At 65.7% G+C, this 57,092-nt stretch carries 50 protein-coding genes and 1 tRNA gene (2 of these 51 running past the window's edge); 19 read left to right on the top strand and 32 right to left on the bottom strand.

Annotated elements, in window-relative coordinates; genetic code table 11:
* Both AC0KWY_RS20950 and AC0KWY_RS20945 read right to left on the bottom strand, forming a co-directional pair.
* A protein-coding gene (locus AC0KWY_RS20950) for a hypothetical protein (RefSeq protein WP_474027426.1) crosses the window boundary here: on the bottom strand, positions 1-141 show its beginning. The gene continues 267 nt to the left of window position 1, outside the view; only the first 141 of its 408 coding nucleotides appear in the window; it begins with the start codon at positions 139-141; the stop codon falls past the left edge of the window.
* Entirely contained in the window at positions 116-1,027 is a 912-nt protein-coding gene (locus AC0KWY_RS20945) for a PAS domain-containing protein (RefSeq protein ID WP_474027425.1), read from the bottom strand. The genes AC0KWY_RS20950 and AC0KWY_RS20945 overlap by 26 nt, the downstream gene beginning before the upstream one ends.
* A 128-nt stretch (positions 1,028-1,155) precedes the next feature.
* On the opposite strand from AC0KWY_RS20945, the gene AC0KWY_RS20940 reads away from it, so the two are divergent.
* Together AC0KWY_RS20940 and rarD are read left to right on the top strand one after the other, a co-directional pair.
* Positions 1,156-1,848, top strand: coding sequence for a DUF599 domain-containing protein (locus AC0KWY_RS20940; protein ID WP_474027424.1), 693 nt, complete (start codon positions 1,156-1,158; stop codon positions 1,846-1,848).
* 2 nt (positions 1,849-1,850) lie between these two features.
* Entirely contained in the window at positions 1,851-2,729 is an 879-nt protein-coding gene (rarD, locus tag AC0KWY_RS20935; protein WP_474027423.1) for an EamA family transporter RarD, read from the top strand.
* 4 nt (positions 2,730-2,733) lie between these two features.
* Here the strand turns inward: rarD and AC0KWY_RS20930 are convergent, their stop codons facing one another.
* Positions 2,734-3,351, bottom strand: a complete 618-nt coding sequence (locus AC0KWY_RS20930) for a TetR family transcriptional regulator (RefSeq protein WP_474027422.1) — start codon at positions 3,349-3,351, stop codon at positions 2,734-2,736.
* A 138-nt stretch (positions 3,352-3,489) separates the two neighbouring features.
* On the opposite strand from AC0KWY_RS20930, the gene AC0KWY_RS20925 reads away from it, so the two are divergent.
* Genes AC0KWY_RS20925 through AC0KWY_RS20915 form a run of 3 tightly spaced genes read left to right on the top strand, consistent with a single transcriptional unit; the run spans position 3,490 to position 9,185 of the window.
* Positions 3,490-4,635 carry an efflux RND transporter periplasmic adaptor subunit gene (locus AC0KWY_RS20925; protein WP_474027421.1) on the top strand — a complete coding sequence of 382 codons (1,146 nt, stop codon included), beginning with the start codon at positions 3,490-3,492 and terminating at the stop codon, positions 4,633-4,635.
* A gap of 9 nt (positions 4,636-4,644) precedes the next feature.
* Positions 4,645-7,764 (top strand): efflux RND transporter permease subunit, encoded by a 3,120-nt coding sequence (locus AC0KWY_RS20920; RefSeq protein WP_474027420.1) that lies wholly within the window; start codon positions 4,645-4,647, stop codon positions 7,762-7,764.
* Complete coding sequence (locus AC0KWY_RS20915) at positions 7,761-9,185, top strand: efflux transporter outer membrane subunit (RefSeq protein WP_474027419.1); 1,425 nt, start codon at positions 7,761-7,763, stop codon at positions 9,183-9,185. The genes AC0KWY_RS20920 and AC0KWY_RS20915 overlap by 4 nt, the downstream gene beginning before the upstream one ends.
* A gap of 1 nt (position 9,186) precedes the next feature.
* Here the strand turns inward: AC0KWY_RS20915 and AC0KWY_RS20910 are convergent, their stop codons facing one another.
* From AC0KWY_RS20910 to rnr, 4 genes are all read right to left on the bottom strand, one after another.
* On the bottom strand, positions 9,187-10,089 hold the full coding sequence (locus AC0KWY_RS20910; RefSeq protein ID WP_474027418.1) for a DMT family transporter: 903 nt from the start codon (positions 10,087-10,089) through the stop codon (positions 9,187-9,189).
* A 4-nt stretch (positions 10,090-10,093) separates the two neighbouring features.
* Positions 10,094-10,822, bottom strand: coding sequence for a 23S rRNA (guanosine(2251)-2'-O)-methyltransferase RlmB (gene rlmB / locus AC0KWY_RS20905; protein WP_474027417.1), 729 nt, complete (start codon positions 10,820-10,822; stop codon positions 10,094-10,096).
* Positions 10,823-10,876: 54 nt separating this feature from the next.
* On the bottom strand, positions 10,877-11,404 hold the full coding sequence (locus AC0KWY_RS20900) for a bacteriohemerythrin (protein ID WP_474027415.1): 528 nt from the start codon (positions 11,402-11,404) through the stop codon (positions 10,877-10,879).
* 69 nt (positions 11,405-11,473) lie between these two features.
* The gene (gene rnr / locus AC0KWY_RS20895) at positions 11,474-13,705 is read right to left on the bottom strand and encodes a ribonuclease R (protein WP_474027414.1); all 2,232 of its coding nucleotides are present in this window, start codon (positions 13,703-13,705) and stop codon (positions 11,474-11,476) included.
* A gap of 40 nt (positions 13,706-13,745) precedes the next feature.
* Between rnr and AC0KWY_RS20890 the strand changes: the two genes are divergently transcribed.
* Both AC0KWY_RS20890 and AC0KWY_RS20885 read left to right on the top strand, forming a co-directional pair.
* Positions 13,746-13,830, top strand: a tRNA-Leu gene (locus AC0KWY_RS20890).
* A 185-nt stretch (positions 13,831-14,015) separates the two neighbouring features.
* Positions 14,016-14,393 (top strand): hypothetical protein, encoded by a 378-nt coding sequence (locus AC0KWY_RS20885; protein ID WP_474027413.1) that lies wholly within the window; start codon positions 14,016-14,018, stop codon positions 14,391-14,393.
* Between the two features lie 49 nt (positions 14,394-14,442).
* Here the strand turns inward: AC0KWY_RS20885 and AC0KWY_RS20880 are convergent, their stop codons facing one another.
* From AC0KWY_RS20880 to AC0KWY_RS20785, 20 genes are all read right to left on the bottom strand, one after another.
* Complete coding sequence (locus AC0KWY_RS20880) at positions 14,443-15,750, bottom strand: adenylosuccinate synthase (protein ID WP_474027412.1); 1,308 nt, start codon at positions 15,748-15,750, stop codon at positions 14,443-14,445.
* A gap of 3 nt (positions 15,751-15,753) precedes the next feature.
* Positions 15,754-16,911 carry an ATP phosphoribosyltransferase regulatory subunit gene (locus AC0KWY_RS20875; protein ID WP_474027411.1) on the bottom strand — a complete coding sequence of 386 codons (1,158 nt, stop codon included), beginning with the start codon at positions 16,909-16,911 and terminating at the stop codon, positions 15,754-15,756.
* A complete protein-coding gene (locus AC0KWY_RS20870; RefSeq protein WP_374328572.1) occupies positions 16,908-17,093 on the bottom strand; it encodes a DUF2065 domain-containing protein in 186 nt (61 codons plus the stop codon). Before AC0KWY_RS20870 ends, AC0KWY_RS20875 begins: the two co-directional genes overlap by 4 nt.
* Before the next feature lie 9 nt (positions 17,094-17,102).
* Positions 17,103-17,972: a protease modulator HflC gene (gene hflC, locus AC0KWY_RS20865; protein WP_474027410.1), complete on the bottom strand. Its 870-nt coding sequence runs from the start codon at positions 17,970-17,972 to the stop codon at positions 17,103-17,105.
* Positions 17,972-19,276, bottom strand: a complete 1,305-nt coding sequence (hflK, locus tag AC0KWY_RS20860) for an FtsH protease activity modulator HflK (RefSeq protein ID WP_474027409.1) — start codon at positions 19,274-19,276, stop codon at positions 17,972-17,974. Before hflK ends, hflC begins: the two co-directional genes overlap by 1 nt.
* A gap of 20 nt (positions 19,277-19,296) precedes the next feature.
* Complete coding sequence (gene hflX, locus AC0KWY_RS20855; RefSeq protein WP_474027408.1) at positions 19,297-20,466, bottom strand: GTPase HflX; 1,170 nt, start codon at positions 20,464-20,466, stop codon at positions 19,297-19,299.
* 57 nt (positions 20,467-20,523) lie between these two features.
* Positions 20,524-20,760 carry an RNA chaperone Hfq gene (hfq, locus tag AC0KWY_RS20850; protein WP_374328576.1) on the bottom strand — a complete coding sequence of 79 codons (237 nt, stop codon included), beginning with the start codon at positions 20,758-20,760 and terminating at the stop codon, positions 20,524-20,526.
* Between the two features lie 95 nt (positions 20,761-20,855).
* Complete coding sequence (der, locus tag AC0KWY_RS20845) at positions 20,856-22,190, bottom strand: ribosome biogenesis GTPase Der (protein ID WP_474027407.1); 1,335 nt, start codon at positions 22,188-22,190, stop codon at positions 20,856-20,858.
* On the bottom strand, positions 22,187-23,350 hold the full coding sequence (gene bamB / locus AC0KWY_RS20840) for an outer membrane protein assembly factor BamB (protein ID WP_474027406.1): 1,164 nt from the start codon (positions 23,348-23,350) through the stop codon (positions 22,187-22,189). The genes der and bamB overlap by 4 nt, the downstream gene beginning before the upstream one ends.
* Positions 23,347-23,988, bottom strand: a complete 642-nt coding sequence (locus AC0KWY_RS20835; RefSeq protein WP_474027405.1) for a YfgM family protein — start codon at positions 23,986-23,988, stop codon at positions 23,347-23,349. Before AC0KWY_RS20835 ends, bamB begins: the two co-directional genes overlap by 4 nt.
* Before the next feature lie 5 nt (positions 23,989-23,993).
* On the bottom strand, positions 23,994-25,283 hold the full coding sequence (gene hisS, locus AC0KWY_RS20830; protein WP_474027404.1) for a histidine--tRNA ligase: 1,290 nt from the start codon (positions 25,281-25,283) through the stop codon (positions 23,994-23,996).
* Positions 25,280-26,509 (bottom strand): flavodoxin-dependent (E)-4-hydroxy-3-methylbut-2-enyl-diphosphate synthase, encoded by a 1,230-nt coding sequence (gene ispG / locus AC0KWY_RS20825; protein WP_474027403.1) that lies wholly within the window; start codon positions 26,507-26,509, stop codon positions 25,280-25,282. Before ispG ends, hisS begins: the two co-directional genes overlap by 4 nt.
* A gap of 3 nt (positions 26,510-26,512) precedes the next feature.
* Complete coding sequence (locus tag AC0KWY_RS20820) at positions 26,513-27,448, bottom strand: RodZ domain-containing protein (protein WP_474027402.1); 936 nt, start codon at positions 27,446-27,448, stop codon at positions 26,513-26,515.
* Positions 27,445-28,278 carry a type IV pilus biogenesis/stability protein PilW gene (gene pilW / locus AC0KWY_RS20815; protein ID WP_474027401.1) on the bottom strand — a complete coding sequence of 278 codons (834 nt, stop codon included), beginning with the start codon at positions 28,276-28,278 and terminating at the stop codon, positions 27,445-27,447. The genes AC0KWY_RS20820 and pilW overlap by 4 nt, the downstream gene beginning before the upstream one ends.
* Positions 28,275-29,366: a dual-specificity RNA methyltransferase RlmN gene (rlmN, locus tag AC0KWY_RS20810; RefSeq protein ID WP_474027400.1), complete on the bottom strand. Its 1,092-nt coding sequence runs from the start codon at positions 29,364-29,366 to the stop codon at positions 28,275-28,277. The genes pilW and rlmN overlap by 4 nt, the downstream gene beginning before the upstream one ends.
* 51 nt (positions 29,367-29,417) lie before the next feature.
* Positions 29,418-29,846 carry a nucleoside-diphosphate kinase gene (gene ndk / locus AC0KWY_RS20805; RefSeq protein WP_474027399.1) on the bottom strand — a complete coding sequence of 143 codons (429 nt, stop codon included), beginning with the start codon at positions 29,844-29,846 and terminating at the stop codon, positions 29,418-29,420.
* A 73-nt stretch (positions 29,847-29,919) separates the two neighbouring features.
* Positions 29,920-30,597: a hypothetical protein gene (locus AC0KWY_RS20800; protein ID WP_474027398.1), complete on the bottom strand. Its 678-nt coding sequence runs from the start codon at positions 30,595-30,597 to the stop codon at positions 29,920-29,922.
* Positions 30,598-30,697: 100 nt separating this feature from the next.
* The gene (locus tag AC0KWY_RS20795; protein WP_474027397.1) at positions 30,698-31,981 is read right to left on the bottom strand and encodes a TRAP transporter large permease; all 1,284 of its coding nucleotides are present in this window, start codon (positions 31,979-31,981) and stop codon (positions 30,698-30,700) included.
* Positions 31,978-32,679, bottom strand: coding sequence for a TRAP transporter small permease (locus AC0KWY_RS20790; RefSeq protein WP_474027396.1), 702 nt, complete (start codon positions 32,677-32,679; stop codon positions 31,978-31,980). Before AC0KWY_RS20790 ends, AC0KWY_RS20795 begins: the two co-directional genes overlap by 4 nt.
* 66 nt (positions 32,680-32,745) lie before the next feature.
* Positions 32,746-33,750, bottom strand: a complete 1,005-nt coding sequence (locus AC0KWY_RS20785) for a TRAP transporter substrate-binding protein (RefSeq protein ID WP_474027395.1) — start codon at positions 33,748-33,750, stop codon at positions 32,746-32,748.
* A gap of 129 nt (positions 33,751-33,879) precedes the next feature.
* Here AC0KWY_RS20785 and AC0KWY_RS20780 point away from each other — a divergent pair, with 129 nt between their 5' ends.
* The 6 genes from AC0KWY_RS20780 (at position 33,880) to AC0KWY_RS20755 (ending at position 41,038) form a co-directional block, all read left to right on the top strand.
* A complete protein-coding gene (locus AC0KWY_RS20780) occupies positions 33,880-35,859 on the top strand; it encodes a sensor histidine kinase (protein WP_474027394.1) in 1,980 nt (659 codons plus the stop codon).
* Complete coding sequence (locus AC0KWY_RS20775; protein ID WP_474027393.1) at positions 35,856-36,458, top strand: response regulator transcription factor; 603 nt, start codon at positions 35,856-35,858, stop codon at positions 36,456-36,458. Before AC0KWY_RS20780 ends, AC0KWY_RS20775 begins: the two co-directional genes overlap by 4 nt.
* A gap of 126 nt (positions 36,459-36,584) precedes the next feature.
* Positions 36,585-36,911 (top strand): thioredoxin TrxA, encoded by a 327-nt coding sequence (gene trxA, locus AC0KWY_RS20770; RefSeq protein ID WP_474027392.1) that lies wholly within the window; start codon positions 36,585-36,587, stop codon positions 36,909-36,911.
* A gap of 157 nt (positions 36,912-37,068) precedes the next feature.
* Positions 37,069-38,328 (top strand): transcription termination factor Rho, encoded by a 1,260-nt coding sequence (rho, locus tag AC0KWY_RS20765; RefSeq protein WP_474027391.1) that lies wholly within the window; start codon positions 37,069-37,071, stop codon positions 38,326-38,328.
* Positions 38,329-39,130: 802 nt separating this feature from the next.
* Positions 39,131-39,355 (top strand): 50S ribosomal protein L31, encoded by a 225-nt coding sequence (gene rpmE / locus AC0KWY_RS20760; RefSeq protein WP_474027390.1) that lies wholly within the window; start codon positions 39,131-39,133, stop codon positions 39,353-39,355.
* Positions 39,356-39,415: 60 nt separating this feature from the next.
* Positions 39,416-41,038, top strand: a complete 1,623-nt coding sequence (locus AC0KWY_RS20755) for an ArnT family glycosyltransferase (RefSeq protein WP_474027389.1) — start codon at positions 39,416-39,418, stop codon at positions 41,036-41,038.
* A 17-nt stretch (positions 41,039-41,055) separates the two neighbouring features.
* Here AC0KWY_RS20755 and orn read toward each other — a convergent pair whose 3' ends face one another.
* Positions 41,056-41,610 (bottom strand): oligoribonuclease, encoded by a 555-nt coding sequence (gene orn / locus AC0KWY_RS20750; RefSeq protein WP_474027388.1) that lies wholly within the window; start codon positions 41,608-41,610, stop codon positions 41,056-41,058.
* Positions 41,611-41,666: 56 nt separating this feature from the next.
* On the opposite strand from orn, the gene AC0KWY_RS20745 reads away from it, so the two are divergent.
* From AC0KWY_RS20745 to AC0KWY_RS20720, 6 genes are read left to right on the top strand one after another with little or no spacing between them, the layout of a single operon-like run.
* A complete protein-coding gene (locus AC0KWY_RS20745; RefSeq protein ID WP_474027387.1) occupies positions 41,667-42,917 on the top strand; it encodes a M48 family metallopeptidase in 1,251 nt (416 codons plus the stop codon).
* Positions 42,914-43,225, top strand: coding sequence for a cytochrome c (locus AC0KWY_RS20740; RefSeq protein WP_474027386.1), 312 nt, complete (start codon positions 42,914-42,916; stop codon positions 43,223-43,225). Before AC0KWY_RS20745 ends, AC0KWY_RS20740 begins: the two co-directional genes overlap by 4 nt.
* The gene (rsgA, locus tag AC0KWY_RS20735; protein ID WP_474027385.1) at positions 43,225-44,100 is read left to right on the top strand and encodes a ribosome small subunit-dependent GTPase A; all 876 of its coding nucleotides are present in this window, start codon (positions 43,225-43,227) and stop codon (positions 44,098-44,100) included. Before AC0KWY_RS20740 ends, rsgA begins: the two co-directional genes overlap by 1 nt.
* Before the next feature lie 45 nt (positions 44,101-44,145).
* Positions 44,146-45,243, top strand: a complete 1,098-nt coding sequence (locus AC0KWY_RS20730) for an HD-GYP domain-containing protein (RefSeq protein ID WP_474027383.1) — start codon at positions 44,146-44,148, stop codon at positions 45,241-45,243.
* A 5-nt stretch (positions 45,244-45,248) separates the two neighbouring features.
* The gene (locus AC0KWY_RS20725; protein ID WP_474027382.1) at positions 45,249-47,597 is read left to right on the top strand and encodes a response regulator; all 2,349 of its coding nucleotides are present in this window, start codon (positions 45,249-45,251) and stop codon (positions 47,595-47,597) included.
* Positions 47,594-50,959, top strand: coding sequence for a CBS domain-containing protein (locus AC0KWY_RS20720; protein WP_474027381.1), 3,366 nt, complete (start codon positions 47,594-47,596; stop codon positions 50,957-50,959). Before AC0KWY_RS20725 ends, AC0KWY_RS20720 begins: the two co-directional genes overlap by 4 nt.
* Before the next feature lies 1 nt (position 50,960).
* On the opposite strand, the gene AC0KWY_RS20715 is transcribed toward AC0KWY_RS20720, so the two are convergent.
* From AC0KWY_RS20715 to AC0KWY_RS20700, 4 genes are all read right to left on the bottom strand, one after another.
* Positions 50,961-52,166 (bottom strand): TIGR03862 family flavoprotein, encoded by a 1,206-nt coding sequence (locus AC0KWY_RS20715; RefSeq protein WP_474027380.1) that lies wholly within the window; start codon positions 52,164-52,166, stop codon positions 50,961-50,963.
* Positions 52,166-53,128, bottom strand: coding sequence for a transglutaminase family protein (locus tag AC0KWY_RS20710; RefSeq protein ID WP_474027379.1), 963 nt, complete (start codon positions 53,126-53,128; stop codon positions 52,166-52,168). Before AC0KWY_RS20710 ends, AC0KWY_RS20715 begins: the two co-directional genes overlap by 1 nt.
* Position 53,129: 1 nt before the next feature.
* The gene (locus tag AC0KWY_RS20705; RefSeq protein ID WP_474027378.1) at positions 53,130-55,652 is read right to left on the bottom strand and encodes a circularly permuted type 2 ATP-grasp protein; all 2,523 of its coding nucleotides are present in this window, start codon (positions 55,650-55,652) and stop codon (positions 53,130-53,132) included.
* 72 nt (positions 55,653-55,724) lie between these two features.
* Positions 55,725-57,092, bottom strand: the final stretch of a protein-coding gene (locus AC0KWY_RS20700; protein WP_474027377.1) for a transglutaminase family protein. The gene runs 2,013 nt beyond the window's last position; the window shows 1,368 of its 3,381 coding nt (coding positions 2,014-3,381); its start codon lies off the right edge, out of view — the gene reads right to left on this strand; it ends in the stop codon at positions 55,725-55,727.

Below are 57,092 nucleotides of genomic sequence, written 5' to 3'. Positions count from 1 at the left end.
GGCGATCAGACTCTGCCCGGCCTGCCGCCCCGTTTCGTTGTGCAAGGCCTGCAGCCGCGCTTCGGCGGCCTCGGCAAGCAAGGCGACGTTGTCGCGGATACGCCCCGCCCTTTCGTCATCGCCAGGCGGCAGGTTGGTCAACAGGACCGAGATTTGCGGAAAGTTCGACGACCATCCGGCGATGGAAATTGACGATCCGCCCCATCTCCGCCAGATGCCTGAAAGTCGCCTCGGCCAGGGGATGATCGGCCGGCAGGATGCGCGCCACCTGGCCCGTCGGCCGGACCTGGACCGCCCCTTCGAGGCCGTACTTGGCCAGCGCGTCGAGAACAACGTCGGCCAGTCGCTCCGCCGTCGCACTCTCGTTGAACCCCTGCATCGCGTGCAGCAACACGCCCATGTCGCCCATGCTGCTCATCGCCGAAAAAGCGACGTTGTTCGCCGTCCCGACGCGCTCCTCCAATTCGCAACGCTCGCGCAGCAAGTCGACCAGCTCGCCGTTGCGCTGCTGCAACTCTGCGGTGCGCAGGGCGACCTGCTGTGCCAGTTCGTCGCTGTGCGCCTGCAGGCGCAATTCCGCTTGCTTGCGTGCGGTGATGTTCTGCAGCGTCTCGATGGCGCCGAGCAGTCGCCCGTCCGGGGCGTACAGGGGGGCGGCGGTGAAGTACAGCCAGCAGCCGCCATCGCCCAGCGCGGGAAAGAAGCCTTCCGCCTCGTAAGCCCCGATGACGATCTGCGAAGCCTGGCAGTGCCCGGCTTCGTAGCAGGCCATCGCCTGCTCGATCTCGCCGGCGACGATGTAATCGGCAAGGATCGGCCGCGGCGCCGGATAGAAACCCCGCCAGTGATCGCTGCTGCCGATCATGCTGGCCGCCGGCAAACCGGTGACCAGCTCGCAGGCCCGGTTCCAGTGAGTGACACGGTGTTCGGTATCGATGACGAAGGTCGCCACCGGCGTTCCCTGAACCAGGGTCTCGATGCCGATCAGATCGGATGTTGCCTTGCGGGCGTTCGTTGCGTCACACATGAGTCAAGGTAATTATCAAAAACGACGTCATTGTAAAACAACACAACAAAACATCAATTTTGTTTTTTGTGGCATTTTCAATTCGATCGCCTCCCCTCGCCCGGCGGCGCTTGTGGCAAACTCCGGGGATGCACGCACTCCCCCACCTTTCCACCCTCGACTGGCTGTCGCTGGCGGTGTTCTTCATCTGCTGGGGAGGCTACGCCTGGTTTTCCGAGCACAGCGCCGGCGGCGCCGGCGGCCTGATCCGCACCAGCCAGCGCTACCGCCTCGACTGGGCCTACCGCATGCTGGAGCGCGACGTCCGCGTCACCGATTCGACGCTGATCGGCAACCTGATGACCAGCGTCTCCTTCTACGCCAACACCACCATCTACATCATCGCCGGCCTCGTCGCCGCGCTCGGCGCCGCCGACCAACTGCTCGGCTTCGCCGCCGACCTGCCGTTCGCCGGACCGGGCAACCGCGAGCTGCTGGAAATCAAGCTGATGCTGGTGCTCGCCAGTTTCGTCTTCGCCTACTTCAAGTTCACCTGGTCGCTGCGCCAGTTCAACATCCTCTCCATCCTGGTCGGCGCCGCCCCCACCGGCAGCGCCGGCGACCCCGCGATCGACCGTTACGCGCGGCGGGTGGCCGGCACCAACACGCTGGCCGGCGACGACTTCAACCGCGGCATCCGCGGCTATTACTTCGGCCTCGCCGCCGCCGGCTGGCTGCTCCATCCGCTGATCCTCGGCGGCCTGGCGCTCGCCGTCTGCGGCATCCTCTACCGCCGCGACTATCGTTCGGCGGCGCTCGCCGTCCTGCGCGACGACGCCTGACGATGGCCGGCAAGACGCCCCTGGCCGGCATCGGCTTCGGCCTGCTCGCCTATGGCATCTGGGGCTTCTTCCCGCTCTATTTCCATCAACTGAACCATGTCGCGCCGGCCGACATCCTGGTCAACCGGGCGCTCTGGGCCTGCGTCTTCGTCGGCTTGCTGCTGGCGGCGACGCGCCAGTGGGCGAAGGTCCGGCAGATCGTCGGCCGCCCCCGGCAACTGGCGATGCTGGCGCTGGCGGCGCTACTGGTCGGCAGCAACTGGCTGGTCTTCCTGTGGGCGGTTGGGCAGCACCGGGTGGTCGAATCCAGCCTCGGCTATTTTCTGACGCCGCTGGTCAACGTGGTGCTCGGGCTGGTTTTCCTGAAGGAGCGGCTCAATCGCCTGGAATGGCTGGCGATCGGCCTCGCCAGCGCCGGCCTCGCCAACGAGATCGCCGCGCTCGGCGGTCTGCCCTGGGTGTCGCTCTTCCTGGCCGGCAGCTTCGGCACCTACGGCCTGGTGCGCAAGCAGATTCCAGTCGACGCGCTGTCCGGCCTTTTCCTCGAAACCCTGCTCATGCTGCCGCTGTGCCTGGCCTACGCCGGCTGGCAATGGCAGGCCGGGCACGCGGTGTTCATCGTCGAACCGTGGACCACCGGCGCCCTGCTCGGCGGCGCCGGCATCCTCACCGCGGCGCCGCTGATCGCCTTCGCCGCGGCAACGCAACGCCTCGACCTGGCGACCGTCGGCATGCTGATGTACATCAACCCGACGATGCAGTTCCTGACTGCGGTTTATGTCTTCGGTGAGGCGCTGCGGCCGGAAAAGCTGATTACCTTCGGGCTGATCTGGCTCGGCTTGCTGGTGTTCAGCGCCAGCGCCTGGCGCAAGTACCGCTGACGCCTCAGCGGCGGCGCAAGGCCATGTGGGCGGCGATCATTTGCGGAATCTCCCGCTCCAGCCCGCTGTTCTTGCGGCAACCCAGGGTCAGGTGCAGCAGGCCGCTGGTGAAGGCCCAGGTATCGCGGGCTGCCGCGTCGGGATCGAGCCTGTCGCGCAGGTAACCCTTTTCCGCCGCCAGGCGGTACATGCGCTGGATCTTTTCGAGGAATTCCAGCGCCGGCCGACCGACTTCCTCCTGGACGCTGGCGAATTCCTCGACGTATTCGCAGCGCGAAATCATGATCTCGAAGGTCTCGCGGAAATCCGGACAGGTCTCGAGAACGCGGAAGAACTCCTTGATCGATCCCTCGATCGCATCGAGCGGATTGACCAAGGAAGGATCGTAGAGCACCGCATCGGTACAGCCGAGCATCGGCGCGAAGACCTCGTCGCGCATCGCAAAGAAAACCTCGGCCTTGTCCTGGAAATGCCAGTAGATGGCACCGCGCGTGACCCCCGCCGCCTTGGCGATCTTGTCCAGCGACGAACGGCCGACACCGCATTCGTGGAAAACCTTGCGCGCCGCGGTGACGATATCCTTGCGCGTCTGCTCGGCTTCTTCCTTGGTTTTTCTGACCATCTCGTTCTCCCTGTTGCCAATTGGCAGCAACCACAAATTGCAACAAAAAAATGCTTTGCTGTAACTTGCCGAAGCATTTTACATACATCCTTGTTTGTATATAATAGCCCAAAACTTCCCCGCCGGAGAACCCCAACCATGCATACCAACAAACCCACCCTGATCGCCGCCCTCATCGGCGGCCTGCTGCTCGCCGCCTGTTCGGACAAGACTGCGCCGGCCGCGCCGGCGATGGGACCGATGCCGGTCACCGTGCTCGACATGCAGCCGCAGACCGTGCCGAGTTCGATCGAAGTCATGGCGCAGACCGAAGGTGCCCGCGAAACCGAAGTGCGCGCCCGGGTCGGCGGCATTCTGGTCAAGCGGCTCTATCAGGAAGGCGATGTGGTCAAGTCCGGCCAGCCACTGTTCCAGATCGACCGTGCGCCTTACGAGATCGCGCTGGCCGAGGCGAAAGCCCGTGCCGAACAGACGGCGCGCGAAAAACAGCGGCTGAAGGGCCTGGCCGACGCCAAGGCGATCAGCCAGAAGGATTACGACGATGCCGCTTCCGCCGACGCGATGGCGCAGGCGGCGCTGCGCCAGGCCGAACTGAACCTGTCGTGGACCACGGTGACTGCGCCGGTCGCCGGCACCACCGGCCGCGCCGTGCGTTCCGAAGGCAATCTGGTGAGCACCGGCAGCGACAGCCTGCTGACCTCGATCTACCAGACCAACCCGATGTGGGTCAGCTTCTCGCTCGGCGAGAGCGACCTCGCCAAGCTGCCCGGCGGCCGCGTCACCGAGAACCTGGTGAGCGGCGTCGAACTGGTGATGGCCAATGGCCAGGTCTATGAACAGAAGGGCAAGCTCAACTTCGTCGCTTCGAACATCGACACCACGCTCGGCACCCAGGCGTTGCGCGCCGAGTTCACCAATCCCGACGGCCAGTTGCTGCCCGGCCAGTTCGTCCGCATCCGCCTGCTTACCGGCCAGCGCGACGGCGTCTTCCTGGTGCCGCAATCGGCGGTGCTGCAGACCGAACAGGGGACGCTGGTGATGACCGCCGACGGCGAGAGCAAGGTGGCGCCGCGCCCGGTCAAGACCGGCGAATGGCACGGCAAGGACTGGGTCATCCTGGGCGGCCTGCAGGCCGGCGACAAGGTCATCGTCGACAACCTGATGAAGCTGCGGCCGGGCGTTCCGGTCGCCCCGCATCCGCCCGCTGCGCCCGGCGCCGCTGGTGCCCCTGGCGGCAAGCCGGCCGGCGCACCGCCGGCCGAAAAAGCTGCGGCACAGAAGTAAGGGGCGACCATGTCCAAGTTCTTCATCAATCGACCGATCTTCGCTTCGGTCATCTCGATCATCATCGTCATCGCCGGCCTGGTCGCCGCGCAGGTGCTGCCGATTGCGCAGTACCCGCAGATCGCGCCGCCAACGGTGATGATCAACGCCACCTATCCCGGCGCTTCCGCCGAAACCCTGGCGCGCACCGTCGCCGCGCCGATCGAGGAGCAGTTGAACGGGGTCGAGCACCTCGCCTACTTCACCTCGTCGGCGTCGGCCAACGGCAGCGTCAGCATCACCGCCACCTTCGACGTCGGCACCGATGTCAACGACGCCGCGGTCAGCGTCAACAACCGGGTCAAGGCGGCCGAGCCGCGCCTGCCGGAAGAAGTCCGGCGCAACGGCGTGATCGTCCAGAAGCGCTCGAACGACATCCTGCAGGTGATCGCCCTCGATTCCGAGTCGGGCAAATACAACACGCTGTTCCTGTCCAACTATGCCAGTCTGAACATCGTCGATGAACTGAAGCGCGTCCCCGGGGTCGGCGACGTCACCATCTTCGGCGCCCAGGACTATTCGATGCGCGTCTGGATCAAACCCGACCGCATGGCGCAACTGGGCCTGACCACCGCCGACCTGTCGAACGCGATCAAGGCGCAGAATGCCCAGAACGCGGCCGGCAAGATCGGTCAGGAACCGGCACCGAGCGACCAGCAACTGGTCTTTACGGTGACCGCCAAGGGCCGCCTGCTGACGCCGGAAGAGTTCGGCAACATCGTCATCCGCGCCAGCGGCCCGGGCGGCGTGCTGCGCCTCAAGGACGTCGCGCGCATCGAACTCGGCGCCTACAGCTACGACCAGCAGGTGACGCTGGACGGCAAGCCGACCATCGCCATGGGCGTCTTCCTGCAGACCGGCGCCAACGCGCTCGACGTCGCCAAGCGCGTCACCGAGAAGATGGACGCGCTGCAGAAGAAGTTCCCCGAGGGTATGAACTACATCATTCCGTTCGACACCACGCGTTTCGTCTCGGCGTCGATCAGCGAAGTGGTCAAGACCCTGATCGAAGCCGCGCTGCTGGTCATCGCCGTGGTGTACATCTTCCTGCAGAGCTGGCGAGCGACGCTGATCCCGATGGTCGCCGTGCCGATCTCCTTGATCGGCACCTTCGCCGGCCTCTGGCTGTTCGGTTTCTCGATCAACACGCTGACCTTGTTCGCGATGGTGCTGGCGATCGGTATCGTCGTCGATGACGCGATCGTCGTCCTGGAAAACGTCGAGCGCCTGATGGCCGAGGAAAAGCTGCCGCCCCGCCAGGCGGCGATCAAGGCCATGCACGAGGTGTCGAGCGCGCTGGTGGCGATCGTCCTGGTGCTGTGCGCAGTGTTCATCCCGGTCGCCTTCCTCGGCGGCATCGCCGGCCAGTTGTACAAGCAGTTCGCCGTCACCGTCGCCGTCGCCGTCGTCCTTTCCGGCGTCGTCGCGCTGACCCTGACGCCGGCCCTGTGCGCCATCCTGCTCAAGGCGCAGCACACCGAGAGCAAGCTGTTCGCGCCGTTCAACCGCCTGTTCGAGCGCCTCACCAACAACTACACCCGTACCGTCAGCTTCACGCTCAAGCACGGCATCGTCGGTGCGCTCGTCTTCGTCGCCGTGATCGCCGTCACCGGCTTCTTCTTCCGCATCATCCCGGGCAGCTTCGTGCCGGCCGAAGACCAGGGCTACCTGATCTCGGCGCTGATGCTGCCGGATGCGGCGACGCTCAAGCGGACCCAGGAAACCGGCGAACGCATGCGCTCGATGATCGCCAAGGACGAAGCGGTCAAGCACACCTTCGTCGTTTCCGGCTTCGACCTGATCGGTGGCGGCAACAAGCCGAACGCCGGCACCATGTTCATCCCGCTCAAGGACTGGTCGGAACGGGAAGGCAAGGCACAGGACCTGGCCGGCAAGTTCATGGGCATCGGCATGATGCAGCCGGACGGCATGGGCCTCGTCTTCAACCCGCCACCAATCATGGGTCTCGGCACCGCCGGCGGCTTCGAGGTCTATGTCCAGAACCGCGTGGACGGCGACGCCAAGAAGCTGCACGAGGTGGTCCAGAGCTTCATGGGCGAGTTGCAGAAGCACCCGGAATTCACCCGCGTCTCGACCTTCTTCCGGCCGACCGTACCGCAGTTGTTCGTCGAGGTCGACGAGCCGAAGGCGCTGGCGCTGGGCATTCCGCTGGCCGATGTCTATTCGACGCTGCAGAGCACGATGGGCGCGCTCTACGTCAATGACTTCAACAAGGCCGGTCGCGTCTATCGCGTGCAGTTGCAGGCCGAGGCCAACTACCGGATGAAGCCGGACGACATCGGCAAGGTCTACGTGAAGAGCACGAGCAGCGGCAAGATGATCCCGCTGTCGGCGATCAGCACCGTGAAGAGCGTGGTCGGTCCGGAACAGGTCGAACGCTTCAACGGTTTCGTTGCCGCCAAGATCATGGGCGATTCGAAGCCGGGCGTCAGCTCCGGCGACGCCATCCGCATCGTCGAGGAAGTGGCCGAGGCGACGCTGCCCGACGGCTATGCGATTTCCTGGACCGGCCAGGCCTTCCAGGAAAAACAGACCTCCGGTTCGTCGCTGCAGGCCTTCGGCTTCGCCATCATCATGGTCTTCCTGATCCTCGCCGCCCAGTACGAGAAGTGGTCGCTGCCGGTAGCCGTCGTCATGGCCGTGCCCTTCGCGCTGATGGGCGCGCTGACCGCGATCTGGCTGCGCGGCATGCCGAACGACATCTACTTCCAGATCGGTCTGGTCGTGCTGATCGGCCTGGCGTCGAAGAACGCCATCCTGATCGTCGAGTTCGCCGCCCAGAAATACGCCGAAGGCATGACTGCCGCCGAAGCGGCGGTCGAAGCCGCCCGCCTGCGTCTGCGGCCGATCATCATGACTTCGCTTGCCTTCGTGCTCGGCGTCTTCCCGCTCGTCAAGGCGACCGGCGCCGGCGCCGCCGCCCGCCAATCGATGGGCACCGGCGTCTTCGGCGGCATGATCGCGGCGACCTTCATCGCCACCATATTCATCCCGCTCTTCTTCAAGTGGCTGGAGCGCGGCAAACAGATCAATCCGACGCATATCGACGTCGCCGAGGAGAAGGCATGATGCTCCGCCCCGTATTCCGACTGACCCCGCTGGCGCTCGCCGTGCTGCTCTCCGGTTGCGCCGTCGGCCCCGACTACCTGCGCCCGGCCAACTGGCTGCCGGCCGCCTTCAGGGAAGCGCCGACCGCCGTTGCCGAAGCCCCCGCCGCCAATCCCGCCGTCAATGATCGCTGGTGGACGCTGTTCAACGACGCCACGCTGAGCGGCCTGATCGACCAGGCACTGCAGGGCAACGCCGACCTGCGCAGCGCCGTCGCCCGCGTCGAACAGGCCGACGCCGCCGCCCGCGAAGCCGGTGCCTCACTGTTCCCGAACCTTGATGGCCAGGGCGCCGGCAGCAACACCAAACTGAGCGAGAAGACCGCCACCTGGACGACCAACTCGCCCGACATCCTGCGCGCGCGCAGCGCCGGGCTCAGCCTCTCCTACGAACTCGACCTCTGGGGCCGCGTCCGGCGCAGCAACGAAGCGGCGCGCGCCAACCTGCTGGCCAGCCGCTACGGCCGCGACGCGATCCGTCTCTCGGTCGCCGGGCTGGTCGCCGGCAACTACCTCAACCTGCGCGCCCTCGACGCGCAACTGGCGATCACCGCCGAGTCGCTGCAAAGCCGCGAGGAAAGCGCCAAACTGGTGAAGACCCGGGTCGCCGCCGGCCTCGTCTCGCCGCTCGACCAGTACCAGGCCGACGGCGCCGTCGCCACGCTGCAGGCGCAACTGGCCGAACTGCGCCGGGCGCGGGCACTGGCCGAAAACCAGTTGGCGCTGCTTACCGGCAAGCCGGACCTGCAGATCGCCGCCGGCGACCTCAAGCAACTGCCGCTGCCGCCGCAACCGCCGGCCGGTCTGCCGGCCGACCTGATCGAGGCGCGCCCGGACGTCCAGCAGGCCGAGCAGCAACTGGTCGCCGCCAACGCCAACATCGGCGTCGCCAAGGCCGGCTACTATCCGAAATTCACGCTGACCGGCGCCCTCGGCAGCGAGAGCAAGACCCTCTCCGACCTCTTCTCCAGCGGTGCCAGCACCTGGACCGGCGGCCTTTCGCTGCTCATGCCGATCTTCGATTTCGGCAAGACGACGGCGCGCGTCAACCAGGCCAAGGCGCTCAACGAGCAATCGCTGATCGCCTGGCAGAAGACGCTGGAAACCGCCTACAAGGAAGTCCGCGACGCGCTGGTCAACCTGCGCGAGAACGGCGCCGCCGAAACCGCCCAGCAGCAACGCGTCGATAACGCGCAGAAGGCGCACGAGCTGGCCAAGCTACGCTACGACGCCGGCTATTCGGGCTTCCTGGAAGTGCTCGACGCCCAGCGTAGCGCCAACGACGCGCAACTGGCGGCAATCGCCACCCGCCAGGCCCGCCTCAACGCGGCGGTGGAGTTGTTCAAGGCGCTCGGCGGCGGCTGGAAACCGGTCGCCGGCTGATTCAGCTTGGAGAACGGACGGCGGCAACGCCGTCCGCATGGCGCCGGCGCATCGCCAGCGCCTCGTTGCCGACCAGCGCCGCCAGCACCAGTGCACCACCGGCCAGCACGCTGGCCGACGGCGTCTCGCCGGCCCACAGCCAGGCCCAGGCAACGCCGAAAATCACTTCGAGCAGGGCCAGCAAGGCCACTTCCGGCGCTGGCAGAACGCGCGCCAGGTTCACCACGAGCAGGCAGGGAATCGCCAGTTGAACGACGCCAAGCAAGGCCAGCAGGCCGAGGTCGTGCGCCGTCGCCTGCCAGGGCCAGGCCAGCGGCAAGGTACATAAGGCCGACAGCAAGGCGCCGATCAGCACTGCCAGCAACATATCCGGACTACCCTCCGTGGCCCGGCCGATCTTCTGCAGCAGCGTCCAGTTGACCGCCGCCGCCACCGGCACCGCGCAGGCAACCAGCGCCCCGAACAAGCTGCCATCGCCGGCGCCACCGCCGAACATCCAGGCGATGCCGAGGGCGGCGACGACGATCGCTGCCCAGGTCCGCGCCGGCAGGCGCTGCTTCAGGAAGATGCGGGCGAACAGCGCGGTGACCATCGGCCCGATCGCCATCGTCACCAGCACCATTGCCACCGTGGTCAGCGTGATCGCCAGCATGAAGGCGGTGAACATCACCGCCCAGCACACCCCGGACACCCAGACCACGCGCGGCGCCTGGCGCAGCGCCGACCAGACGGCAGCGCCGCGCAGCCAGCGCAGTGCGGCGAGCAGCGCCAGCGCGTTGAAGGCGCTGCGCCAGAAATTGACTTCGAAGCCGGCCGCCGCCTCCAGGTGGCGCGCGACGACGCCGGCGATGCTCCACAGGAGCGTCACCAGCACCATCAGCCAGACTGCGCGGCGATGCGTCATCGATTCAACGACGACGCCGCGCTTCGAACAGGCAGACGCCGGCGGCGACCGAAACGTTGAGACTGTCGACGCTGCCGTGCATCGGGATGCTGACCAGCTGGTCGCAGTTTTCCCGGGTCAGGCGGCGCATGCCCTCGCCTTCGGCGCCCATCACCCAGGCCGTGGCCTGCGGCCACTCGGCGGCGTAAAGGTCCTGCGCGGCTTCGCCAGCGGTACCGACCACCCAGATTTCGCGTTCCTTGAGTTCGCGCAGCGTCCGCGCCAGGTTGGTGACCATCACGTAGGGCACGCTCTCGGCGGCGCCGCAGGCGGTCTTGACTGCGACGTCGTTGAGGCCGGCGGAACGGTCCTTCGGCGCGATCACCGCATGGACGCCGGCGGCGTCGGCGACGCGCAGGCAGGCACCGAGGTTGCGCGGATCGGTGACGCCATCGAGGACGAGCAGGAAAGCCGGCTCCTCCAGCGTATCGAGCACGTCGTCGAGGTGGGCCGCCTTGCGCTCGCCGTCGAGGCGGGCGACCACCCCCTGGTGCCGGCCACCGCCGGCCAGATCGTCGAGCCGCTTGCTGTCGGCGAGAATGACGCGGACCCCCTGCAGTTCGGCGTGACGCAGCAGATCGCGGGCGCGCGCGTCCTGGCGATCGCCGTCGATCAGGATTTCACGCAGGGATTCGGGGTCCTGGCGTAGCTTGGCGGTGATGGCATGAAAGCCGTAGATCAGGCGGGAAGACATGGGCAGCTCGGACAGGCAGGGAGGCGCATTCTACCTCGCTGACGGTATCGCATTCTAGCTACCCGCGCCCGGAATGCCGTGACGCGCCAGCCAGCGAACCAGCAGCCTGTCGTGCATTTCGACATGATGCCTGACCCAGCGGGTCAGCAAGCCGTCCAGTTCGCGGATGCGTTCCACCGTATGGACGATGTCGAGACGCGCAACGAGTTCCTGGACCTTCTGCGCGATTGCCGCATGATCCTCGATATGTGCCGCGTAGTGCTCGGCATCGCCGACCTGCATATGCGCGTCGCGCATCAGCAGTTCCTCGCTGGAAAAATGCTCGAGCATGCAGGCGAACAGGTCGCCGAGCAGCGCGATCAACCGTCCCTCGCAGTTCAGTTGCTGCCCGGCCGTGCAGGCGGAGCAATCCGGCAGGCCGTCCGGATCCCGGCAAATCACCCGCAATCCGCCGGTCAAGGTCAGCAACTGGCGGTGTTCGGCGTCGATCCGGTCGTTCCCGGTTTCCAACCCTGCCGGCAACTCCTGCCCAGCCGCTTCGACACTGACCCGCACGGCGAGCACGCCTGCTTTCTCCGTCATTCTCATCTCTTGCGATTACCCTTCCAGCATCGATTGTATGCCAGAAGGCCAGGCGCGTGCGCCTGCGCCTCAGCTCCGGCGCCGGACATTGCGCTTCGCCTTGTTCGTTCCGGCGGCAGCCTGAACCTCGCGTACCAGCACGAAATCGATCTTGTTCGACTCGAGATCGGCGCGCACCAGCTTGACGCGGACCCGGTCGCCGAGCCGGAAACGCTCGCCGGTACGCTCGCCGAGCATCTGGTGCTTGATGTTGTCGAACTGGAAATAGTCCTGGCCCAGTTCCGAGACGTGCACCAGACCTTCGACATAAACCTGGTCGAGGGCGACGAAAATGCCGAAGGCGGTAACCGCCGAGATGGTGCCGTCGAAGACCTCGCCGATGCGTTCCTTCATGAAGAAGGTCTTCAGCCAGTGTTCGACATCGCGCGTCGCCTCGTCGGCACGCCGCTCGGTCGCCGAGCACTGCAGGCCGATCTCGTCCCAGGCCTGCCCGGGCACGTACTTCTCGCCGGCGAGCACGGCCTTGATCGCGCGATGCACCAGCAGGTCCGGGTAACGCCGGATGGGCGAAGTGAAGTGCGTGTAATGTTCGTAGGCCAACCCGAAATGGCCGACATTGTCGGGGCTGTACATCGCCTGCTTCAGCGAGCGCAACATCACCGTCTGCAAGAGCTGGAAATCGGGCCGCGGCTTGACCTTTTCCAGCAGGACGGCGTAATCCTTGGCCCGGGGTTCGTCGCCACCGCCCAGCGCCATGCCGAATTCACCGAGGAAACTACGCAGATTCTTCAGCTTTTCCTCGGACGGCGACTCGTGAATGCGGTAAAGACAGGTCTGCTTGTGCTGGGCCAGGAAATCGGAGGCGCAGACATTGGCGGCGAGCATGCATTCCTCGATGATGCGATGCGCATCGTTGCGCACGACCGGCACGATGTTCTCGATCTTGCCCTGATCGTTGAACAGCATCATCGTCTCGGTGGTCTCGAAATCGATCGCGCCGCGCTGGCCGCGCGCCTTGTGCAGCGCCTGGTAGAGCTTGTAGAGGTTCTGCACCTGCGGCAGGACGTTGCGCTGCGCCTCGGTTTCCGGCGTTTTCTCGCCGCTCAGCCAGGACCAGACCTGGTTGTAGGTAAGCCGCGCGTGCGAACGGAAGACCGCCGGGTAAAAGCGGTATTTGCCGATCTTGCCGGCGGCGCTGATCGCCACGTCGCAGACCATGGCCAAGCGCTCGACATCCGGATTCAGCGAGCAGATGCCGTTGGACAGCTTTTCCGGCAGCATCGGGATGACGCGGCGCGGAAAATAGACGGAGTTGCCTCGCGTCAGCGCTTCGCGGTCGAGCGCCATGCCCGGCTGCACGTAGTGCGAGACGTCGGCGATGGCGACGACCAGCCGCCAGCCGCGCCCCTGCTTCTCGCAGTAGACGGCGTCGTCGAAGTCGCGCGCGGTCTCGCCATCGATCGTCACCAGCGGCAGTTCACGCAAGTCCTCGCGCCCCTTGAGGTCGGTCTTGCGCACCTTGTCGGGCATTTTCTTGTTTTCTTCGAGCGCCGCCTTCGGAAATTCGAAGGGCAGGTCGTGCTTGCGCAGCGCAATCTCGATTTCCATTCCCGGATCGGCGTAATTACCCAGCACATCGACGATGCGCCCGATCGGCTGCGAATGCTTGCTCGGCTGCTCGATGATCTCGACCATCACCACCTGCCCGGATTGCGCCTTGAGCTTGCTCTTCTTTTCCGGCGGCACCAGGATGTCCTGGGCGATGCGCTTGTTTTCCGGAACGACGAAGACGACGCCGTGCTCGACGAAGACGCGGCCGACGACACGACTGTTGGCGCGTTCGGTGACCTCGACGATGCTGCCTTCCGGCCGCCCCTTGCGATCGAGCCCGGTGACCCGGACCAGCGCGCGGTCGCCGTGCAGCACCTTGCCCATCTGACGCTGGTCGAGGAAGATGTCGGCGCTGCCGTCGTCGGGAATCAGGAAACCGTAACCGTCCTGGTGACCCTGGATCCGCCCGGCGGTCAGCGAGGCGCGTTCGGGCAGGATGTAATCCCCCTTGCGGTTGCGCATCAACTGCGCCTCGCGCTCCATCGCGCCGAGGCGGCGCTGGAACATCTCGCGTTCGGTGTTGGCGATATCGAGCAGTCCGCACAGATCATCGAACGACAACGGCCGACCTTCATCGGCCAGCACTTGCGCGACGTATTCGCGCGACGGCAGGGGAAATTCGTAGCGCTGTGCCTCGCGCTCGAAGAAGGGGTCGGCACGGCGAATCTTGCTGATCTTTTTTCTTGACATCGGTTTTCTCTTCCCTATAATGGCGGCTCTTCGCACCTGTGCCCAGGTGGCGGAATTGGTAGACGCACTAGTTTCAGGTACTAGCGGGTAACTCCGTGGGGGTTCGAGTCCCTTCCTGGGCACCAGCGATTTTGTTGAAAGGTCTTGCTTCGGCAAGGCCTTTTTTCATTTCAGGACGGCGTCTTCTCATGGCGCGGATTGTCTCACAGGCAGGCGCCGCAGGCGCTTAACAATTACTAACATCTGGTTGCAGCAGGGTCGGCAACAGCTCGCTATCCTGACCACATATACCCACCCTGCGAGGTCAATCATGAACGCATTCGCCAGCACCCTGCTCGCCGCCACCCTGGCGCTCGGCGCCGTCGGCCAGGCCAACGCCCGACCGGATCATTACCGCTATTACGACGACTACCGGCCGCGCCACGTGCAACGGCATTACCACTACGCCCCGCCGCCGCCCCGAGTCAGACATCGTCATTACGACTGGATCGCGCCAGCCGCCGTCGTCACCCTGGGTGCGATTGCCATCGGCGCCGCCATCAACAGCGCCGCGCCGCCGGCCCCGCCGCCCGCCTACATTGTCTCCCCACCGCCCCCGGGCGACTGGTATTACTGCCGCTCGTCCGGCCAGTACTACCCATACACCAACGCTTGCCCCGAGGGCTGGGTTTCGGTTCCAGCCCGCTGAACGACAACGGGGCCAAGCGGCCCCGTTGCTGCGTCAGCGCGCGACTGCCTTAGTTGAACGGGTGATCGCGCAGGATGGTTTCGTCGCGCTCGGGACCGGTCAACACGATGGCGATCGGCACTTCGCACAATGCTTCCAGACGATTCAGGTAGGCTTGGGCATTGACCGGCAGGTCATCCCAGCGCTTGACGCGGAACGTCGTTCCTTCCCAGCCGGGCAGGGTTTCGTAGATCGGTTCGCACAGAGCGACATCGTCGGCACCGATCGGCAGCAGGTCGACCACCTTGTCGCCCAGCTTGTAGCCGGTACAGATCTTGAGTTCCTCCAGTCCGTCGAGCACGTCAAGCTTGGTGATGCACAGACCGGTGAGCCCGTTGATACGCGCCGAACGGCGCAGCAGCGCGGCGTCGAACCAGCCGCAGCGGCGCTTGCGCCCGGTCACCGTGCCGAATTCCTTGCCCACCGAGAACATCTGGTGGCCCGGCGTGCCTTCGGTATCGATATCCAGCTCGCTCGGGAAGGGACCGCCGCCGACGCGCGTGCAGTAGGCCTTGGTGATGCCCAGCACGTAGTGCAGCATGCCCGGACCGACGCCGGCACCGGCCGCCGCCTGACCGGCGACGCAGTTCGACGAGGTGACGAAGGGATAGGTGCCGTGATCGATGTCGAGCAGGGTACCCTGGGCACCTTCGAACAGCATGTTCTGGCCGGCCTTGTTGGCGTCGTAGAGCGCCGCCGAGACATCGACGACCATCGGCCGGATGATCTCGGCGTCGGCCATGGCCTGGTCGTAGACGGTCTGGAAGTCGACCGGCTCGGCCTTGAAATACTGGGTCAGCACGAAGTTGTGATAATCCAGCACTTCCTTCAGCTTCTCGGCGAATCGCTCCGGGTGGAACAGGTCATAGACGCGCAGGCCGCGACGGGAGACCTTGTCCTCGTAGGTCGGGCCGATGCCCTTGCCGGTGGTGCCGATCTTCTTGTCCGCACACTTGGCGCCTTCGCGCGCCTTGTCGATGGCCGAGTGGTAAGGCAGGATCAGCGGGCAGCCCGGGCTGATCTTGAGCCGCGAGCGGACATCGATGCCGCCCTTCTCCAGCTCGGCGATCTCGGAGATCAGGTGATGGATGTCAAGGACGACACCGTTGCCGATGTAGCAATCGACACCGGCACGGACGATGCCCGAGGGCACCAGGTTGAGCTTGTAGACGTTGTCGCCGACGACCAGCGTGTGGCCCGCGTTGTGACCGCCCTGGAAACGCACCACGCCCTGGGCGTGGTCGGTCAGCCAGTCGACGATCTTCCCCTTCCCTTCGTCGCCCCACTGGGTACCGACGACGATGACATTCTTGGCCATTTTCTAATCCTCTTGTATAGCTTCGATAATCCAGTGTCCGCCGACCTGCACCAGCTTGCGGTCGCAGCGCGGCCCTTCGCAGGCGCTCTCGCCCGGCAACAGTTCGACGACGATCTCGCCGCGCTCGCGTAGCGCGGCAATATGCCCGGCCAGCGCCCGGTCACTACCGGCATAGGGCGCCAGGACGCCGCCCGTCGGCTTGGCCGGTGGCAGCAGTCGCGCCAGTTCACGCAGATCGAGCGAGAAGCCGGTGGCCGGACGGGCCCGACCGAAGGCTTTGCCGACGCCGTCGTAACGCCCGCCGCGGGCGATTGCCACCGGGTAGCCCGGGCAATAGGCAGCAAAGACGATGCCGTTGTGATAGTGGTAACCGTGCAGGTCGCCGAGATCGATCGAGAACGGCAGTTCCGGCGCGCTCTCGATCAGGTGACGCAACTGATCCAGCGCCGCGCGCAAAGCCGGCAGCGAGGCCGGCAACACTGCGCGCGCTCGATCGAGCACTTCGCCGCCGCCGTACAGCGTCGGCAAGGCCAGCAGGGCTTCGCGGTAGGGCGTCGGCAAATGCGCCGTCGCCACTGCCAGGCCGGGAACATCCTTGTCGCGCAGCAGGCCGAGCAATTCGACCTCGGCGTCGGCCGGCAGCGCGGCCGCTTCGACCAGCGCCCGGAAAATTCCGACGTGGCCGAGATCAACGCGCGCCAACGGCAGGCGCGCCCGCTCGAAGGCCGTCGCCATCAGGCGGACGATTTCGAGATCGGCCTCGACGCCGGCGTAGCCATAGACCTCGGCCCCCAGCTGGAACTGCTCGCGACCGGCCGAAATGTTCGCCGGCAGGGTGTGCAGCACGCTACCGCAGTAGCACAAGCGGGTGACGCCCTGGTGATTGAGCAGATGTGCATCGATGCGCGCCGCCTGCGGCGTCATGTCGGCACGGACACCGAGGGTACGACCGGAAAGCTGATCGACCAGCTTGAAGGTACGCAGGTTGAGATCCTGGCCGGCACCGGTGAGCAGCGATTCGAGATATTCGAGCAGCGGCGGCATCACGTACTCGAAGCCACGGCCACGGCAATGGTCGAGCAGCGAGCGACGCAGGGTTTCGATGCGCGCCGCTTCGGACGGTAGCGCATCGGCAATGTATTCGGGGAGCAGCCAGTTCATGAGAAGAGAATCAGGAGGATGAGCCCGACCAGCATCGAGGTCAGGCCGATGAAACGAATCTGACCGTCGGACATCTGGATCAGGCGGCGGAAGGTCTCGCGCCAGGCTGCCGGCGCCACGAAGGGCATGAGGCCCTCGAGCACCAGCATCAGGGCGAAAGCCAGCAACAGGTTGGAAGCCATCGACAGAACTCAGCGGCCAACGTTCTTCATGTACTTGAAGAAATCGGACGAAGGTTCGACCACCAGGACGTCACCCTTGTTGGCAAAGCTGCCCCGGTACGCCTCGAGGCTGCGATAGAAGGCGTAGAACTCGGGATTCTTGCCGAAAGCCTCGGCGTAGATCGCCGAAGCCTTGGCGTCGCCCTCACCCTTGGCCTTCTGTGCATCGCGATAGGCTTCGGCAATGATCACTTCGCGCTGGCGATCGGCATCGGCGCGAATCTTCTCGGCCTCGGCCGCGCCTTCCGAGCGCAGTTCGTTGGCAACCCGTTTGCGTTCCGCTTCCATCCGGCTATAGACGGCGCCACTGACTTCTTCCGGCAACTCGACGCGCTTCAGACGTACGTCGACGATCTGCACGCCAATGCGGCGGGCGTCGACATCGGCCTTCTCGCGCATCTGATCCATGATCTTGTCGCGCTCGCCGGAGATCACGTCGTGCACCAGACGCTTGCCGAATTCCTCGCGCAGGCCGGAATTGACCGTCTGGCTCAGACGGGTGCGGGCGCGTGTTTCATCGCCGCCGACCGAGACGTAGTAAAGCTTGGGATCGATGATCCGCCACTTGATATAGGAATCGACCAGGACGTTCTTCTTTTCCGAGGTGATGAAGCGCTCGGGATCGGCGCTATCGAGCGTCAGGATGCGACGGTCGAAGAAACGCACGTTCTGGATCATCGGCACCTTGAAATTCAGACCCGGCTCGGCAATCACACGCTTGACCTCGCCAAGCTGGAAAACCAGGGCGTATTGCCGTTGGTCGACGGTGAAGATCGACATCGAGACGACGACAAGAATCAGGAGGACAACGCCTCCCAGCAGGTTGAGACGCGAATTCATCAGCGGGCCTCCCGTTCACGCGATCCCAGCGGTGAGCGTTCGCTGGACGCGCTGGATAATGACTTGCTTGTTACCGCCGGCGCCTGCTCGACCTGCGGCGGCACCTGGCCGGCGAAGGCCGACGGCTGACGAGCGGCCACCGCCGCGTTGTGCCCGTCCCCCGCCTGCTGCTGGACGGCAGTCCCGGCGGAAACGTTCATCAACTTGTCGAGCGGCAGGTAGAGCAGATTGCCCTGGCCCTTGGTATCGACCAGAACCTTGGTGGTATTGGCGTAAATCTGCTGCATGGTGTCCAGATACATGCGCTGCCGGGTCACTTCCGGCGCCTTGGCGTATTCGGTGACGATCTGGCGGAAGCGCGAGGCGTCACCCTCGGCGTTCGAGATGACACGTTGCCGGTAACCGTCCGCTTCCTGGAGCAGACGCGCGGCCGTACCGCGAGCGCGCGGGATCACGTCGTTGGCGTAGGACTGGCCCTCGTTCTTCTGGCGCTCCCGATCCTGCCCAGCCTTGACCGCATCGTCGAAGGCGGCCTGCACCTGCTCCGGCGGCTGGGCGTTCTGCATCGTCACCTTGGAGATCAGCACACCGGCTTCGTAACGATCCATGATCGCCTGCATCAGTTTCGCCGCCTCGCTGGCAATCTGCTCGCGCCCCTCATAAAGCACGAAGTCCATCTTGCTCTTGCCGACGATCTCGCGCACCGCGGTTTCCGCGGCGCCGACCACGGCTTCGTCAGCATGACGGTTGTTGAACAGGTATTCGACCGGGTCCTTGAGGATGTACTGCACCGCGAACTGGATGTTCACGATGTTCTCGTCGTCGGTCAGCATCAGCGCTTCCTTGAGCACCTTGTTGCGCTCGGTGCCGCGATAGCCGATCTCGATCGTGCGCACACCGGTCAGGTTGACCAGTTCATGCGACTGGATCGGATAGGGCAGGCGCCAGCGCAAACCGGGTTCGGTCGTCTCGTAGCGCTTGCCGAACTGGAGGACGACGCCACGCTGCGATTCGTCGACGATGTAGAAACCGGAAGCCAGCCAGACCAGGACGATCAACCCGAGCAGGATACCGATCCCGCCACCCAGCATCTTCGGCCCGAAATCGACCGGCGGCATGCGCGGCCCATCGCCGCCGCCACTGCCGCCGCCGCGCTTCTTGCCCATCATGCCGGACAGCTTGCGATTGAAGTCGCGCCAGAGCTCTTCCAGGTCCGGCGGCCCGTCGTTCGGACGGCGAGGACCACCGCCATCCTGGCCGTCGTCACCACCACGGCCGCCCCAGCGCGGATCGTTGATCGACATGAGTATACCTAGCGTAGGAATCATGATTTTGGGGATTCAGTCAATGAAATCAGGTTTGCCGGACAGGCTTCCGCATCGAGCGCCTGGCGCCGCGACGCGGCCTTGGCCCGGGCGTATTCGGCCAGGGTTTCGCGCAATAGTTCCAGGCCTTCGCCAGTGCGCGAACTGACGCGAACCCGGGCGATATTACCATATTCGTTCCGCTCGACCCCGGGCCCGGCCTCGGTCAGGTCGATCTTGTTCCAGACCACCAACCGCGGCACGTCGCGGGCACCGATCTCGTCGAGCACCCGGTCGACCTCGGCCATCTGCTCGTCGCGAGCATGGCTGGCGCTATCGACGACGTGCAGCAGGAGGTCGGCATCGACCGCTGCTTCCAGGGTCGCGTGAAAGGCGTCGACCAGCGAGTGCGGCAGATCGCGGATGAAACCGACGGTATCGGAAATGACGATATTGCCGGCTCCCTCGACCCACAGCTTGCGCGAAGTCGTGTCGAGGGTAGCGAACAACTGGTCGGCGGCGTAGACACCCGCATGGGTCAGGTTGTTGAACAGGGTCGACTTGCCGGCATTGGTGTAGCCGACCAGCGAAACATTGAACACGTCGCCGCGCCGCCGTGCCTTGCGCTGCACGCCACGCTGGCGCGCCAGGCGGGCGAGACGCTCCTTGAGCAACTTGACGCGGTTGCCGAGCAGCCGCCGGTCAGTTTCCAGCTGGGTTTCCCCGGGACCGCGCATGCCGATGCCGCCGCGCTGGCGTTCGAGGTGGGTCCAGCCGCGCACCAGGCGGGTGGACAGATGTTCGAGCTGGGCCAGTTCGACCTGCAGCTTGCCTTCGGCACTCGCCGCACGCAGCGCGAAGATGTCGAGGATCAGGCTGTTGCGGTTGACCACCCGGCAATTCAGGTCGCGCTCGAGATTGCGCTGCTGCACCGGCGACAGAGCATGATTGAAGATCACCAGCTGCGCTGCGCAGCCGGCGATCATGGCGGCAATTTCCTGCACCTTGCCGCTGCCGGCAAAGGTCTTCGGGTCCGGCGACTGACGTCGTCCGCGAACTTCACCGACCACCGCACCTCCCGCGGATTCGGTCAATAAGCGAACTTCTTCGAGCTGGTCTTCGATATCCAGCTGGCCGAAATCGAGTTGTACGACAACGGCCCGCTCACCGGCAGCCGGCCGTTCAAGCATCGGAAATTCCTGCGGAGAAAACAGCCCCTGAGAGCGGAGGCTGCCAGACCAGCCGCCTTATTCTGCGGCCTGCTCTTGATGGATGTTGACCGGGCGCGCCGGCACAACCGTGGAGATGGCGTGCTTGTACACCATCTGGGTGACGGTGTTCTTGAGGAGGACGACGTACTGGTCAAAAGACTCAACCTGCCCCTGCAGCTTGATGCCGTTCACCAGATAGATGGAAACGGGAACATGCTCGCGGCGCAGTGCATTGAGAAAGGGGTCTTGTAAAAGTTGCCCTTTGTTGCTCATGGTGTGGAACTCCATGTGTGTTGTTATGAGGGTCCTAATGTACCCAAATTAGTCGGTGGATGCGAAAATTTTTGTGCGTTATTTGTGACAATGATTCAGCGGCGTGGCTCCTTCTCGGCAAACGGGTTCTTGCCGGCGACGAACTGGATGCGCAGGGGCGTTCCCTGCAGCTTGAAGGCTTCGCGGAAGGTGTGCTCGAGGTAGCGGCGATAGCTGTCGCCGATCTGGTCGACGGCATTGCCGTGGATGACGATGATCGGCGGATTCGAGCCCCCCTGGTGCGCATAACGCGGCTTCGGCCGGAACAGACCGTGCTTGGGCGGCGCCTGGCGGGCGATGGCGTCGGCCAGCACGCGCGTCAGACGCGGCGTGGACAGCTTGGTCATCGCCGCCGCGTAGGCGCTGTCCACCGAACGGAACAGGTTGCTCAAGCCGACATTTTCCAGCGCCGAGACGAAATGGAACTTGGCGAAATCGAGGAATTTCAGCTTGCGTTGCAGGATCTGCCGGGTCTGTTCGCGCACGTAGGCGTCGAGCCCGTCCCACTTGTTGACCGCGACCACCAGGGCCCGCCCGGACTGGACGATGAAATCGGCGATGTGCGCATCCTGGTCGGAGATATCGGCGCGGGCGTCGACCATCAGGATCACCACGTTGGCGTCTTCGATCGACTGCAGCGTCTTCACCACCGAGAACTTCTCGATCGCCTCGAACACCTTGCCGCGCTTGCGCATGCCGGCGGTGTCGACGAGCACGTACTTGCGCCCTTCGCGTTCGAAATCGATCTCGATCGAGTCGCGGGTGGTTCCGGGCGCGTCGAAGGCGATGACGCGCTCTTCGCCGAGCAGGGTATTGACCAGCGTCAACTTGCCGACGTTCGGCCGGCCGACGATGGCGACGCGAATCGCGTCGGAATGCCACTCGTCGTCCTCCGGCTCCGGGAAGGATTCGAGCGCCAGCTCGATCAGGCCGCGCACGCCTTCGCCATGGCTGGCGGAAATCGCATACGGCTCGCCGAGGCCGAGGGCATGGAAATCCGCCTCGACCATGCCGGCGTTGAGGCCTTCCGCCTTATTGACGGCGACCAGCACCGGCCGGCCGATGCAACGCAGCTTGTTGGCGATTTCCTTGTCGTGCGGGGTGAGGCCGATCCGGCCGTCGACCACGAAAATGACCGCGTCGGCTTCGGCGATCGCCTGTTCCGTCTGCTTGGCCATCTCATGCAGGATGCCGTCCTTGACCAGCGGCTCGAAACCGCCGGTATCGACGACCAGGAAAGGCTTCTTGCCGAGCTTGCCGTGGCCGTAGTGGCGGTCGCGGGTCAAGCCGGGAAGGTCGGCGACGATGGCGTCGCGCGATTTGGTCAGCCGGTTGAAGAGCGTCGATTTGCCGACATTGGGGCGGCCGACCAGTACGATGGTGGGTTTCATTGGATCCCGATCAAGCTGACGTCACCGCCCGACGACTGCGTCAGGACGGCTTCGCCGAGTCGCTGCGGCGCAACCCGGATGGCGGTGCCATCGGTTTTCTGGCGCGCCAGGAAAGCCCCCTCTTCGCGTGAGAGGAAATGCACGTAGCCTTCGGCGTCGCCGACCACCACCGCATCGCCGCGCACCGCAGGGGCGGTCACCGCGCGGTTGCGCAACTTGTCCTGCTTCCACAGGCTGCCGCCGCTCAGGCGGTCGAGCCCGTAGATGACACCTTCGTCGTCGGTGACGAAGAGATAACGACCGTCGAGCGCCAAGCCGCGGGCCGAGGAAATGTCACGCGACCAGACCATGGCCCCGCCCTGCCCCATGTCGAAACAGGCGACCTTGCCCTGGAAGGCGACGGCGCAAATCTGGGTACCGTCGATCACCGGCGACGAAACGATATCGGCGACGCGATCCAGCTCGGTCGTCCCCTTCGGCTGGGCGACGGCGCCCTCCCAGACCGGTGCGCCATTCTGCAGCGACAGGCCGACCAGCTTGCCCCCCGGAAAACCGGCAAACAGGTAACGGTCGGCGAACACCGGGGCGCCGGTGGAACGCACCGACAAGGCCGGCATCGGCCGCTGGTACAGCCATTTGCGCGAGCCATCTCGGGCATCGAGGAAGAAGATCCGGTTGTCGCCGCTGCGCACGGCGACGCCGTCCGCGCTGACCGCCGGCGTCGCCAGGACTTCGCTGCTCACCTGGGCCTGCCACAGCGCCTTGCCGGTCTCCGCGTCGAAGGCCAGCACGCCGCCCTTCGCCGTACCGACGACGATCATTCCGGCACCGGCACCGACGCCGGCCGACAGCGGCTGCCCGGCATCGATCTTCCAGGTCGTCTTGCCGTTGTCGAGGCGATGGATGCTCCCCTTGTACTCGGCGACGTAAACCGCCCCGCCCAGCGCGGCCGGCGCAAAATCATAGGCCTTGGCGTCGCCGACATCGACCGACCAGAGCGTCTTCGCCGCCTGTTCGGACTTGCCCAGTTCGGGCAGCGGCGACATCTTGGGCGCCGACGGCGCGAAGGGATTGATCGATTCGAAGGTGCTGGAGATCGTCGAACAACCGCCCAGCGCCAGGGCGGTGGCCGCCAGCAGGAAGAGTGGGCGACGCGTCATGCGCTTTCTCCCAGGCTGTCGAGCTTCTGCTGCAGCAGTTCGCGGCCGGCGCCTTCGGCCCCGGCGCCGACCTTGCCGATGGCTTCCTGGTAGGCGGCGCGCGCTTCCGCCGCCTTGCCCTGGGCGCTCAGCACGTCGCCCTTCATTTCCAGGAAACGTGCCGCGAAATCGGCTGCCGGCGCCTCGGCCAGTTGCTTGAGCGCCTCGTCGTAGGCCTTCTCGTCGAGCAGCACGGCGCTCAGACGGAGGCGGGCGATGTCGCGCAACTCATCCTTGGCGTTGTCGACGACCCAGCCGAGCTGGGCCTTCGCCGTCTTCAGGTCGCCGGCGTCGAACGAACTGCGCGCGGCGACCATGGCGCCGAGACCGGCGTAACCGGAACGCGGAAATTTTTCCGTCAGCTCGCCGGCAGTCGCCTTCAGCCGCTGCGCGTCGCCAGCCTCGATCGCCTGTTCGAGCGCGGCGAACACCGCCGCCGCCTTCGCCGACTGATCGTTCTGGTACCAGTTCCAGCCCTGCCAGCCAGCGGCTGCCAACGCCGCCACGGTCAGCAAGGAAGTGACCAGGTTGCCGTACATCTTCCACCAGGTTTTCAGCGTGTCGATCTGTTCCTGTTCTTCGAGGTCGTAATGCGCCATGCCGTTTATTCCTCTTCGTCCGAATCAATCATGTGGTCGATGATGGCTTCCGCCAGTTCATCGACCTTCAGTTTACGTTGTTCCACGCCTTCTTCGCGCAGCGCCTTCAGTTGCGCCTCGCCGGTTGCCGCCTCGTCGTCGCCGATGATCACCGCGAAGGCGGCGCCGCTGCCGTCGGCCTTCTTCATCTGCGACTTGAACGAACCGCCGCCGCAGTGCAGCAGCACGTCCAGCCCCTGGTCGCGCAGACCTTCGGCGACGCGGAAAGCCTGTCGGCCGGCGGCTTCGCCCTGGTGCACGACATAGACGTCGGGCGCCGGCTCGGCCGGCGCGCCGCCGGAATCCTTGATCAGCGCGATCAGCCGTTCGACGCCCATGGCGAAGCCGCAGGCTGGCGTCGGCTTGCCGCCGAGCTGTTCGACCAGGCCGTCGTAGCGCCCGCCGGCGCAGACCGTGCCCTGGGCGCCGAGCTTGTCGGTGACCCATTCGAAGACGGTCAAGTTGTAGTAATCGAGACCGCGCACCAGGCGCGGGTTGATCGTGAACGGCTGGCCGGCGTCGCGCAGCACCTGCTGCACGCCTTCGAAATGAGCGAGCGACTCGGCGCCGAGGAAGTCGATCAGCTTCGGCGCCGCGGCGCAGATGTCCTGCAGCGCCGGGTTCTTGGTGTCGAGGATGCGCAGCGGGTTGGTGTACAGACGACGCTTGGCGTCTTCGTCGAGCACGTCAACGTGCTGCTCCAGGTAGGCGATCAGCGCGGCACGGTGCTCGGCGCGCTCGGCCGGCTGGCCAAGGCTGTTGATCTGCAGTTCGATGCCGTCGAGGCCGAGGTCGGCCCACAGGCGGGCGCCCATCAGGATCAGCTCGGCATCGATGTCCGGACCGGCGATGCCGAAAGTCTCGACGCCGACCTGGTGGAACTGCCGGTAACGTCCCTTCTGCGGCCGCTCGTGGCGGAACATCTGGCCGATGTAGTAGAGGCGCTGCGTCTGCCGCGCCGCCAGGTTGTGCTCGATCACGGCACGGACGCAGCCGGCAGTGCCTTCCGGACGCAGGGTCAGCGCCTCGCCGTTGAGGCCGTCGACGAAGGAATACATTTCCTTCTCGACGATGTCGGTCACTTCGCCGATGGCGCGCTTGAAGAGCGGCGTCGGCTCGACGATGGGCATGCGGATCGGCCGGTAGCCGTAGCCCTTCAGCCAGGCGCGGACGGTATCTTCAAACAACTCCCAGAATGCCGCTTCTTCCGGCAGGATGTCGTTCATCCCGCGCACGGCTTGCAAAGTCTGACTCATGCTTGCAGTTTCTTCTTGTAGGTGCGCTGGACGTAGCGCTCGATGATGTCCTTGAATTCGTTGGCGATGTTGTCGCCCTTCAGGGTCACTGTCTTCTCGCCATCTTCATAGACCGGCGCCGACGGCGCTTCGCCGGTACCCGGCAGCGAGATGCCGATGTTGGCGTGCTTCGATTCGCCCGGACCATTGACGATGCAGCCCATGACGGCCAGCGTCATGTTCTCGGCGCCGTCGTAATGCAGCTTCCATTCCGGCATGCGGGCGCGCACGAAGTCCTGCACCTCGCCGGCCAGTTCCTGGAAGAAGGTCGAGGTCGTCCGGCCGCAACCGGGACAGGCCGCAACCATCGGCGTGAACGCGCGCAGGCCCATGGTCTGCAGGATTTCCTGGGCGACGATGACTTCCTGACTGCGCGAACCGCCCGGTTCCGGCGTCAGCGAGACGCGGATGGTGTCGCCGATGCCTTCCTGCAGGAGCACCGCAAGCGCAGCGGTCGACGCGACGATGCCCTTGGAGCCCATGCCGGCCTCGGTCAGGCCCAGATGCAGCGCGTAATCGGCGCGCCGCGACAGTTCGCGGTAGATGGCGATCAGGTCCTGGACGCTCGACACCTTGCACGACAGGATGATCTTCTCGCCGGCGAGGCCGACTTCCTCGGCCTTCGCCGCCGATTCCAGCGCCGAAGTCACCATCGCGTGGCGCATCATCTCGGTCGCATCGAGCGGCTGCGCCCGTTTGCTGTTCTCGTCCATGATCCGCGCCAGCAATTCCTGGTCGAGGCTGCCCCAATTGACGCCGATGCGTACCGGCTTGTCGTAGCGGCAGGCGAGTTCGACCATCTGCGCGAACTGCTCGTCCTTCTTCTTGCCGAAACCGACGTTGCCTGGGTTGATCCGGTACTTGGCCAGCGCCTCGGCGCAGGCCGGGTGCTCGGTGAGCAGGCGATGGCCGTTGTAGTGGAAGTCGCCGATCAGCGGCACGTTGCAATTCATCTTGTCGAGATGATCGCGGATCTTCGGCACCGCCGCCGCCGCTTCCGGCGAGTTGACCGTGATGCGCACCAGTTCCGAGCCGGCGCGCGCCAGCTCGGCGCACTGGATGGCGGTGGCCAGGTAGTCGGCGGTGTCGGTGTTGGTCATCGACTGGATGACCACCGGCGCATCGCCGCCGAGGCGGACGTGGGCAATCGACGTGGCGCGCGTCGGGCGCTTGGCAAGGGCGGTCACGGCTTAATCCACCAGCAGGCGGGCGACATCGCCACGGGTATGCGGCGCCAGATCGACCACCTTGCCGTTGGCGACCAGGCTGACCCCCGGCGCGTAGCCGATGGTCACCGACAGCGGCGCCTTGCCGCCGACCTGTTGCTCGCTGCCCGCCGACAGACGCTGGGAAAACACCACCACGTCGTCGCGGTCGCGCACTTCCACCCAGGATTCGCGGGCGACATGGAAACGCAGTTGCCCGGCCGCTGCGCCTGCCGCCACCGCTTGGGCCGGTGCTGCCGGTTGGGCCGGCAAGGGGCTGAGCACGGCAGGAGCCGGCGCCGCCATCGGGGCTTGCACGACAGGCGCCGGCACCGGCTGCGACGGCGCCGGCACCGGTGCCGGCGCTGCGGCTTCGGGCGGCGGGAAAAGCGGCTCCTGCGCCGCCGTCGATTCGACGGATTCCGCGCTCGAAGAACTGCCATCGAGCAAGGATTGCAGGTTGGCGCGCCAGGCGGCGAGATCGTTGGGCAACAGGAAATAGGCCAGCGCCGCGACGACCACCAGGCCGACGCCGACGGCAACCACCGCCCGGTCGCGCGAACGGCCGCCGCTGCGCATCGTTGCCGGCGCCGCCGCGGGTACGTTCAGGGTATCGACCGGCTTTTCCAGCAGACTGGCCAGGTGCGCCATCAGGGGCTGCGGATCGATGCCGACCAGGCGCGCATAGTTGCGCACGAAACCACGAATGAAGGTGGTTCCCGGCAAATCCGTCCATTCGTCGCGCTCCAGCGCCTCGACCTGGCGCGGACCGAGTTTCAGCGCCTGGGCGATATCGCCCACTGCCAGGCCACGCGCTTCCCTGGCCTGCCGCAATTGCCTGCCGACAGACAAGGTATACACCGTCGGCTGTACTGGCTCGTCCGCATCCGGCATGGACGAGTTTTCGTTCTGCTCACTCATTCAAAGTTGCCCTTGAGGAATTCCTGATATTCGTTCGAAGTCGGGTAACGGCTGCGCAACTGGGCGGCGAAACCGCTCTCCGCCGAGCGATCGCCGAGCTTGCGCTCGATGCGGATGCCCAGCCAGAGGGCTTCGGCGCTCGGCGGCTCCATCATGCGCAGGGCCTCGTTGAGGTAAACACGCGCCTCGGCCGAGTTGCCCCGCTTGTGAATGAGGCCGGCCAGACCGATCCGGGCGGATACCGCGCCACTGCGCGAGACCCGCACCGCCTGCAGGTAGTAGTTCATCGCCTGATCGGCATCGCCCAGCTTGACCAGGCAGTTGCCGGCGTTGGTCAGCGCCAGGTCGGGCGTATCGTAGAGCGGATCGCGCAAGGCGCGGTCGAAATGGGCGATCGCTTCGCGCCGCTTGCCGGTTTCGCAGAGGAACCAGCCATAGTTGTTATTGACTTCGGGATCGTTGGGCGCTCGCGACAAAGCTTCGGAAAAATCATGCTCGGCCTTGGCGAACTCCCTGAGCGAGGCATAGACCAGACCGCGCACGCTGAGCGCCTGGAAATAGTTGCCGTCGATTTCGAGAGCCTGCCCGAGATGGTCGATGGCAGCGGCGGGGTTGCCGCCCTGGAAGTAAAGCGACCCGAGTTCGGTATGAATCTTGGCCCGCGTCCGCGGATCGGCAACCGACAGCGGCTGGTTCTCCTGCTTCATCTGCGACGGGGACTGCTGCTGTGCCGCCGCCGGCAGGGCGCCGTCGAATTGCGCGAAAGCCGGCCCGCCACTCCATAGCCCGGCAAGCATGACAAGACCGAGCAAACGGAAACGCTGATTCATGACCTCGACTCCTGAATGGGAATGACACCACCGGCGGTGCGCCGGGTCTTGTCCTTGACCTGGCCGGCCAGTTGACCGCAAGCGGCATCGATGTCGTCGCCGCGCGTCTTGCGCGTGGTGGTGACGATGCCGCCCTGGATCAGGATTTCACCGAAACGACGCACCCGTTCCGCCGGCGAGCGCCGGAAGGGCGAACCGGGGAAGGGATTGAACGGGATCAGATTGAACTTGCACGGCACGTCGCGCACCAGCGCCAGCAGCTCGCGGGCGTGGGCGTCGCTGTCGTTGATGCCGGCCATCATCGTGTATTCGAAGGTGATGAAATCGCGCGGCGCCTTTTCCAGGTAACGCCGGCAGGCGGCCATCAGTTCGCGCAGGGGATATTTCTGGTTGATCGGCACTAGCTGGTCGCGCAGCGCATCGTTCGGCGCGTGCAGCGAGACCGCCAGGGCGACCGGGCATTCCTCGCGCAGGCGGTCGATCGCCGGCACCAGGCCGGAAGTCGACACCGTGACCCGGCGCCGCGACAGCCCGTAGGCATGATCGTCGAGCATCAGGCGCAGGGCGGCGACGGTATTGTCGTAGTTGGCGAGCGGCTCGCCCATGCCCATCATGACGACGTTGGAGATCACCCGCTCGTCGCCGTGGACCGCGCCTAGCGCGTTGTTGGCCTGCCAGAGCTGGCCGATGATTTCCGCCACCGTCAGGTTGCGGTTGAAGCCTTGCTTGCCGGTCGAACAGAAAGCGCAATCGAGCGCGCAACCGGCTTGCGTGGAAATGCACAGGGTACCGCGATCGTCCTCGGGAATGAACACCGTCTCGACCGCGTTGCCGTTGCCGACGTCGATCAGGAACTTGCGTGTCCCGTCGTCCGACAGCTTGTCGGAGACCACCGTCGGCGGCGCCACGACCGCCCGCGCCTTGAGCTTGTCACGCAAGCTCTTGGCGATGTCGGTCATGGCATCGAAATCCGCCACCCCGGAACGATGCATCCAGCGCAGCACCTGGCGAGCCCGGAAGGGCTTTTCGCCCTGCTCGGCAAACCAGGCGGTCAGGCCGTCGGCATCGAAATCAAGAAGATTCTGCATCTGCATCCCGGGGATCGTGCCCGCCACACTGGCCGGCACGACAACAACAAATCAACGACCGGCGTAGGTGTTCATGCCCGGGAAGAAGAAGGCAACTTCCACGGCGGCAGTTTCCGGTGCGTCGGAACCATGCACGGCATTGGCGTCGATCGACTCGGCGAAGTCGGCGCGGATGGTGCCCTTCTCGGCCTTCTTCGGGTCGGTGGCGCCCATCAGCTCACGGTTCTTGGCGATGGCGTTCTCGCCTTCGAGAGCCTGGATCATCACCGGGCCGGAGGTCATGAACGAAACCAGGTCCTTGAAGAAAGGACGTTCCTTGTGCACGGCGTAGAACTGGCCGGCTTCCTGCTCGGACAACCAGGTCATGCGGGCGGCGATGACCTTGAGGCCGGCGCCTTCGAAACGGGAATAGATCTGACCGATGACGTTCTTGGCAACGGCGTCCGGCTTGATGATGGAAAGAGTGCGTTCGATAGCCATGTGTTTGCTCCGAAAAAAGCTAGTCGTTTGAAAAACGGGGAATTTTAGCAGATAAGGACGGGACACACCCGCCTTACTGGGCGGCGGCTTCCTTTTGCAGGGGTTCGCGCAGGCGCTCGAAATCGCGCGGCGCAACGTATTGCAGCAATTCCTTGCCGTCGGCGTCGACCACGACATCGAGCCCCTTTTCCGGGTACAGCAGGTGAACACGCTTGTCGCCGATCGGCACACGCGCCCCCGGCGCCCCGAAACGCTGAATGACGGTCGCCTCGTCGAGGCTCGCCTTGGGGATGACGCTGATCGCCCGTACCGGCAAGGCATCGGCGGCAAGCTTGTCGTCCGGATGCAGGAAGATCTTGCGCGTCGCGCTTTCCATGTACTGCCCCTTGGGTGCCCGCTCACGCATCGCCGTGATCATCTCGGGGGTGGTATCGACGGTCAGGATCACCTTGGCCAGCACGAAACCGAGCGGCAGTTCCGTGTAATACGCCTCCAGCGTGCCGACTTCGTTCGGCGTGGCGATGATCGCCACTTCCGGCGCTTCGCCGCCCAAGACGGCACGCACTTCGCCCAGGGTTTGCGTCCCCGGGCGGATGCCGAAAACGCGGCTGCCCCCCTGACCATCGACCTCGATCTGCCAGGGCAGGTTGGCATTCGGATCGACGCCCGCGCGCTGCCCGAGGCCGGGAATGAGGAAAGGAACAACCAGCGCGACAACGATCAGCGCAATGATGGCGAGGGCAGATTTCATGATGGACAGGAGAGCGGCGGAGGCGGAATTGTGCCACAGAGAAGGAAAAGGCCGCGCCCCTTGCGGAAAGCGCGGCCAGCTTGCGGACAACCTGGACGGGTCAGATCATGCCTAGAGTTCGCGGCAGCCAGAGCGAGATCGCCGGCACGTAGGTGATCAGGATCAGGAACACCAACATCGACAGCAGCCACGGCCAGACGGCGACGGTCAACTCGGTGATCCCCATCTTGGTGATGCCGGAAGCGACGTACAGGTTCAGGCCGACCGGCGGGTGACAGAGACCGACTTCCATGTTCACCACCATGATGATGCCGAAGTGCACCGGATCGATACCGAGCGCGATGGCGATCGGAAACAGGATCGGCGCCAGGATCAGCACGATCGACGACGGCTCCATGAAGTTGCCCATGACCAGCATCAGGATGTTGGCCATGATCAGGAAGCCGATCATGCCGATCCCGGTGCCCATCATGGCATCGGCCATCGCCTGCGGGATGTTCTCGTGCGTCAGCAGGAAAGAGAAGAGCACGGCGTTGGTGATGATGTAGAGCAGCATCGCACTCATGTTTGCCGAGTTCAGCAGCACCTTCGGCACGTCCTTCATCCCTAGGTCCTTGTACACGAAGACCGCGACGATGAAGGCGTAGACCGCGCTCATCGCAGCCGCTTCGGTCGGCGTGAACATGCCGGTGTAGATGCCGCCCATGACGACGACGATCAGGAACAGGCCCCAGGCCGAATCCTTGAACGCCTTGGCCCGCTCCGCCCAGCTTGCCTTGGGCAAGCGCGGATAGCCGAACTTGCGCGCCCGGTTCCAGGTCACGAAGCCGAGGAAGGCCGCCAGCAGCAGACCCGGCACGACGCCGGCCATGAACAGCGCGCCGACCGAGGTATTGGTCGACACCGAGTACATGACCATGACGATCGACGGCGGGATCAGGATGCCGAGCGCGCCGGAGGTGGTGATGACGCCAGCCCCGAAGTTCTTCGGGAAACCCTGCCTGACCATCGCCGGCAGGATGATGGCGCCGATCGCCACGACGGTCGCCGGGCTGGAACCGGAAACCGCCGCGAACAGCGCGCAGGCCATCACACCGGCGAGGCCGAGACCGCCGTGCCAGTGACCGACCATCGACGAGGCGAAGTTGATCATCCGCCGCGCGACACCGCCGTGCGTCAGGAAATTGCCGGCCAGGATGAAGAACGGGATGGCCATGATCTCGAACTTCTCGATCCCGGTGAACAACTTGAGCGCGACCGATTCGATCGGCACCTGCGTCATCGTGAACAGGAAGGTGAGCACGGTGAGGCCGAGCGAAATGGAGATCGGCATGCCCGTCAGCATCAGGACGAGCAGGATGATGAAGATGATGGCGGCGCTCATTTGTCGTTCTCCTTGCCGGCGTCGCTGTCTTCGCCCATTTGCTTGTGTTTCAGGTCGCGCGGATGGAGGTCGTCGCCCATGTCGTAGGGATTGACGTCCACCGGCAGCACTTCTTCCTCGATGCCGTCGACATGACCGTGATCGTGGTGCGGCAGTTCGCCGGTCCGGATGAACGAGACGATGACCTGCAGGAAACGAAAACACATCAGGTAGGAACCGAGCGGGATCGCCGAATAGACGATCCAGGTCGGCCATTCGAGATCGGGCGTCGTCGGGCCTTCGTACAACTCACCGACATTCATGCCCAGCCAGGTCTTGAACTGGTACTCGGCGCCATTCTCCAGAACGAAGGTTGCACCGAGGCTGCCGACGATGAAGGTGAACAACGCCCCCGCCGCCAGGCCGAAAACGATGAACTTGCCGCGATTGGCCGCGGAAAGCCGGTTGATCAGCACATCCACACCAACGTGGATGCCGGTACGCACGCCATAGGCTGCCCCGAACTTGGCCATCCAGACGAACATGATGATGGTCAGTTCCTGCGCCCAGCCCATGTTGATTTCCAGCAGCCAGTCCTGCACCCCCGGAATTTCAACCCCGGTACCGTAGCGATGGACGACCGACGCGAAAATGATCAGCGTCGCCGCCCCCATGAGGAAGGCGATCAGCCACTCCTCGAGATGATCGAGAAACTTCATGGAATTCCCCCGTTGGAAGACGCCTGTCAACCTATCGGCCGCCAGGCGTGCTATTGCAAAAGCCGCTTACAGCTTGCTCGGGTCGAAACCGGTGGTCTTGTAGACCGCGTCGATGGTTTCCTTGCCGATCCGGCTCTCCATCTTCTTGTGCACCGGTACCAGGACCTTCTTGAAAGCACTACGCTCGGCCGCCGTCGGCGAATAGACCTGGGTCTTGCCGCTCTTGCGGACGCTTTCCAGCGAGTTGTCGTTCTCCACCTTGGCAATCTGGTTGGCGTAGCGGGTCGCCTGCACCATGGCATCGTCGAGCTGCTTACGGATATCCGCCGGCAGGCCGTCCCAGAACTTCTTGTTGACGATCACCGCGTAGCCCAGGTAACCGTGATCGGTCAGCGTCAGATGCTTCTGCACTTCGTGCATCTTCTGGGTGTACAGGTTGGAGATCGGGTTCTCGGTGCCATCGACGACGCCGGTCTGCAGCGCCTGGTAGACCTCGGAGAAGGCCATCACCTGCGGCAGCGCCTTCAATGCGCGCACCTGCTCTTCCAGCACCTTCGACGACTGGATGCGCAGCTTCTTGCCCTTCAGGTCATCCGGCGTCTTGATCGGCGTGTTTGCCGAGAAGGACTTGAAGCCGTTGTCCCAGAACGCCAGGCCGCTGATTCCCTTGGGTTCGAGCTTGGCCAGCAGTTGCTTGCCGACCGGACCGGTGGTGACCTTGTGCAGGTCGTCGTAGCCGTTGAAGATGTAGGGCAGGTCGAAGACTTCGAATTCCTTGACGCCGAGCGGGCCGAACTTGGCCAGCGATGGGGCGAGCATCTGTACGGCACCGAGCTGCAGCGCCTCCATTTCTTCCTTGTCCTTGTACAGCGTCGAGTTCGGATAGACCTCGACCTTGACCTTGCCCTTGGTCAGTTCGGCAGCCTTCTGGGCAAAGAAATCGGCAGCCTTGCCCTTCGGGGTATCGTTGGCGACGACGTGGCTGAACTTGATGACGATCGGCTGTTGCGCATAGGCGCCGAGCGAGACGGCACAGGCAAACAGGCCGACGAGAAGCTTGGAAACTTTCATTGATTTATCTCCTCCTGAAGTTGGAATGTCGCGAAGTTCGGATTGCGACTGATGCAAAGTATTACGAAAGGACTAACGACTGCGTATTGTGGATATCCACATCCCGCGCCACGGGTTAACATCGCCGCCATGCGCCCGATCGCCCTCAAGAACCGCCCCGAAAAACGCCGCCTGCGCTGGCTGCTGACCCTGCCGAAACTCGGCCTGGTCCTGCTGATGATCGCCTTGCTCGCCCTACTCTGGCTGCTGCAGCGTTCCGAGCACGAAGAACAGCGCAACATCCTGATCAAGGACGTGCTCTGGCTGGAGCAGAACCTGCGTTTCCACCTCGAAGGCAATCGCGATCTCCTGCAACAACTCGCGGTCAACATGGCCGACCCCGACGAACGGGAGAAGCTGTTCCAGCTCCGCTCGACCCACCTGCTCAAGAACAGCCCGGAAATTTCCCAGATCTCCTGGCTCGACGCCACAGGCCGGCGCCTGGCCTCGTTGCCCGGCCAGAGCCCGCAGGAGGAATCCTTGCTCAAGCCGGCAACCACCGCGCGCGCCTTCGATGTCGCCCGCCGCCTCGGCAAACCGACCTACAGCGCGCCGCTGATCCTCCCCGGCGGCGACAGTTTCGTCGAACTGCTGGTGCCGATCTACGGCAAGGCCGGCCTGAGCGGCATGCTGCTGGTCGCCTATCCGCTGACCGACCTGCTCAACAGCCAGGTGCCCTGGTGGTTCACCGAAAAGTACAAGGTCGAGATCGTCGACGACAACGACATCCTTTATGCCAGCAAGACCCACCTCGAAGGCGTCAACGCCGACAGCTACCAGATCCCCTTCGACCCGCCCGGCCAGGGGCTACGGCTCAAGGTCAGCAATTACGCCACCGAACCCGGGGGCCTGCAGCGCCTGCTCACCGCCTTCATCCTGCTGCTCGCCGGCGGCGTCTTCTGGAGCCTGTGGCTGGTTCGCGACCTGATGCAGAAAAGTTCGCGCGCCGAAGAAGCGCTGCGCGCCGAGCATGCGTTCCGGGCGGCGATGGAAGATTCGCTGACGGTCGGCATGCGGGCCCGCGACCTCAAGGGTAAGATCATTTACGTCAACCCGGCCTTCTGCAAGATGACCGGGTTTGCCGCCGACGAACTGGTCGATCACGAACCGCCGATGCCCTACTGGGCACCCGAGCACATGGACGACACGCAGGCTCTGCACCTGGCGGTGATGGCCGGCCAGGCGCCGAGCGAAGGTTTCGAGATCACCTTCATGCGCAAAAACGGCGAACGCTTCCAGGCCCTGGTATACGAAGCCAAACTGATCGACGGCCATGGCCAGCATACCGGCTGGATGGCGTCGGTGCTCGACATCACCGAGCGCAAGCGGGCCGAGGAACTGGCCCGCCAGCAGCAGGAGCAGTTGCAATTCACCGCCCGCCTGGTGACCCTCGGCGAAATGGCCTCGACCCTGGCCCACGAACTGAACCAGCCACTGGCGGCGATCGCCAGCTACAACACCGGTTGCCTCAACCTGCTGTCGACCGACAATTTCTCCTGCGGCGATCTGCGCCCGGTACTGGAAAAGATCGGCGTCCAGGCCCAGCGCGCCGGCAGGATCATCCGCCGCGTCCATGATTTCGTGCGCAAGAGCGAACCCAAACGCGCCCCCTGCGCCCTCGGCGAAGTGATCGAGGACTGCCTGGGCTTCGTCGAAGCCGATGCGCGCAAGCGGCAGATCCGCATCGAGGCCAGCGTACCGCCGCTGCCGCTGCTGCCGGCCGACCGCCTGATGCTGGAGCAGGTGTTGCTCAACCTGATGCGCAACGCGATGGACGCCATGAACGACACCCCGCCCGCCCATCGTCTCCTGCACATCGCCGCCCGCGTCGTCGACAACGAGGTTGCCGTCAGCGTCAGCGATTACGGCTGCGGCATCGCGCCGGAAATCGAAGACAAGCTGTACACCGCCTTCTTCACCACCAAACAGGAAGGCATGGGAGTCGGCCTGTCGATCTGCCGCTCGATCATCGAATTCCACCGCGGCCGCCTGTGGGCGGAGAAACACCCCGCTTCGCCGAGCGGAAGCGGTACGATATTCACCTTCACCCTCCCCCTGGACCACGCATGAACACGCCGAAAGCACATCTGGTCGACGACGACGACGCGATCCGGGACGCCCTCAGCTGGCTCCTCCAGTCGCGCGGCCTGCCGCACGCCGATTACGCTTCCGCCGAAGCCTTCCTCGCCGCCTGGACGCCCGCCACCAGCGGCTGCCTCGTGCTCGACATGCGGATGTCGGGGATGACCGGTCTCGACTGCTTCGAGCAACTGCTCGAACGCGGCTCGACGCTGCCGGTGATCTTCCTCACCGGCCACGGCGACGTCCCGCTCGCCGTCGCCACGCTCAAGCGCGGCGCCTTCGATTTCTTCGAAAAACCCTTCAACGACAACGACCTGGTCAGTCGGATCGCCGAGGCGATCGACCTCGACGCCAGCCAGCGCGCGGCGCACGCCGAAGCCGATTCGGTCAACAGCCGGATCTCGCGGCTGACCACCCGCGAACGGCAGATCATGGACCTGGTGCTGGCCGGCAAGTACAACAAGGTGATCGCCGACGAACTCAACATCAGCATGCGCACCGTCGAAGTCCACCGCGCCAACCTGTTCGACAAGATGCAAGTCAAGACCGCCGTCGAACTCGCCAACCTGTTCAAGAACGGGCGCTGAAACGGCATTGGAAATGCGCGGCCTGACGCTTCCCTTGCCTGTCATTTTTCGCTAGCATCACGCCAGACTGAATTGCGGCAGACGCCGCCCCACCGGAACATCACCCCCTGAATCCACGAGGCAACCATGAGCGAGCACATCCATTACGTCACCGACGACACCTTTGAAAGCGAAGTGCTGCAGGCACAGCAGCCGGTGCTCGTCGACTACTGGGCAGAATGGTGCGGCCCCTGCAAGATGATCTCGCCGATCCTCGACGAAATCGCCGTCGAATACAGCGGCAAGCTGAAGGTCGCCAAGGTCAACATCGACGACAACCAGCAGACGCCGGCCAAGTACGGCATCCGCGGCATCCCGACGCTGATGATCTTCAAGAACGGCAATGTCGAGGCGACCAAGGTCGGCGCCCTTTCGAAATCGCAACTTGCCGCCTTTATTGACAGCAACCTGTAATACCCTTAGTCTCCCGGCCTGAAGGTACGCTCGTGCCTTCAGGCGACGCCAGCGACGGTCCCGTCCCGCGTCATACATCACTCCCCAGCACACTCAGCTTCCGCGCCCTTCCATCGGGCTGACGCCTGCGCTCATCCTCCAGCGCCCTCACACTCCCATGCAACTTTCCGAACTCAAGACACTACACGTCAGCAAACTGCTCGACATGGCGACCGAACTCGTCATCGAAAACGCCAACCGCATGCGCAAGCAGGAGCTGATCTACGCCGTGCTCAAGGCCAAGGCCAAGAACGGCGAAACGATCTACGGCGACGGCACGCTCGAAGTCCTGCCCGACGGCTACGGCTTCCTCCGCTCGGCCGACACCTCCTACCTTTCCAATCCCGACGACATCTACGTCTCACCGTCGCAGATCCGGCGCTTCAACCTGCGTACCGGCGACACCGTCGAGGGGGAAATCCGCACGCCGAAGGATGGCGAACGCTACGTCGCGCTGACCAAGCTCGACCGCATCAACGGTTTCCCGCCGGAAGCCAACAAGAACAAGATCATGTTCGAGAACCTGACGCCGCTGCACCCGACGCGTCACCTCCAGCTCGAACGCGAAATCAAGTCCGACGAGAACATCACCAGCCGCGTCATCGACATGATCGCGCCGATCGGCTGCGGCCAGCGCGGCCTGCTCGTCGCCCCGCCGAAGACCGGCAAGACGGTGATGCTGCAGAACATCGCCCACGCCATCACCGCCAATCACCCGGAAGTCGTGCTCATCGTCCTGCTGATCGACGAACGGCCGGAAGAAGTGACGGAAATGACCCGCACGGTGAAGGGCGAAGTCGTCGCCTCGACCTTCGACGAACCGGCCACCCGCCACGTCGCCGTCGCCGAGATGGTCATCGAGAAGGCCAAGCGCCTGGTCGAACACAAAAAGGACGTGGTCATCCTGCTCGACTCGATCACCCGCCTCGCCCGCGCCTACAACACCGTGCAGCCGGCCTCCGGCAAGGTGCTCACCGGCGGCGTCAACGCCAACGCCCTGCAGAAGCCGAAGCGCTTCTTCGGTGCCGCGCGCAACATCGAGGAAGGCGGCTCGCTGACCATCCTCGCCACCGCGCTGATCGACACCGGCTCGCGCATGGACGAAGTGATCTACGAAGAATTCAAGGGCACCGGCAACTCGGAAATCCACCTCGACCGCCGCATGGCCGAGAAGCGGATGTACCCGGCGGTCAACGTCAACCGCTCCGGCACCCGCCGCGAAGAACTGCTGTTGAAGCCGGACGTGCTGCAAAAGATGTGGGTCCTGCGCAAGCTCTGCTACCCGATGGACGACCTCGAAGCGATGGAATTCCTGCTCGACAAGGTCAAGTCGACCAAGGGCAACGCGGAGTTCTTCGACGCCATGCGGCGGGGGTAAGCACTTTCGCTGGCGTTGTTGCAGGGAGGCCGGGGAACCGGCCTTTTTGCTTTTCTGGCGGGCGTGTTCGGTTACTGAACCGCTGTTTTCCCCTTGAGCTTCAGCGGGCGGCTTTGGTTTCTGATGCGCCGGGTTCCGCGCCTGACGCGCGGGCGTACTTTCTTTTTTTGGAAAAAGAAAGTAGCCAAAGAAAAAGCCACCCCCAGGTCGGCGCCGGGCTTCGCCCGGTCCCTTGCGCTACTCGACGCGCCGGGCGGCTGCGGAACTCGGCCCTGCGGGCCTCAGACAGTCCTCGCCGACTTCCCCCGGCACGCCTGCGTTGCTCAGCGCCTCTCAGGGGGGCCCCAAAAAACGTCTCTGCTGTACGGTCAAGGTTTAAACCTTCAGTGTTTCCGTTCCGCTCGGTTTGCCGGGCCCCTTGGGAGGCGCCGAGCAACGCAGGCGTTGGCGGAAAAAGGGCGAGCACTGTCTGAGGGGCAAAGCCCCGAGTTGCGCAGCCCCCGCCAACGACGAGTAGCGCAGGGTACCCGCGCAGCGGGCGCCGACCTAGGGTCGCCTTCTTCTTTGGCTACTTTCTTCTTGGCGAAACAAGAAGAAAGTACGCCCGCGCGTCAGGCGCGGAACACAGCGGCTCAGAAAACAACAACGCCCGCCGGACAACGGCGAAAAGCAGCGGCTCAGAAAAACACAATCGCCCCCCAACAAAACCAAAAAAACAATTGCCCCTTCCCCTCGAATCAACGATAATCACGCGCTTCCCAGATCGGCCAATATCGCCGATCGCTTGACTAAAGGATATGAAATGAAAGCCGACATTCACCCGAATTACCACGACGTGCAAGTGACCTGCTCCTGCGGCAACGTCTTCACCACCAAGTCCACGATGGCCAAGAAAGACTTCCACATCGAAGTCTGCGCTGCCTGCCACCCGTTCTACACCGGCAAGCAGAAGATCGTCAACACCGCCGGTCGCGTCGAGAAGTTCAACCAGAAGTTCGGCGCCATGCGCGGCAAGGCTGCTGCCTGATCGGCTTGCGGCACTCCGTAAAGGGCAGCCCGCGGGCTGCCTTTTTCATTTCTGCCACCGATGCCTGACTTCGCCACGCTGATCCGCCGCGGCATCCGCCTGCCTCCGGGTGGCTGGATGCTTGCCGGCATGCTCGCCTTCTACGTCCTCGCCGGCCTCTTCGGTCGCGACCCGTGGAAGGGCGAAGACGCGATCCATATCGGCACCGCCTGGCAGATGCTGTCGTCCGGCGACTGGCTGGCACCGACACTGGCCGGCCGACCTTTCCATGAACCGCCGCTGTATTACTGGACGGCGGCGCTGACCGGCCAGCTCTTCGACTGGCTGCTGCCGGCCCACGAGGCGATGCGTCTGGCCAGCGGCCTGTGGATCGCGCTGGCGCTGGTCGGCCTCTACTACACCGGGCGCGAACTGTACGGCACCGACAGCGCGGCGGCCAGCCCGATGCTGCTGGCCGGTTGCGCCGGCCTGCTGATCCATGCCCACGACGCGCAGCCGATGCTGATCGCGCTCGCCGCCTACGCCGGCGGCCTCGGCGCGCTCGCCACGATCGGCCGCAAGCCGCGCCTGACCGGCGTTTTCTATGGCCTGGCGCTGGCCGCCTGCCTGCTCGGCGCCGGCATCGCACCGACCCTGCCCTTGCTGGCGATCGCCCCGCTCGCCTGGTGGTTGTCGCCGGACCGCAGCAAGGCATTGCAGACACTGCTGATCGGGCTGGCGATTGGCCTGCTGATTGCCACCCCCTGGCCGCTGGCGCTGTACCTGGCACAACCGGCGCGCTTTGCCGCCTGGCTGGCGACCGAGCTGGCGCCATTGCAAACCCCGTTTTCCTTCACCTCGCTCGGCCGTTTCTCGGCGATGTTGCCGTTGTTCGCCTTTCCGGCATTGCCGCTGGCGCTATGGACCCTGTGGACGCGGCGCGATCAATGGCGTTCCCCCGCCCAGTTGCTGCCGCTGGCCTTCCTGCTGCTGACCCTGCTCCTGCTCGCCTGGGCCTACCGACCGCGGGAGATCCCGGCGCTGTTGCTGCTGCCGCCGCTGGCCCTGCTCGCCACCCCGGGCGCCTTGAGCCTGCGGCGCGGCGCGGCGAATGCCTTCGACTGGTTCGCAATGAGCGTTTTCAGTCTCTTCGCACTGCTGATCTGGGTCGCCTGGTCGGCGATGGCGCTCGGTTTTCCGGCCCGCCTGGCGGAACGCGTGGTCGTCCTGCGTCCCGGCTTCGTCGGCGAAATCCACTGGCTCGGCCTCTTCATCGGCGGCGCCGCCACGCTGTTCTGGCTGTGGCTGATCGCCACCGCACCGCGTTCGCCCTACCGCAGCCTGACGCACTGGACCCTGGGCTTCACCACCCTGTGGCTGATCGCCAACGCGCTGCTCCTGCCCTGGTTCGACTACGGCAAGAGCTACCGACCGGTCGCCGAAGCGGTGGCCCGGGCACTGCCGGACAGCAGCCGCTGCCTGGCCGAGCAAGGCTTGAGCGATGCGCAGCGGGCGTCCTTCGCCTACTTCGTCAATATCTCGCCGGTCAGCGCGGCGACTGCAGCGGGTCGCCGCTGCGACTGGCTGCTCGTCGTCGGCAGCACGAACGCCGAACTGGCGCCGCCGGATGCGGCCTGGCGCCAGGTCTGGGAAGGTCGCCGCCCCGGCGAGCGGCGCGAGAAATTCCGTCTCTACCGGCGCTGAGCGCCGGCCGAAACAGTTCAGCTACCGGACTTGATCAGGAAATGCTCCCGGTAGTACTTGAGTTCGTCGATCGACTCGTAGATGTCGGCCAGCGCGGTGTGCTTGCTCTTCTTCTTGAAGCCCCGGTACACCTCCGGCTGCCAGCGCTTGCACAGTTCCTTGAGCGTGCTGACGTCGAGGTTGCGGTAGTGGAAGAAAGCTTCCAGCGTCGGCATGTAGCGGGCCATGAAGCGGCGGTCCTGGCCGATCGAATTGCCGCACATCGGCGAATGCCCCTTGCCCGAGTACTTGCGCAGGAACTCCAGGGCCGCTGCCTCGACATCGGCCTCGGCCAGCGCCGATTCGCGGACACGCTCGATCAGGCCGGAACGTCCGTGCGTTTTCTGGTTCCAATCGTCCATGCCGGCGAGCACTTCGTCGGACTGGTGCACCGCCCAGGACGGTGACTCGGCGACCATCTCGAGTTCGGAATTGGTCACCACCATCGCCATCTCGATGATGCGGTCGCCATCCGGGTTGAGACCGGTCATCTCCATGTCCAGCCAGACGAGGTTGTTTGCATTGCCTGCCATATAATTGCCCGAAACTTTAAAACCGCCATTTTCTCACAGCTTCCCCGACATCGCCCGTGACCGAGAACTTCACCCTGCTTTTCCTTGCCGCTTTCACGCTCACGCTGGCCGCCCGCCTCTGGCTCAAGCTGCGCCAGATCCGCCACGTCGCCGCGCACCGGGGCGCGGTACCGGCCGCCTTCGCCGACCGCATCGGCCTCGCCTCGCACCAGAAGGCCGCCGACTACACGATCGATCGCAGCCGCACGGCAATTTTCGGCATCCTGAGCGAAGCCGCGCTGCTGCTCGCCTTCACGCTCGGCGGCGGGCTCGCCGCGCTGCACGGTTTCTGGGCGGCGCAATTCAGCGGCCTTGCCTACGGCCTGGCGATGATCTTCAGCGTGGTCTTCATTTCCGGCCTGGTCAACCTGCCGCTGTCGTTCTACAGCCAGTTCGTCGTCGAGGCGCGCCACGGCTTCAACCGGATGACGCCGGCGCTGTTCGTCTCCGACCTCGTCAAGCAGACGCTGCTCGGTGTCGTCATCGGCGCGCCGGTGATCGCCGTCGTCCTCTGGCTGATGAACGCCATGGGCGAACAGTGGTGGCTGTGGGTATGGCTGTTCTGGAGCGGCTTCAACCTGCTCATGCTGTTCATCTTCCCGACCTGGATCGCGCCGCTGTTCAACAAGTTCACGCCGCTGCCCGAGGGCGAAGCGAAAACCCGCATCGAGGCCCTGCTCGAACGCTGCGGCTTCCGCAGCAACGGCCTCTTCGTGATGGACGGCTCGAAGCGCTCGGCGCACGGCAACGCCTACTTCACCGGTTTCGGCGACAACAAGCGGATCGTCTTCTTCGACACCCTGCTCGCCCGTCTGACGCCAAGCGAGATCGAGGCGGTGCTGGCGCACGAGCTCGGCCATTTCCGCAAGAAGCACATCGTCCAGCGCATCGCGCTGATGTTCGCCGGCTCGCTCGCCTTCCTCTGGCTGCTCGGCCAATTGATCGACGCGCCCTGGTTCTACGCCGGTCTCGGCGTCCCGGCGCAAGGTACGGCACTGGCCCTGATCCTCTTCTTCCTGGTCGTGCCGCTCTTCCTCTTTCCGCTGACCCCGCTCTCCAGCCGCTGGTCGCGCCGCCACGAGTTCGAGGCCGACGCCTACGCCGCCGAGCACGCCGACGCCGGCGAACTCATACGGGCGCTGGTCAAGCTCTATGATGACAACGCATCGACGCTGACGCCGGACCCGCTGCACTCGCTGTTCCACGATTCCCACCCGCCGGCCGCGCAACGCATCGCGCAGCTCAAACTCAAGGAGAAACTCGCATGAAAACGACGACCCTGCTTGCTGCCTCCCTGATCTCGCTGCCCGTGCTGGCCGAGGCGCCATGGGGCGACGCCGACCCGAAAGCCGGCAAGGCCAGGCACGACGACAAATGCGTCGCCTGCCACAGCCGCATGTACGGCGGCGACGGCAGCAAGATCTACACCCGCGAAGGCCGCATGCTGTCGACGCAGCTCGACCTCCTGCAGCGCACCGCCGCCTGCAACGCGCAGATGAACAGCGGCTGGTTCCCGGACGAGGAGGCTGAAGTCGCCGCCTATCTGAACCAGACCTACTATCACTTCAAAGACTGATGCGCGGCCGCGTCATCGCCGCCCACGGCCGGCAATATGTGGTCGAGACCGAAGCCGGCGTCCGCCTGCCCTGTTTTCCGCGCGGCAAGAAAAGCGAGGTGGCGTGCGGCGACGAGGTCGAGATCACCCAGAGTTCGCCCGACCAGGGCGTCATCGACGCGATCCTGCCGCGCCGTCACCTGCTCTACCGCTCGAACGAGATCCGCCACAAACTGATTGCCGCCAACGTCGACCAGCTGGTCGTCGTCGTCGCCTGCGAACCGGCGTTTTCCGACGACCTGGTGACGCGCGCGCTGATCGCCGCCGAAAGCCAGGAGATCGAGGTCCTGATCGTCCTCAACAAGTGCGACCTGGCCGACCGCCTGCCCGCCGCCCGCCGCCAGACCGGCGTCTTCGCCGGGCTCGGCTACCGCGTCCTCGAACTCTGCGCCCGCGACCATGCCGAAGACCTGCGCCCGCAACTGCAGGGCCGGACCAGCGTGCTGGTCGGCCAGTCAGGCATGGGCAAATCGACGCTGGTCAACGCCCTGCTCCCGGAAGCCGGCGCCGCCACCCGGGAAATCTCGCAGGCACTCGATTCCGGCAAGCACACGACGACGCACGCCACGCTCTACCACCTCGACGCCGCCAGCCACCTGATCGACTCGCCCGGCCTGCAGGAATTCGGCCTCGGCCACCTCGAACGCGGCGAGATCGAATACGCCTTCCGCGAATTCCGTCCCTACCTCGGCCAGTGCCGTTTCCGCGACTGCCGCCACGACCGCGAACCGGACTGCGCGCTGCGCCCGGCGGTCGCCGCCGGAAAAATCGAAAAAAGCCGCTTTGCCAGCTACCGCCGGCTGGTCGGGCTAGCCGCGGAGGCCAATTTGGCGTAGCCAGAAACGCGCCGACGCTCCATAATCCGGAATACGTTACACACCGTGTGGAGTATCGCGATTCAGCCCCAACCAACGATCCTGATCGTCGATGACGTTCCCGAGAACCTGAGCGTTCTCGGCGAGTTGCTGCAACCCTTCTACCGGGTGCTGGCCGCCAATTCCGGGCAGCGCGCCCTGCAGATCGCGCGCACCACGCCGCCGCCCGACCTCATCCTGCTCGACGTCATGATGCCCGGCATGGACGGCTACGACGTCCTCGCCGAACTCCGTGCCGAAGCCGCCACCCGCGACGTGCCGGTGGTCTTCGTCACCGCCATGGACAGCACCGACGACGAGGAGCGCGGCCTCGACTGCGGCGCCGTCAACTACATCACCAAGCCGATCCGGCCGGCGATCGTCCTCGCCCGCGTCCGCACCCAGCTCGAACTGAAGAAGGCGCGCGACATCCTGAGCGACCACAACGCCTACCTCGAACAGGAAGTGGCGCGGCGGATGGCCGAGAACCAGCTGATCCAGGAAGTCAGCATCCACGCACTGGCCCACCTGGCCGAAACGCGCGACCCGGAAACCGGCAACCACCTGCGCCGCACCCAGGAATACGTACGCACGCTGGCGCGCAGCCTGAAGCAGCATCCGCGCTTCACCGACTATCTCGACGACCGCACCATCGACGCGCTGGCCCAGTCGGCGCCGCTGCACGACATCGGCAAGGTCGGCATTCCCGACCACATCCTGCTCAAGCCCGGCAAGCTGACGCCGGAAGAGTGGGAAATCATGAAAACCCACGCCGAAATCGGCGCCCAGGCCATCGCCCAGGCCGAGGCCGATTCGGCGCGGCCGGTCGAGTTCCTGCGCATCGCCCAGGAAATCGCCCGCAGCCACCACGAAAAATGGGACGGCAGCGGCTACCCGACCGGCCTCGCCGGCGACCAGATTCCGATCTCGGCCCGCCTGATGGCACTTGCCGACGTCTTCGACGCGCTGATCTGCGCCCGTGTCTACAAGCCGGCGATGCCGATGGAAGAAGCCTACCGGATCATCGTCGACGGCAGCGGCAAGCATTTCGACCCCGACGTCGCCGCCGCCTTCGTCCGCGAATTCGAAACCTTCAAACGCATCGCCGCCGCCTACGCCGAGTAAGCACCATGCCCGAGGCGCCCCCGCAGAACATCGGCTACACCGGGACCCCGCTGCGGATCGCCCTGCTCTACCTGGCCTTTGCCGCGCTCTGGATCCTGTTCAGCGACCAGGCGGTGCACACCCTGATCCGTGACGAAGCCCTGCGTCATCAGGCCAACCTGTTCAAGGGCTGGTTCTTCGTCGGCACCACCGCCTTCCTGCTCTATCTCGTCCTGCTCCACCGCTTCCGGCAGATTGCCCAGGTTCACGAACAACTGCGCCAGGCCAACGCCGCCGAACATGCGATCCTGCAGACGCTGAAGGAAGAAGGCGCCGTCCTCACCCGCTACGCCATCGCCTTCCAGGCGGCGCCGGTCGCCGCCGCCATCACCCGCCTGCAGGATGGCAAGCTGGTCGACGTCAACGAACGGCTGCTCGAGGAATACAACTGGAAGCGCGAGGAGCTGCTCGGCAAGACCACGGTCGAGGCCGGCCTCTGGGGCTCCCCCGACGATCGCCAGCGGATGCTGGCGGTGCTCGCCAGCGACGGCCGGATCACCGACCATGAGTGCATCGGCGTCGGCCGCAACGGTCGGCAGCGCGAGATCAGCCTGTCGGCCGAAGTCATCCACGTCGAGAAGACGCCCTACCTGGTCGTCTTCGTCACTGACATCTCGGAACGCGTCGCCACCGAGCGGACCTTGCGCGAGCGCGAGGAAAAGCAGCGCCAGGCCAACCAGGAACTGGAACGCTACCGCCTCCACCTGGAAGACATCGTCGCCGAGCGCACCAGCGAACTGGCCAGCGCCCGCGACGCCGCCGAGGCAGCCAACCAGGCGAAGAGCGCCTTCCTCGCCAACATGAGCCACGAGATCCGCACGCCGATGAACGCCATCATCGGCCTCACCCACCTGACCCTGCGCCAGACCAAGGACCCGGCGACGCTCGACCGGCTGGGCAAGGTGCAGGACGCCGCCCACCACCTGCTGGCGATCATCAACCAGATCCTCGACATCTCCAAGATCGAAGCCGGCAAGCTGGTGCTGGCGCCGAGCGACTTCCGCCTGCAGCAGATGATCGACAATTCGTCGATGCTGATCGTCGACCGGCTCCGCTCGCGCGGCCTCGACTTCGCCATCGAAATCGATCCCCGGCTGCCGGAAATCCTCTACGGCGACCCCTTGCGCCTCGGCCAGATCCTGCTCAATTTCCTGACCAACGCCGCCAAGTTCACCGAGCACGGCAGCATCTCGGTCAGGGTCAACCTGCTGGAAAGCGACACCCGCGGTCAACTGGTCCGCTTTGCCGTGCGCGACACCGGCATCGGCATCGCCCCGGCGCAACAGGCCCGCCTGTTCCAGGCCTTCGAACAGGCCGACAGCTCGACCACCCGGCGCTTCGGCGGGACCGGCCTGGGACTGGCCATCGCCCGCCACCTGGCGCGCCTGATGGGCGGCGAAACCGGCGTCGACAGCACGCCGGGCCTCGGCAGCACCTTCTGGTTCACCGCCCGCCTGCAGACCGGCAGCGAGCATGCCTCGACCCACCTCGCCTTTCGCCCGGACGACGCCGAAGCCAGCCTGCGCGCGCTGCCGGAAGCGCCGCACATCCTGCTCGTCGAAGACAACCCGATCAACCAGGAAGTCGCCCGCGACCTCCTCGAAGCCGTCGGCTTCGTCATCGATGTCGCCGCCAACGGCGCGGAAGCCATCGAATGCGTGCTCAACACGCATTACGACCTGATCCTGATGGACATGCAGATGCCGGTCATGGACGGCCTCACCGCCACCCGCAAGCTGCGCGACGAGGGCTGCAGCGTGCCGATCCTGGCGATGACCGCCAACGCCTTCGGCGAAGACCGGCGACGCTGCCTGGAAGCCGGCATGAACGACCACATCGCCAAGCCGGTCAATCCGGAAAACCTCTACGCGGCGATGGTCAAATGGCTGCCCGGTACCGAGCATGCCGCAACCGCCGCCGCCCCGGTGCGCGACCCACGCGCCGAACTGGCGATCCAGCCCTGGCTCGACATCGAACGGGCGATGCTCTCGGTGCGCAACAATGTCGCCAGCTTCCGGCGCCTGCTCAGCACCTTCCTCAAGGGACACGGCGACGATCCCGCCATCCTCGAAGCGGCGCGCCGCGAGGGGCGGCTCGACGACGCCCGCCATCTCGCACACAACCTCAAGGGCGTCGCCGGCACGCTCGGGCTGCGCGACATCCACCTGGCGGCGGTCGCTCTCAACGACCTCCTGCTCAAGCCGGCGCGCCCGGCGGCCGAGGAAGAGGCAGCCTTCGCCGCCCTGATCGCCGCCCTGCGCGACACCGGCGACGGCATCACCAGTTACCTCCAGAATTACCCGGATCCGCAATGAAAGCGAATTTTCCGATCTGCCTCGCCGACATCATGACCCGCGAGGTGCATTACGTCGCGCCGACCCTGCCGCTGCAGGCCGTTGCCCGGACGATGAGCGAGGCCGGAATTTCCAGCCTGCTGGTCGGCAGTCCGGAAGCGACCGTCGGCATCGTCACCGAAAGCAACCTGCTGCGTGCCATGCACTGGCAATGGCCCGGCACGACGCCGATCGCCGAGCTGATGTCGCAGCCGCTGGTCAGCGCGCCGCCCGGGCTCGACCTGCTGGCCGCGCGCAAGCTGCTCGAAACGCACCGCATCCGCCACCTGGTGGTCGTCGCTGACGATGGCCGCACCACCGGCATCGTCAGCGAAACCGATTTCCGCCGCCACCTCGGCGCGCTGGCCTTCAGCCACCAGCGCACGCTGGAAGGCGTGATGGATCACGAGATGCCGCGCCTGCCGCCGACCGCGCAACTCGCCGAGGCGCTGGCGCAGATGCTGCGACTGGCGAGCGATTACGTGCTGGTCGGCGACCTCGGCGCGCCGCTCGGCATCGTCACCGAACGCGACATCCCGCGCCTGCTCGGCAAGCACCACGACGCCGCCGGCATCACCCTCGGCGAAGCGATGAGCAGCCCGCTGCGCGACATCGCCATCGACCGCCCGGTCGGCGAAGCGCTGGCGGCCATGGGCAGCCACGGCGTCCGCCACATGGTGGTCCGCACCGCGGACGGACGCGGCGTCGGCATCATCAGCCAGCAGCGCCTGTTCGAACAACTGGCGCTGCACGACATGGAGAACGCCCTCAACCGCCTGCGCGAGGAACGCGACCGCCTGCGCCTGCTGGCCCAGCTTGAACTCGCCCTTTCCTCGGCCGGCGCCGGGCTCTGGGAATACCACCGCGAGCACGACCAGCGCCAGCACAGCGACGGGCTGCGCGCCATGCTCGGCGAAACGGGGACTGGCCACGGCTGTCTCGCCGGCTGGCGCGAGCGCATCCACCCGGCCGACCAGGCGACCTACGACAGCGCCCTCGCCACCCTCTTCGCCAGCGGCCAGTTGCTCGCCGAATACCGCGTCCGGCACGCCGACGGGCACTGGATCTGGGTCGAGGATCGCGGCTGCGTCAGCGAACGGGACCGCGCCGGGCACCCCGTCGCCTTCACCGGCATCCTGGCCGACATCGGCATCCGCCACGCCAGCCAACTGCGCATCGCCCGCCAGAACCGCGCCCTCCACCTGCTCGGCGGCCTCGCCCGCTGCGCCGTGCGCAGCAACGACGAAGGCGAACTGATCGCCAGTGTCTGCCGCCTGATCGAAGCCGACGGCAACTACCGCAGCGCCACCTTCAGCGCCGCCGACACCGAACCGCCAGCGGCCGGCGACGGCGAAATCCCCCTCGCCATCGAACACGACGGCGCCCTCTGCGGCTGCCTCCACCTGGAGCTGGCGCCGGAGGCCAGCGACGACGACGAGGAGCGCCAACTGCGCGACGACATCGGCGTCGAGCTCGGCCTCGGCATCGGCAAGATGCGGGCGCGGCAGCGGCTCGCCAGCAGCGAGGCCAGCCTGCGCCAGTTATCGCTGGCCATCGAACAGAGCCCGCACGGCGTCATCATCACCGACCGCGTGCGCGGCATCGAATACGTCAACCAGGCTTTCGTCACCACCACCGGCTACCCGGCCGCCGAAGTGATCGGCAAGCCACCGGCCATCCTGGCGCAGAGCCTGACCGCCCAGAACGTCTTCGCCGAGATCGACGCCTGCATCCGGCGCGGCGAGATCTGGCGCGGCGAACTGCTGAGCCGGCGCCGCGACGGCTACTTCTACGACATCCGCGCGATCATCACCCCGGTCCGCCAACCGGACGGCGAAGTCAGTCATTACCTGGCGATCATCGAGGACATCACCGAGCGCAAGCGCAACCTGGCCGAACTCGCCCGCTACCGCGAGCAGCTCGAATCGCTGGTTGCCCAGCGCACCCGCCAGCTATTGCAGGCCAAGGAAGACGCCGAGGCGGCGAGCCGCTCGAAGAGCCGCTTCCTGGCCAACATGGGGCACGAAATCCGCACCCCGATGAACGCCATCCTCGGCCTCACCCACCTGCTGCAGCGCGACATCGGCGACAGCGAAGCCGGCGAACGCCTCGGTCGCATCGCCGACGCCGCCAACCAGTTGATGCAGTTGTTCAACGACATCCTCGACCTGTCGCGCCTGGAAGCCGGCAACCTGACCCCGGTCGACAGCGAATTCCCGCTCCCCGACCTGATCGCCGACGTCAGCCAGCAGTTCGCCGACAAGGCCGGCGCCAAGAACATCGTCATCGACCGCCAAATCGCCGGCGGCATCCCGGAGAAACTGCGCGGCGACGCGCCGCACATCCGCCAGATCCTGCAGCAACTGCTGTCCAACGCGGTCAAGTTCACCGACGCCGGGCGCATCACCATCGCCGTCAGCAACCCGGACCGCGACGGCGACCGCCTGCTGCTGCGCTTCTCGGTCAGCGACACCGGCATCGGCATCGCCGACGAGGTCAGCGCCCGCCTCTTCCATCCCTTCGAACAGGGCGACGACTCGACCACCCGCCGCCACAGCGGGGTCGGCCTCGGGCTGGTGATCAGCCGCCGCCTGGTCGAACTGCTCGGCGGCGAAATCGGTGTCAACAGCGCCCCCGGCGTCGGCAGCGAATTCTGGTTCACCCTGCCGCTGCAGGCGGTCGACAACCGGCAGCCGGCGGCCAGCAGCGCACCGCCCGCCACCGGCACCGCCGATGACGACGGCGGCCACCCGCTCGACCACATTCCGGGGCTCGACTACAAGCTGGGCCTGCACGCGGTACGCGGCAAGCAGGCAATCTACGAGCGCCTGCTCAACAGCTTTGCCGGCAGCCACCTCGACGACTTCGAGAAAATCCGCGAGCTGCTGCTCTGCGGCGAGGAAGAGGAAGCCCGCCGACTGGCCCACTCGATCAAGGGCGCCGCCGGCACGCTGGGCGCAACGCGGGTGTTCGAAGCCGCCGCCGCGGTCGACCACGCCATCCGCCAGCAACGGCCGGCCAGTGAAGTCCTCGACCTGGTCGACGTCCTCGACGGCGCCTACCACGTGCTGCACGACGGACTGGCCCGGATCTCCGCCAACAGCGCGCCGGTCGCGGTCAGCGCCGAAACGCTCGACGCCGAACAAATCCGCAGCCGCCTCGACGGCCTGGTGCGCCAACTGGTCGATGGCGACTTTGCCGTCCAGGCGCGCCTGCAGCGCGACGCCGACGTGCTGCGCCAGGCGCTGGGCGGCCTGCACCCGGCCTTCGAACGCAAGATCGCCGAATACGATTTTCCCGCCGCCGCGGAACTGCTCGAACAGGCGCTGCAGAACCTCGGCTGAGTCAGCCCAGCCAGGCGCGCGCGCCGTCGCCGGCGACGTGGCCGCTGGCCAGGCAGGCGGTGAGCAGGTAGCCGCCGGTTGGCGCTTCCCAGTCCAGCATCTCGCCGGCGACGAAGAGGCCGGGGCGCTGGCGCACCATCAGCGCCGCATCGAGCGCTTCGAAACGTACGCCGCCAGCGCTGCTGATCGCTTCGTCGAGCGGTCGCGGCGCCGTCACCGGCAAGGCCAGCGCCTTGATCGCGGCAGCCAGCGCGGCGCTGTCGGCCAGTGTCGACGGCGGGCAGAGTTCGCGCAGCAGCGCCGCCTTGACGCCTTCGATGCCGGCCCGGCGACGCAGGTGGTTGGCCAGCGAATCGCGGCCGCGCGGCTGAGCGAGATCGGCGCGCAGGCGCTCGACGCTGCGCCCGGGCGCCAGGTCGAGCAGCAGTTGCGCCGGGCCGCCGGCCAGTAGCGCGTCGCGCAACGGCGCCGCCAGCGCATAGACCAGGCCGCCCTCGATGCCGCCGGCGGTGATGTTGAATTCGCCCGCCTGGCACAGCGTGCCGCAGCCGGCAACGACCGACTTGACCGGGGCGCCGGCGAAGCGCTCGCGGAAATACACGCTCCAGTCGACATCGAAACCGCAGTTGGCCGGCTGCAACGGCGCCACCGGAATGCCGGCGGCGGCGAGCAGCGGCACCCAGGCGCCGTCCGAGCCGAGCTTCGCCCAGCTACCGCCACCCAGCGCCAGCAGCGTGGCATCGGCGGCCAGCGCAATCTCGCCGTCCGGCGTCGCGAAGCGCAGGGCGCCGGCGGCGTTCCAGCCCAGCCAGCGGTGCCTGACGTGCAGCCGCAGCCCCTGCCCGCGCAGGCGGTGCAGCCAGGCGCGCAGCAGCGGCGCCGCCTTCATTTCCTTGGGAAAGACGCGCCCCGAACTGCCGACGAAGGTTTCGATGCCCAAGCCATGAATCCACTCGCGCAACGCCGCCGGGCCGAAGGCGTCGAGCAGCGGCGCGATCTGCGCGGCGCGCGCGCCGTAGCGGGCGATGAAGGCGGGCAACGCTTCGGCATGGGTGATGTTCATGCCACCGACGCCGGCGATCAGGAACTTGCGGCCGGGCGACGGCATCGCGTCGTAGAGATCGACCTGCAATCCCGGCTGGCCGGCCAGCCGCTCGGCTGCCATCAGGCCGGCCGGGCCGCCGCCGACGATGGCGACGCGCCGCATCAGGCCTTGTCGGCGACGACCGGCGCGGCGTCGAGGAGTCCCTCGGGGATTTCCTCTTCGTCGAGCGGCACGACGGTGACCGCCACTTCCGGCTCGGCGCCGCCGCCGCCGAGGATGATGCCGCGCAAGGGCGAGATGTCGGTGAAATCGCGGCCGATCGCCAGCGTGATGTGCTCGGTGTCGGGCAACAGGTTGTTGGTCGGGTCGAAATCGACCCAGTTGTCGGCGGTCCCCGGGGCATACACCGAAACCCAGGCGTGCGAGGCGTCGGCGCCGATCAGCCGCGGCTTGCCCGGCGGCGGCCGGGTCAGCAGGTAGCCGCTGACGTAGCGGGCGGCGAGGCCGAGCGCGCGCAGGCAGGCAATCATCAGGTGGGCGAAATCCTGGCAGACGCCGCGCTTGTTTTCCAGCACCTCGAGCACCGGCGTCGACACCGTGGTCGCCTCGGGGTCGAACTCGAATTCCTCGAAGATCTTCGTCATCAACCGCTGCGCGCCGACCAGCACCGGCGTGCCGGGGGTGAAGCAGTCGGCCGCGTAGTCGGCCAGTTCGTGCTTGACCCGGACATGCGGACTTTCGAACAGGAAACGGACGGCGTCGAGGTCTTCCGGCTGCGGCGGGTGGGCGTCGTAGGCCAGGCACTCGCGCACCGTTTCCCAGGGCAGCGAGGCGGCCAGCGTCTTGGCGTCGATCGGATGCGGCAGCACCGCGACGTTCATCGCCGAACGGATGCGCAGACTGTCGTGCGGGGCGTGGAAGGACATCCAGGTCACCGGGTTGCCGAAGGCATCCTCGCCGTCGGTACGCCAGGTCGGCGCCGGCTCGATGTCGAGACGCTGTTCGAACACCTCCTGCCAGGGCAGGAAGCGCGGCGACAGGTGCAGTTGCTGCTGCGACAGCGAGACGGCGCTGCCGTAGTCGTAGCGGGTCTCGTGCAGGACGTGGTAACGGACGGCGGTCATGTTACAGCGCCATGGTCTGCCGGCTGATGTCGCCGACGTGGGTGAAGTAGCGCATGGCCAGGGCATCCGACAGCGCGGCGGCGGCGGCGACCAGGTCGTCGAGCAGGAGCGCCAGATCCTCGCACGGCGCACTGCAGCTGCACTGGCTGAACTGCAGGCGTTCCAGCGGTTCCAGCGGGAAACGCTGGAGGCGGCGGGCGGCACGCTGCAGGCGTTCGATCGGTTCGTGGCCGATTTCCTCGGCCATCCGTTCGACGTAGCGACCGAGCGCTTCGACCTGGAAGAGAACGCCGTGCGGGTTGCTCTCGTCGAACACCAGCAGGTCGATCACCGGCAGCAGTTCGGCCTGGCGCGAATAGCGCGAACGGTAGGTGATGATCGAGTCGGCCAGTTCGAGCAGCCAGTCGAGACAGCCGGGCGCCCGGCTGGACGGCATGCGCAGGAAGTGGGCGATGGCCAGCGCGAGGAAGGTGAGGCGCTCGAGGCGGCGGCCGACGATGAGGAAACGCCAGCCGTCGTCGCGCGTCATGTTGTCCATCGCGAAGCCGTTGAGCGATGCCGAGACGAGCAACACGCGGTCGAGGAAGGCGATCGCCTCGGTCAGCGTCGGGTGCTTCTTCTGCGCCGCCTGCTGCTCGCGCTGCAGGCTGTTCAGCGAATGCCAGTGATCGAGCGAGAGGCGCTCGCGGACGTGCGTCGCCGACCACATCAGGCTGCGGATGCCGCCGGCCAGGCTACCCGGCTGACGCGGATCGTAGATCGCCTCGAGCAGCACGTGCTCGCTGCCCTCGCCGCTCGGATCGTCCTCCTCCGGCTCGGGCAGGACGCCGAGCCGTTCGGCCAGTTCGAGGATGGACGCCACCGCCGGCGTCTTGCCGCCGCCGGCATCGACCACCCGCGCCAGGGCGACGCGCAGCAGGCGGGCGCTGTCGTCGAAGCGCTCGGAATAGCGGCCGAGCCAGAACAGGTTCTCGACCACGCGCGACGACAGGTTGGCGCCGGAACGCACCAGGTCGCGCACGCCGAACGAGGTCTTGAGCAGCGTGAAGTCGCTGACCGGGCCGTCGGTCAGCACCCAGGTGTCCTTCGACGCGCCGCCGCGCTGCATCGAGATGATGCGCGCGCCGGCGCCCTGCGCGACGCGGGTCAGGCCGCCCGGCATCACCGAATACTCGCCCGCCGCGTTGACCGCCGCGTAGGCGCGCAGGCCGACCGGGCGGGCGATCAGGCGGCGCTCGTGGGCGCGGCTCCAGGTCGGCGCCTGCGCCAGGTTGACCATTTCCTGGGCGACGTAGGCGTGCGGCCGGGCCTCGATGCGGCGCAGCATTTCCTCGCGCTCGGCACCTTCCAGTTCGTGGCCGAACACCGGTTCCATGCGTTGGGTCGGGTAGGCCGGCTTGATCACCAGATCGTCGAAGTTTTCCTTGACGAACTCGAGCGCCGGCTTCTCGCCGCACCACCAGGTCGCCACCGACGGCATGGCCAGTTTCTCGCCCAGCAGTTCGCGACAAAGCGCCGGCAGGAAGCCCATCAGCGCGCCGGAGGCGAGCAGGCCGCTACCGAGCGCGTTGGCGATGGCGACGCGGCCGGCGCGGGCGACGTTGAGCAGGCCGGGAATGCCGAGCGCCGAATCGCCGCGCAGTTCGAGCGGATCGCAGTAGTCGTCGTCCTGCCGGCGCAGGATCACATGCACGCGCTTGAGGCCGCGCAGCGTCTTCAGGTACACGGTATCGCCGCGCACCGTCAGGTCCTGCCCCTCGACCAGCGGGAAGCCGAGGTAGCGCGCCAGGTAGGCGTGCTCGAAGTAGGTTTCGTTGTACGGCCCCGGCGTCAGCAGCACGATGTGCGGCTGCTCGCCCGGATCGAGCGGCGCCAGCGCGGTCAGCCCGCTCTGCTGGTCGCGGAAGAAATCGGCCAGGTGCTGGACGTGCAGGTCGCGGAACATTTCCGGGAAGACGCGCGAGACGACCAGCCGGTTTTCCAGCGCGTAGCCGGCGCCGGACGGCGCCTGCGTGCGGTCGGCGATCACCCACCAGCGGCCGTTCGGCGAGCGCGCCAGGTCGACCGCGTAGTGGTGCAGCCAGATGCCGCCCGGCGGCTTGACGCCCTGGCAGGGCCACAGGTAGCCATGCTGCCCATAGACCAGCGCCGGCGGCAGCAGGCCCTTGGCGAGCAGCGTCTGCGGGCCGTAGAGATCGGCCAGGATGGCGTTGAGCAGCTTCGCCCGCTGCGCGACGGCGGACGAGACTTCGGCCCATTCGTCCGGCGGAATGATCAGCGGCACCGGATCGAGCACCCACGGCCGGTCGGCGCCGTTGGGATCGGCGTAGACGTTGTAGGTGACGCCGTTTTCCAGGATCCGCCGGTCGGCGAAGTCGAGCCGCTGGTGCATGTCCTCGGGCGACACCGCGTCGAGGTGATCGAAGAAGCGCCGCCAATGCGGACGCACGTTACCGTCCGCCATCAACATTTCGTCGTAGCGGCGACCACTGTGCGGATAGATGGCGAGAAGGGTGCGGGCCATGGAGAAGGAAAAGAAACAGGCCGGATACCGGCCTGTCACGCGGTTGGCCGCGGAAAGCCGCGGCCTGACCGGTTAAAAACGGCGCAAGTCTAGCGTAAACGGGTGCTCGGTGCTGACTTCCGGCGCCGCCGCGATCATCCGCCCCGGCGTGTGGCCGAAGCGGAAGAAACGCGCCAGCCGACGGCTCTCGGCCTCGAAGGAATTAACCGGGAAGACGTCGTAATTGCGCCCGCCCGGGTGGGCGACGTGGTACTGGCAACCGCCCAGCGAACGCTGCATCCAGGTATCGACGATGTCGAACACCAGCGGCGCATGGACGCCGACCGTCGGGTGCAGGCAGGACGCCGGCTGCCAGGCGCGGTAGCGGACGCCGGCGACGAACTCGCCGTTCCTGCCGGTGCTCTGCAGCGGCACGGCAACGCCGTTGCAGGTCAGCACGTAGCGGTCCGGCGCCATGCCGGTGACCTTGACCTGGACGCGCTCGACCGAGGAATCGACGAAGCGCACCGTGGTCCCGACCGAGCCCTCCTCGCCCATCACGTGCCAGGGTTCGAGCGCGTGGCGCAGTTCGAACTCGATGCCCTTGACGGCGAAATCGCCGTATTTCGGGAAGCGGAACTCGAAGTGCGGGGCGAACCATTCCTTCTTGAAGGCGAAGCCGGCAAGCTGCATTTCTTCCATCACGTCGGCGAAATCCTGCTCGACGAAATGCGGCAGCATGAAGCGGTCGTGCAGTTCGGTGCCCCAGCGCGCCAGCTTGGGCGGGCTGTACGGTGCCTGCCAGAAGCGGGCGATCAGGGCGCGCAGCAGCAGTTGCTGGGCGAGCGACATGCGCGCGTGCGGCGGCATTTCGAAGGCGCGCAGTTCAAGCAGGCCAAGGCGGCCGGTCGGACCGTCCGGCGAGTACAGCTTGTCGATGCAGAACTCGGCACGGTGCGTGTTGCCGGTGACGTCGATCAGCAGGTTGCGCAGGATGCGGTCGATCAGCCAGGGCTGGACCGAATTTGCAAAACCAGCGCCGGGATTGGGAATCTGCTTGAAGGCGATTTCCATCTCGTACAGCGAGTCGTTGCGCGCCTCATCGACACGCGGCGCCTGGCTGGTCGGGCCGATGAACAGGCCGGAGAACAGGTAGGACAGGCTCGGATGGTTGTGCCAGTAGGCGATCAGGCTCTTCAACAGGTCCGGCCGACGCAGGAAGGGCGAATCGTTCGGCGTCGCGCCGCCCAACACGAAGTGGTTGCCGCCGCCGGTACCGGTGTGGCGACCGTCGAGCATGAATTTCTCGGTGGTCAGCCGGGAGTAGTAGGCCGACTCGTAGAGGTGCGTGGTCTGGTTGACCAGTTGGTCCCAGCTCTTCGCCGGGTGGATGTTGACCTCGATCACGCCGGGGTCGGGCGTCACGCGGAAATGCGTCAGGCGCGGGTCGGACGGCGGCTC

Source organism: Azonexus sp. MM2026_4 (genome assembly GCF_055901855.1).
Note: the sequence above shows the minus strand (reverse complement) of the source record. Positions and strands in the feature narration are given on the sequence as shown.

Coding starts and splice junctions, on each gene's coding strand:
- AC0KWY_RS20900 (WP_474027415.1), bottom strand. CDS start 11,404: ATGACGGAGAAAGCAGGCGTGCTCGCCGTGCGGGTCAGTGTCGAAGCG.
- trxA (WP_474027392.1), top strand. CDS start 36,585: ATGAGCGAGCACATCCATTACGTCACCGACGACACCTTTGAAAGCGAA.
- ndk (WP_474027399.1), bottom strand. CDS start 29,846: ATGGCTATCGAACGCACTCTTTCCATCATCAAGCCGGACGCCGTTGCC.
- rsgA (WP_474027385.1), top strand. CDS start 43,225: ATGCGCGGCCGCGTCATCGCCGCCCACGGCCGGCAATATGTGGTCGAG.
- rlmN (WP_474027400.1), bottom strand. CDS start 29,366: ATGCAGAATCTTCTTGATTTCGATGCCGACGGCCTGACCGCCTGGTTT.
- AC0KWY_RS20930 (WP_474027422.1), bottom strand. CDS start 3,351: ATGGTCAGAAAAACCAAGGAAGAAGCCGAGCAGACGCGCAAGGATATC.
- pilW (WP_474027401.1), bottom strand. CDS start 28,278: ATGAATCAGCGTTTCCGTTTGCTCGGTCTTGTCATGCTTGCCGGGCTA.
- hfq (WP_374328576.1), bottom strand. CDS start 20,760: ATGAGCAACAAAGGGCAACTTTTACAAGACCCCTTTCTCAATGCACTG.
- rho (WP_474027391.1), top strand. CDS start 37,069: ATGCAACTTTCCGAACTCAAGACACTACACGTCAGCAAACTGCTCGAC.
- orn (WP_474027388.1), bottom strand. CDS start 41,610: ATGGCAGGCAATGCAAACAACCTCGTCTGGCTGGACATGGAGATGACC.
- AC0KWY_RS20705 (WP_474027378.1), bottom strand. CDS start 55,652: ATGGCCCGCACCCTTCTCGCCATCTATCCGCACAGTGGTCGCCGCTAC.
- hisS (WP_474027404.1), bottom strand. CDS start 25,283: ATGAGTCAGACTTTGCAAGCCGTGCGCGGGATGAACGACATCCTGCCG.
- AC0KWY_RS20940 (WP_474027424.1), top strand. CDS start 1,156: ATGCACGCACTCCCCCACCTTTCCACCCTCGACTGGCTGTCGCTGGCG.
- AC0KWY_RS20820 (WP_474027402.1), bottom strand. CDS start 27,448: ATGAGTGAGCAGAACGAAAACTCGTCCATGCCGGATGCGGACGAGCCA.
- hflX (WP_474027408.1), bottom strand. CDS start 20,466: ATGCTTGAACGGCCGGCTGCCGGTGAGCGGGCCGTTGTCGTACAACTC.
- AC0KWY_RS20795 (WP_474027397.1), bottom strand. CDS start 31,981: ATGAGCGCCGCCATCATCTTCATCATCCTGCTCGTCCTGATGCTGACG.
- AC0KWY_RS20870 (WP_374328572.1), bottom strand. CDS start 17,093: ATGGCTTCCAACCTGTTGCTGGCTTTCGCCCTGATGCTGGTGCTCGAG.
- AC0KWY_RS20775 (WP_474027393.1), top strand. CDS start 35,856: ATGAACACGCCGAAAGCACATCTGGTCGACGACGACGACGCGATCCGG.
- rnr (WP_474027414.1), bottom strand. CDS start 13,705: ATGTCAAGAAAAAAGATCAGCAAGATTCGCCGTGCCGACCCCTTCTTC.
- AC0KWY_RS20945 (WP_474027425.1), bottom strand. CDS start 1,027: ATGTGTGACGCAACGAACGCCCGCAAGGCAACATCCGATCTGATCGGC.
- AC0KWY_RS20720 (WP_474027381.1), top strand. CDS start 47,594: ATGAAAGCGAATTTTCCGATCTGCCTCGCCGACATCATGACCCGCGAG.
- AC0KWY_RS20790 (WP_474027396.1), bottom strand. CDS start 32,679: ATGAAGTTTCTCGATCATCTCGAGGAGTGGCTGATCGCCTTCCTCATG.
- bamB (WP_474027406.1), bottom strand. CDS start 23,350: ATGACGCGTCGCCCACTCTTCCTGCTGGCGGCCACCGCCCTGGCGCTG.
- rarD (WP_474027423.1), top strand. CDS start 1,851: ATGGCCGGCAAGACGCCCCTGGCCGGCATCGGCTTCGGCCTGCTCGCC.
- AC0KWY_RS20880 (WP_474027412.1), bottom strand. CDS start 15,750: ATGGCCAAGAATGTCATCGTCGTCGGTACCCAGTGGGGCGACGAAGGG.
- hflK (WP_474027409.1), bottom strand. CDS start 19,276: ATGTCGATCAACGATCCGCGCTGGGGCGGCCGTGGTGGTGACGACGGC.
- AC0KWY_RS20780 (WP_474027394.1), top strand. CDS start 33,880: ATGCGCCCGATCGCCCTCAAGAACCGCCCCGAAAAACGCCGCCTGCGC.
- AC0KWY_RS20885 (WP_474027413.1), top strand. CDS start 14,016: ATGAACGCATTCGCCAGCACCCTGCTCGCCGCCACCCTGGCGCTCGGC.
- AC0KWY_RS20800 (WP_474027398.1), bottom strand. CDS start 30,597: ATGAAATCTGCCCTCGCCATCATTGCGCTGATCGTTGTCGCGCTGGTT.
- AC0KWY_RS20715 (WP_474027380.1), bottom strand. CDS start 52,166: ATGCGGCGCGTCGCCATCGTCGGCGGCGGCCCGGCCGGCCTGATGGCA.
- AC0KWY_RS20920 (WP_474027420.1), top strand. CDS start 4,645: ATGTCCAAGTTCTTCATCAATCGACCGATCTTCGCTTCGGTCATCTCG.
- AC0KWY_RS20925 (WP_474027421.1), top strand. CDS start 3,490: ATGCATACCAACAAACCCACCCTGATCGCCGCCCTCATCGGCGGCCTG.
- AC0KWY_RS20785 (WP_474027395.1), bottom strand. CDS start 33,750: ATGAAAGTTTCCAAGCTTCTCGTCGGCCTGTTTGCCTGTGCCGTCTCG.
- AC0KWY_RS20725 (WP_474027382.1), top strand. CDS start 45,249: ATGCCCGAGGCGCCCCCGCAGAACATCGGCTACACCGGGACCCCGCTG.
- AC0KWY_RS20710 (WP_474027379.1), bottom strand. CDS start 53,128: ATGACCGCCGTCCGTTACCACGTCCTGCACGAGACCCGCTACGACTAC.
- AC0KWY_RS20740 (WP_474027386.1), top strand. CDS start 42,914: ATGAAAACGACGACCCTGCTTGCTGCCTCCCTGATCTCGCTGCCCGTG.
- AC0KWY_RS20755 (WP_474027389.1), top strand. CDS start 39,416: ATGCCTGACTTCGCCACGCTGATCCGCCGCGGCATCCGCCTGCCTCCG.
- AC0KWY_RS20875 (WP_474027411.1), bottom strand. CDS start 16,911: ATGAACTGGCTGCTCCCCGAATACATTGCCGATGCGCTACCGTCCGAA.
- AC0KWY_RS20835 (WP_474027405.1), bottom strand. CDS start 23,988: ATGGCGCATTACGACCTCGAAGAACAGGAACAGATCGACACGCTGAAA.
- AC0KWY_RS20910 (WP_474027418.1), bottom strand. CDS start 10,089: ATGACGCATCGCCGCGCAGTCTGGCTGATGGTGCTGGTGACGCTCCTG.
- AC0KWY_RS20915 (WP_474027419.1), top strand. CDS start 7,761: ATGATGCTCCGCCCCGTATTCCGACTGACCCCGCTGGCGCTCGCCGTG.
- rpmE (WP_474027390.1), top strand. CDS start 39,131: ATGAAAGCCGACATTCACCCGAATTACCACGACGTGCAAGTGACCTGC.
- hflC (WP_474027410.1), bottom strand. CDS start 17,972: ATGAATTCGCGTCTCAACCTGCTGGGAGGCGTTGTCCTCCTGATTCTT.
- rlmB (WP_474027417.1), bottom strand. CDS start 10,822: ATGTCTTCCCGCCTGATCTACGGCTTTCATGCCATCACCGCCAAGCTA.
- der (WP_474027407.1), bottom strand. CDS start 22,190: ATGAAACCCACCATCGTACTGGTCGGCCGCCCCAATGTCGGCAAATCG.